At 32.4% G+C, this 57671-nt stretch carries 44 protein-coding genes and 3 tRNA genes (1 of these 47 running past the window's edge); 18 read left to right on the forward strand and 29 right to left on the reverse strand.

The window, feature by feature from the left end; genetic code table 11:
• The first annotated feature begins 574 nt into the window (after nt 1-574).
• The 9 genes from icd (at nt 575) to QM536_01480 (ending at nt 8924) form a co-directional block, all read left to right on the forward strand.
• The gene (icd, locus tag QM536_01440) at nt 575-1801 is read left to right on the forward strand and encodes an NADP-dependent isocitrate dehydrogenase (GenBank protein MDI9355674.1); all 1227 of its coding nucleotides are present in this window, start codon (nt 575-577) and stop codon (nt 1799-1801) included.
• A 62-nt stretch (nt 1802-1863) separates the two neighbouring features.
• Entirely contained in the window at nt 1864-3129 is a 1266-nt protein-coding gene (locus QM536_01445) for a dihydrolipoamide acetyltransferase family protein (GenBank protein ID MDI9355675.1), read from the forward strand.
• Nucleotides 3130-3596: 467 nt separating this feature from the next.
• Entirely contained in the window at nt 3597-4607 is a 1011-nt protein-coding gene (gene atpB / locus QM536_01450) for a F0F1 ATP synthase subunit A (GenBank protein ID MDI9355676.1), read from the forward strand.
• A 64-nt stretch (nt 4608-4671) separates the two neighbouring features.
• On the forward strand, nt 4672-4920 hold the full coding sequence (atpE, locus tag QM536_01455; GenBank protein MDI9355677.1) for an ATP synthase F0 subunit C: 249 nt from the start codon (nt 4672-4674) through the stop codon (nt 4918-4920).
• Between the two features lie 46 nt (nt 4921-4966).
• Nucleotides 4967-5443, forward strand: a complete 477-nt coding sequence (locus tag QM536_01460) for a hypothetical protein (protein MDI9355678.1) — start codon at nt 4967-4969, stop codon at nt 5441-5443.
• A 100-nt stretch (nt 5444-5543) separates the two neighbouring features.
• Nucleotides 5544-6035 carry a F0F1 ATP synthase subunit B gene (atpF, locus tag QM536_01465; protein MDI9355679.1) on the forward strand — a complete coding sequence of 164 codons (492 nt, stop codon included), beginning with the start codon at nt 5544-5546 and terminating at the stop codon, nt 6033-6035.
• Nucleotides 6036-6038: 3 nt separating this feature from the next.
• A complete protein-coding gene (gene atpH / locus QM536_01470) occupies nt 6039-6587 on the forward strand; it encodes an ATP synthase F1 subunit delta (protein MDI9355680.1) in 549 nt (182 codons plus the stop codon).
• Nucleotides 6588-6613: 26 nt separating this feature from the next.
• On the forward strand, nt 6614-7588 hold the full coding sequence (locus QM536_01475; GenBank protein ID MDI9355681.1) for an NADPH:quinone oxidoreductase family protein: 975 nt from the start codon (nt 6614-6616) through the stop codon (nt 7586-7588).
• Between the two features lie 127 nt (nt 7589-7715).
• The gene (locus tag QM536_01480; protein MDI9355682.1) at nt 7716-8924 is read left to right on the forward strand and encodes an MFS transporter; all 1209 of its coding nucleotides are present in this window, start codon (nt 7716-7718) and stop codon (nt 8922-8924) included.
• Between the two features lie 126 nt (nt 8925-9050).
• On the opposite strand, the gene QM536_01485 is transcribed toward QM536_01480, so the two are convergent.
• From QM536_01485 to QM536_01500, 4 genes are all read right to left on the reverse strand, one after another.
• Nucleotides 9051-9593: a DUF1697 domain-containing protein gene (locus QM536_01485; protein MDI9355683.1), complete on the reverse strand. Its 543-nt coding sequence runs from the start codon at nt 9591-9593 to the stop codon at nt 9051-9053.
• A gap of 92 nt (nt 9594-9685) precedes the next feature.
• Nucleotides 9686-10144 carry a DinB family protein gene (locus tag QM536_01490; protein MDI9355684.1) on the reverse strand — a complete coding sequence of 153 codons (459 nt, stop codon included), beginning with the start codon at nt 10142-10144 and terminating at the stop codon, nt 9686-9688.
• Nucleotides 10145-10179: 35 nt separating this feature from the next.
• The gene (locus tag QM536_01495) at nt 10180-10761 is read right to left on the reverse strand and encodes a YdeI/OmpD-associated family protein (GenBank protein ID MDI9355685.1); all 582 of its coding nucleotides are present in this window, start codon (nt 10759-10761) and stop codon (nt 10180-10182) included.
• Nucleotides 10762-10799: 38 nt separating this feature from the next.
• Nucleotides 10800-12971, reverse strand: coding sequence for a DPP IV N-terminal domain-containing protein (locus QM536_01500; protein MDI9355686.1), 2172 nt, complete (start codon nt 12969-12971; stop codon nt 10800-10802).
• A gap of 594 nt (nt 12972-13565) precedes the next feature.
• On the opposite strand from QM536_01500, the gene lepA reads away from it, so the two are divergent.
• Genes lepA through QM536_01515 form a run of 3 tightly spaced genes read left to right on the forward strand, consistent with a single transcriptional unit; the run spans nt 13566 to nt 17142 of the window.
• On the forward strand, nt 13566-15353 hold the full coding sequence (gene lepA, locus QM536_01505) for a translation elongation factor 4 (protein MDI9355687.1): 1788 nt from the start codon (nt 13566-13568) through the stop codon (nt 15351-15353).
• A 45-nt stretch (nt 15354-15398) separates the two neighbouring features.
• Nucleotides 15399-16925: a GH3 auxin-responsive promoter family protein gene (locus QM536_01510; GenBank protein MDI9355688.1), complete on the forward strand. Its 1527-nt coding sequence runs from the start codon at nt 15399-15401 to the stop codon at nt 16923-16925.
• 1 nt (nt 16926) lies between these two features.
• Nucleotides 16927-17142: a hypothetical protein gene (locus QM536_01515; protein ID MDI9355689.1), complete on the forward strand. Its 216-nt coding sequence runs from the start codon at nt 16927-16929 to the stop codon at nt 17140-17142.
• Nucleotides 17143-17168: 26 nt separating this feature from the next.
• On the opposite strand, the gene QM536_01520 is transcribed toward QM536_01515, so the two are convergent.
• Entirely contained in the window at nt 17169-19721 is a 2553-nt protein-coding gene (locus QM536_01520) for a BamA/TamA family outer membrane protein (protein ID MDI9355690.1), read from the reverse strand.
• A 7-nt stretch (nt 19722-19728) separates the two neighbouring features.
• On the opposite strand from QM536_01520, the gene QM536_01525 reads away from it, so the two are divergent.
• Nucleotides 19729-20469 (forward strand): RNA methyltransferase, encoded by a 741-nt coding sequence (locus QM536_01525; GenBank protein ID MDI9355691.1) that lies wholly within the window; start codon nt 19729-19731, stop codon nt 20467-20469.
• A 7-nt stretch (nt 20470-20476) separates the two neighbouring features.
• Here QM536_01525 and QM536_01530 read toward each other — a convergent pair whose 3' ends face one another.
• Entirely contained in the window at nt 20477-20728 is a 252-nt protein-coding gene (locus tag QM536_01530; GenBank protein ID MDI9355692.1) for a hypothetical protein, read from the reverse strand.
• Nucleotides 20729-20751: 23 nt separating this feature from the next.
• Nucleotides 20752-21135 carry a DUF1304 domain-containing protein gene (locus tag QM536_01535; GenBank protein MDI9355693.1) on the reverse strand — a complete coding sequence of 128 codons (384 nt, stop codon included), beginning with the start codon at nt 21133-21135 and terminating at the stop codon, nt 20752-20754.
• A 559-nt stretch (nt 21136-21694) separates the two neighbouring features.
• Here QM536_01535 and QM536_01540 point away from each other — a divergent pair.
• The 4 genes from QM536_01540 (at nt 21695) to QM536_01555 (ending at nt 24918) form a co-directional block, all read left to right on the forward strand.
• Complete coding sequence (locus tag QM536_01540) at nt 21695-21829, forward strand: hypothetical protein (protein ID MDI9355694.1); 135 nt, start codon at nt 21695-21697, stop codon at nt 21827-21829.
• 49 nt (nt 21830-21878) lie between these two features.
• On the forward strand, nt 21879-23045 hold the full coding sequence (locus QM536_01545) for an MFS transporter (GenBank protein ID MDI9355695.1): 1167 nt from the start codon (nt 21879-21881) through the stop codon (nt 23043-23045).
• Nucleotides 23046-23274: 229 nt separating this feature from the next.
• Nucleotides 23275-24531, forward strand: a complete 1257-nt coding sequence (locus QM536_01550) for a lipase family protein (GenBank protein MDI9355696.1) — start codon at nt 23275-23277, stop codon at nt 24529-24531.
• 3 nt (nt 24532-24534) lie between these two features.
• Nucleotides 24535-24918: a DUF1801 domain-containing protein gene (locus QM536_01555; GenBank protein ID MDI9355697.1), complete on the forward strand. Its 384-nt coding sequence runs from the start codon at nt 24535-24537 to the stop codon at nt 24916-24918.
• Between the two features lie 39 nt (nt 24919-24957).
• On the opposite strand, the gene QM536_01560 is transcribed toward QM536_01555, so the two are convergent.
• The 10 genes from QM536_01560 to QM536_01605 form a co-directional block, all read right to left on the reverse strand.
• Nucleotides 24958-26121: a PLP-dependent aspartate aminotransferase family protein gene (locus QM536_01560; GenBank protein ID MDI9355698.1), complete on the reverse strand. Its 1164-nt coding sequence runs from the start codon at nt 26119-26121 to the stop codon at nt 24958-24960.
• Between the two features lie 391 nt (nt 26122-26512).
• Complete coding sequence (locus QM536_01565; protein MDI9355699.1) at nt 26513-27583, reverse strand: ferredoxin--NADP reductase; 1071 nt, start codon at nt 27581-27583, stop codon at nt 26513-26515.
• Between the two features lie 46 nt (nt 27584-27629).
• Entirely contained in the window at nt 27630-32699 is a 5070-nt protein-coding gene (locus tag QM536_01570) for an FG-GAP-like repeat-containing protein (GenBank protein MDI9355700.1), read from the reverse strand.
• 606 nt (nt 32700-33305) lie between these two features.
• Nucleotides 33306-35198, reverse strand: coding sequence for a TonB-dependent receptor (locus QM536_01575; protein MDI9355701.1), 1893 nt, complete (start codon nt 35196-35198; stop codon nt 33306-33308).
• Between the two features lie 686 nt (nt 35199-35884).
• Nucleotides 35885-37114 (reverse strand): 2-C-methyl-D-erythritol 4-phosphate cytidylyltransferase, encoded by a 1230-nt coding sequence (locus QM536_01580; protein ID MDI9355702.1) that lies wholly within the window; start codon nt 37112-37114, stop codon nt 35885-35887.
• A 142-nt stretch (nt 37115-37256) separates the two neighbouring features.
• Nucleotides 37257-39311, reverse strand: coding sequence for a helix-hairpin-helix domain-containing protein (locus QM536_01585; GenBank protein MDI9355703.1), 2055 nt, complete (start codon nt 39309-39311; stop codon nt 37257-37259).
• A gap of 26 nt (nt 39312-39337) precedes the next feature.
• A complete protein-coding gene (locus QM536_01590; GenBank protein MDI9355704.1) occupies nt 39338-40684 on the reverse strand; it encodes an MBL fold metallo-hydrolase in 1347 nt (448 codons plus the stop codon).
• Nucleotides 40685-40709: 25 nt separating this feature from the next.
• A tRNA-Arg gene (locus tag QM536_01595) sits at nt 40710-40781 on the reverse strand.
• 64 nt (nt 40782-40845) lie between these two features.
• A complete protein-coding gene (locus QM536_01600) occupies nt 40846-42204 on the reverse strand; it encodes a DUF4270 family protein (GenBank protein ID MDI9355705.1) in 1359 nt (452 codons plus the stop codon).
• Nucleotides 42179-42973: a glycogen/starch synthase gene (locus QM536_01605; GenBank protein ID MDI9355706.1), complete on the reverse strand. Its 795-nt coding sequence runs from the start codon at nt 42971-42973 to the stop codon at nt 42179-42181. The genes QM536_01600 and QM536_01605 overlap by 26 nt, the downstream gene beginning before the upstream one ends.
• 133 nt (nt 42974-43106) lie before the next feature.
• Here QM536_01605 and panC point away from each other — a divergent pair, with 133 nt between their 5' ends.
• The gene (gene panC / locus QM536_01610; protein ID MDI9355707.1) at nt 43107-43967 is read left to right on the forward strand and encodes a pantoate--beta-alanine ligase; all 861 of its coding nucleotides are present in this window, start codon (nt 43107-43109) and stop codon (nt 43965-43967) included.
• A 661-nt stretch (nt 43968-44628) separates the two neighbouring features.
• On the opposite strand, the gene QM536_01615 is transcribed toward panC, so the two are convergent.
• The 12 genes from QM536_01615 to acs form a co-directional block, all read right to left on the reverse strand.
• Complete coding sequence (locus tag QM536_01615; protein ID MDI9355708.1) at nt 44629-45672, reverse strand: VWA domain-containing protein; 1044 nt, start codon at nt 45670-45672, stop codon at nt 44629-44631.
• Nucleotides 45662-46555: a hypothetical protein gene (locus QM536_01620; GenBank protein ID MDI9355709.1), complete on the reverse strand. Its 894-nt coding sequence runs from the start codon at nt 46553-46555 to the stop codon at nt 45662-45664. The genes QM536_01615 and QM536_01620 overlap by 11 nt, the downstream gene beginning before the upstream one ends.
• Before the next feature lies 1 nt (nt 46556).
• Complete coding sequence (locus QM536_01625; protein ID MDI9355710.1) at nt 46557-47435, reverse strand: DUF58 domain-containing protein; 879 nt, start codon at nt 47433-47435, stop codon at nt 46557-46559.
• A 34-nt stretch (nt 47436-47469) separates the two neighbouring features.
• A tRNA-Arg gene (locus QM536_01630) sits at nt 47470-47543 on the reverse strand.
• A 74-nt stretch (nt 47544-47617) separates the two neighbouring features.
• Entirely contained in the window at nt 47618-48700 is a 1083-nt protein-coding gene (locus QM536_01635) for a fasciclin domain-containing protein (GenBank protein ID MDI9355711.1), read from the reverse strand.
• A gap of 898 nt (nt 48701-49598) precedes the next feature.
• Nucleotides 49599-49832 carry a hypothetical protein gene (locus tag QM536_01640; GenBank protein ID MDI9355712.1) on the reverse strand — a complete coding sequence of 78 codons (234 nt, stop codon included), beginning with the start codon at nt 49830-49832 and terminating at the stop codon, nt 49599-49601.
• Nucleotides 49833-50381: 549 nt separating this feature from the next.
• A complete protein-coding gene (locus QM536_01645) occupies nt 50382-50804 on the reverse strand; it encodes a type II 3-dehydroquinate dehydratase (protein MDI9355713.1) in 423 nt (140 codons plus the stop codon).
• A 227-nt stretch (nt 50805-51031) separates the two neighbouring features.
• The gene (gene gldJ, locus QM536_01650) at nt 51032-52282 is read right to left on the reverse strand and encodes a gliding motility lipoprotein GldJ (GenBank protein ID MDI9355714.1); all 1251 of its coding nucleotides are present in this window, start codon (nt 52280-52282) and stop codon (nt 51032-51034) included.
• 336 nt (nt 52283-52618) lie between these two features.
• Nucleotides 52619-53869, reverse strand: coding sequence for a hypothetical protein (locus QM536_01655; GenBank protein ID MDI9355715.1), 1251 nt, complete (start codon nt 53867-53869; stop codon nt 52619-52621).
• Nucleotides 53870-53872: 3 nt separating this feature from the next.
• Complete coding sequence (gene mraY, locus QM536_01660) at nt 53873-55072, reverse strand: phospho-N-acetylmuramoyl-pentapeptide-transferase (GenBank protein MDI9355716.1); 1200 nt, start codon at nt 55070-55072, stop codon at nt 53873-53875.
• 140 nt (nt 55073-55212) lie between these two features.
• A tRNA-Phe gene (locus tag QM536_01665) sits at nt 55213-55285 on the reverse strand.
• Between the two features lie 470 nt (nt 55286-55755).
• On the reverse strand, nt 55756-57671 hold the 3' portion of the coding sequence (gene acs / locus QM536_01670) for an acetate--CoA ligase (GenBank protein ID MDI9355717.1). It continues 37 nt past the right edge of the window; 1916 of the gene's 1953 nt are visible here — the last part of the coding sequence; its start codon lies beyond the right edge, outside the window — the gene reads right to left on this strand; its stop codon occupies nt 55756-55758.

A 57671-nucleotide genomic window follows, 5' to 3' on the forward strand; every position in this document is an offset into this window, starting at 1 on the left:
TGAAAATCATATAAATATATGTATTTTTGCAAGTAATAAAAAATGTATAGTATGAGCAATGAAAAGCATAAAAAAACAGGTAAAAATGGGATGTTGGATTCGGAGTTTATTCAACAAGAGGGGTTCTAAAAATTAAAATCCTCAAGACTGTATCCCTTAAAAATCAATAGTTACCAACACTTTTTTTTGAATGCATCAATTTTTAGAACCCTCCTAATATAATTCCGTGATTTCCATTTTTTGAATATTTTATACAAATGTACTAATTATTCATCTGTTCATAACAATTTTTAATAAGATGCTAAATAGTTACGATTATTTTAATTATAGAAAAGATAAAATTATTTTTTTAAACAAACATACGGAGAGGTATTCAAATAAAAAGGAATATTTTGTATAATAAAAATAATTTTTTAAGAAGTGTATTTTGAAATTGTAGAAAAGATATTATTTATTTTATAAAATGGTATTTATTAAACAAAAAAACAAGAAAGAGATATTCCAAAAAATAATTATACATTACACAAAACTATCAAGAAAACAAAATACTATATTCTTAAATCATCTAAAAATTATGCAAGAGCAAAAAATAACATTAGAAAGAGGAAAAATACAAGTTCCAAACGAACCTGTAATACCGTTTATTGAAGGGGATGGAACGGGAGCAGATATATGGGCAGCATCACAAAGAGTATTTGATGCCGCAGTAAAAAAAGCATATAAAGGGTCTAAAAAAGTAATGTGGAAAGAAGTCCTTGCGGGAGAAAAATCATTTAAAAAAAATGGTAATTGGTTACCCGAAGAAACTTTACAGAGCTTTAAAAACTACTTAGTAGGAATAAAAGGTCCACTTACTACCCCTGTAGGAGGAGGAATTAGATCATTAAATGTAGCATTACGACAAGAATTAGATCTATATGCATGTGTTCGACCTGTCCGATGGTTCAAAGGCGTTCCATCACCTGTCCGTCATCCCGAACTGACAGATATGGTTATTTTTAGAGAAAATACAGAAGATATTTATGCAGGTATAGAGTTTCAAATGGGAACAGAAGATAATAAAAAAATAAAAAATTATCTGAAAGAAAATTTCCCAAAAATGTATGGAAAAATACGATTCCCAGAAACCTCAGGAATAGGCATAAAACCCGTTTCTAAAGAAGGAACAGAAAGATTAATACGATCTGCTATAGAATACGCATTTATACATAAAAAACCTTCTGTCACTATCGTTCATAAAGGAAATATTATGAAGTTTACCGAAGGAAGCTTTTGTGAATGGGGATATTCCTTAGTAAAATCAGAATACAAAGCAAAAGACTACGAAGGAGGACCTTGGCAGGTCATTGAAAAAAATAATCATAAAATCATTATAAAAGATAGCATAGCAGATGCATTCTTACAACAAATTCTTTTAAGACCTAATGAATACTCTGTAGTTGCTACACTGAATCTCAACGGTGATTATATTTCCGATGCACTCGCTGCTATCGTAGGAGGAATAGGAATTGCACCTGGAGCAAACATTAACTATTTAACAGGCCATGCAATTTTTGAAGCCACCCATGGCACTGCCCCTAAATACGCAGGACAAGATAAAGTAAATCCAGGATCTGTTATTCTATCCGGTGCCCTCATGTTTGAATATATGGGATGGAAAGAAGTATCAGACCTCATCATAAAAGGATTAGAAACTACGATTGATTCTAAAAAAGTTACTTATGACTTTGAACGTTTGATGGAAAAAGCAACCCTCCTAAAATGCTCAGAATTCGGTGATGAAATTATAAAAAATATGTAACCCCATAAAAGTGAGGGATGAAAAACCCTCACTTTTTTACCAATGAAATACAAAGAAATTACATGGGAATAGTAAATTTATACATGCCCAAAATGGGTGAAAGCATAATGGAGGGAACCATTTTAAGATGGTTAAAAAAAATAGGAGATACAATAGAATTAGACGAACCCGTCTTAGAAGTAGCTACTGACAAAGTAGATACCGAAATACCATCGACACAAGCAGGGGTACTTACAAAAATTTTAGCCACAGAAGGACAAGTAGTCCCTATAGGATCTATAATAGCACATATAGAATCTATCAAAGACATCCGCCCTGAAAAAACAACAAATACTCCCACTGCTCATATAGAAATACCCTCCTTAAAAGGAAAAATAAATCTCACCATAGAACCCCCTATTCAAAATACCAAAAAAAGTAATAGATTCTACTCCCCATTAGTTATAACTATTGCCAAACAAGAAGGTATAAGCATGGAAGAACTGGAAAATATTACAGGCAGCGGTGCAGAAAAAAGAGTCACTAAAAATGATATACTTCGTTATATAGAACAAAAAAAAAATACTCACATACCTACCGAAGAAAAAAAAATAAATCCTATAAAAGTTACTTTTAGTGGATCCGACGAAATCATAGAAATGGACAGAATGCGACAAATAATAGCAGAAAGAATGTTGAGCAGTAAACGTATAAGCCCTCACGTTACCTCTTTTGTAGAAGCAGATGTTACAAATATTGTTCTTTGGAGAGAAAAAAACAAAAAAATATTCCAAGAAAAATACAACGAACCCCTTACCTACACTCCTCTATTTTTAGAAGCAGTAATAAAAGCCATAAAAGATTTCCCCCTTGTAAATATATCTGTGGATGGTAATAAAATCATCAAAAAAAAATCTATACATATTGGTCTAGCTGTAGCACTTCCAACAGGAAATCTCATAGTTCCCGTTCTAAAAAATGCAGATAGGTTAAACCTATTAGGACTTGTAGAAGCAGTGAATGACATTGCTCAAAGATCTCGAGAAAATAAACTGAAACCCGAAGATTTGACAGATGGAACGTATACCGTATCCAATGTGGGGAATTTTGGAAGCATTATGGGAACGCCTATTATAGTACAACCACAAGTGGCTATTCTTGCTCTCGGTGCCATTCGTAAAAAACCAGCTGTTATAGAAACACCCCATGGCGATTTTATTGGAATCAGACATCAAATGTTTCTAAGCCATAGCTATGACCACAGAGTAATTGATGGAGCTTTAGGAAGTTCTTTTGCCAAAAGAGTTTCTGAATATTTAGAAAATTTTAATACAAGTCAGAAAATATAACCATACTATCTTGAGTTACTATCATTGGGTTCTCAATGTTTTTTTTCGTAACTACTTGGAATATTATTATGAAAACATATAGTATTTATTTCCTAGTTACTTTTTTTCTATTAGGATTATCTTTTCTGATACATCTTTTTATAACAGATGCTCTTGTTATGAGGTATCAATTTTCTTTTTTGGGATTTTTTCTCATACAATCTCTTTTATTAGAATTTATAAACAATACATTGTTTAAGCACCAAGCTATACAAGAAATAATATTCTCTTTTATTTTTAGAATCAGTACCTCTTTCTTTTTTTTAGTTCTCTTTCATGTATTTTTTTCAATTATTGATAAAAAGTATATTATTTTTTTTGTAATTTACTACCTTATTTATTTTTTTGCAAAAAAAATAAAAAAAAAACTACTTTAGCAAATCATTTATGAGTTAATAATTTTTTTATTTAAAACGAAACAGCAGAAAGTGACAAAAAAAATACTACTTATCCTTTTCATATTACTATTATGTACATCTATCAATACCTTTGCTATTACAGCAAAAGATACCACTGATAATACTTTCAATCCTGGAGATCTTATCTTTCATCATATTTTAGATTCACATATTATACATATATGGGAAGGGGAATATGGGACTCTCTACCTTCCTGTAATCCTTTATTCTGATGATAGGGGGATAGAGATATTTTCCAGTTCTCACTTTTATAGTAATCACAAGCCAACAGAAGAATATAAAGGATATGTATTAGAACACGAACATATATATTCTCGAGAAGAAGGAAGAAAAATTATAGATTTTTCTTTTACCAAAAATGTGTTTTTTCTGTTCCTAAATGTCATAATATTGTTCACCATTTTACTTACAGTAGCAAAAGCATATAATAAAAGGTCAATCCAAGCCCCCAAAGGATTACAAGCACTTATAGAACCAATAATAGTATTTATAAGAGATGAAGTAGTAAAACCCAATATTGGAAATAAGTATGAAAAATACTTACCTTACATGCTTACCCTCTTTTTTTTTATATGGGGAGGCAATATATTAGGACTTTTCCCCGGTGCAGGTAATTTTACAGGAAACATAGCAGTAACATTATCACTTGCGTTGATAACATTTATTATGACAAATTTGAGTGGGAATAAATCCTATTGGGGACATATATTTTTAGCACCGGGTGTCCCATTTCTCATAAAAATATTTATTGTGCCGGTAGAAATAATAGGAATTTTTACCAAACCTATATCTTTAATGATTCGTTTGTTCGTAGCTATTACAGCAGGTCATATAGTAATGTTATCTCTTTTTTCTTTAATATTTATTTTTGAAAGCTATACGGTAGGGTTTGGAGCTACTTTAGTTCTAATATTTATAAACTGTATAGAGTTCTTAGTGGCAACCCTTCAGGCGTATGTTTTCACCCTTTTTTCATCACTTTATATAGGACTGGCAACACAAGAACCAGAACACCATTAATTTTTTTTTTTATTAATTTTACATTTTTTTATCAAAACACAATAATTATTTAAATATAATCACAATGAATAGTATATTATTAGTAGCAGCGGAGTTAAGTTGGGCTTATTTAGGAGCAGGTGTAGGAGCAGGTCTTGTAGCAATAGGAGCAGGTATAGGAATAGGAAAAATCGGTGCTTCAGCTATGGAAGCCATGGCAAGACAACCAGAAGCAAGTGGTAAGATCCAAGGAGCAATGCTTATAATTGCCGCTCTCATAGAAGTTATAGCACTCTTCGGGGTTGTTATATGCTTTCTTATTCAAAATAAATAAAAAAGGATTTATACCCTATCTGATTATGTATCGGTTTTGATTATCTATGAAAAAAATAATATTACTCCCAATTATATCTTTTGGAATACTTTTCTTAGGGAATGCACAATCATCAAAAAAATATTCTACTCGTGAAGATCTTATTATTTCTTTACTCATAGAAAATAACAAACAAATAACAGATATACGTAAAGAAATGGTAGATATGCGTAAAGAAATGGTAGATATGCGTAAAGAATTCCAACAGCAAAGAGAAGCAGATCGTAAAGAATTCCAACAGCAAAGAGAAGCAGATCGTAAAGAATTCAAGCAAGATATAGGTAGTTTAGAATCCAAGATGGATAATATTATATTATATATCTTTGGTACTTTATTTTTAGGGATAATAGGTTTTTTTACCAGTATGTTTAAAGAAGAACTCAAACCGCGTATAAAACGGTTTTTTTCTATGCATAAAACATCCGAAGTAAAAACATCTATTGAGCATACAATAGATCCAAAATTAGTAACTTCACTGAGTTGAGAGAGTACTTGTTTTTTTATTTTATTTTACAAGTAATCTTTCACCATATTTTAAAACACAACATTATTTATTATTAACATTATTATTTCATTAAACATATATGGAATTATTAACACCAGGCATAGGTTTATTTTTTTGGCAGAGTGTTGTTTTCCTGTCTTTTTTTATCCTATCACTCCGTTTTGTATGGAAACCAATAACTACTTCTTTGAAAGAGAGAGAGACATTTATAGAAACATCACTCAGAAAAGCAGAACAAGCAAAAAAAGAAAGTGAAGAACTTTCTTTAGAAAAACAAAAATATCTCCATGATATAAAAATAAAAGAAGAAAAAATTTTGAAAGAAGCAAAAGAACATGGAAATAAATACATAGAAGAAGCAAAAGCAAAAGCAAAAAAAGAATCAGAAAAAATAATAGAAGAAGCAAAAATAACCATAGAGCAACAAAAACAAGCAGCTTTTCGGCAGGTTCATAACCAGATAGCCACTTTAGTTATGGATGTTTCCGAAAAAATAGTAAAAGAACACATAACAAAAGATACAAATCAAGAAAAACTTATAGAGAAGTACATACAAAACGCTCAATTATAAAATATGGCTTTTGAAAGAAGAGTAGCACATCGCTACGCTAAAACAATATTAGAAATTTCCTACGAACAAAAAAATGTAGAATCTGTAAAACAAGATATGATGTTGTTACATGAAACATGCTACCGAAATCCAGATTTTGTTACTATGCTAAAAAACCCTACTGTTTTTAATTCAAAAAAAATAGAAATAATCAAAAACATATTTCAAAACAAAATGCATCCGCTCACCATCTCTCTTTTTGAAATTATGTCAAAGAAAAGGAGAGAAAATGTGATACCTTTTATGAGAGATGCATTTTTTAAACAGTATTATGAAATAGAAAATATTGTTCGGGTAGAAATCACCACTCCTGTTTCACTTTCTGATGCAATCAGAAATGCCCTCTCTCTCCGATTAAAAAATTTCTCCTATACAAATAAAAAAAAGATACATATCGTAGAATCTCTAGATACTTCTCTTATAGGAGGATTTACATTAGAAGTAGATGAGTATTTTTTAGATGAAAGTGTTAAAAATAAAATGCACCGTTTGCGAAAAAATTTACTTGCATAAGATTAAAAATTAACATATAGTATAGAATGAAAGCACTTCTTTGCAAAAAAACGGGGGGTATATTCGATTTAGTTTTGGAAGAAAATACGCTCCGATCTTTAGAAAGCAAAGAAATTTTGATACAAGTGGAAGCATGTGGGGTTAATTTTCCAGATCTTTTATTAGTAGAAGGAAAATATCAAGTGAAACCATCTTTTCCTTTTTCACCAGGAGCAGAGGTAATGGGAACAATAAAAAAAATTGGAAACGGAGTAGAGATGTTTCAGATAGGGGACAGAGTTGTTTCTGGTACTATTTTTGGAGGATACTCCGAAGAAGTTATTGGAAATGAAAATAATACTTTTTTTGTCCCTAAAAATATGAATCCTATTGTTGCCTCCGCAAGTTTACTTACTTATTCAACTGCCTATCATGCTTTAGTGGATAGAGCTTCTCTTCAAAAAAAAGAAACCGTTCTTATATTAGGAGCATCGGGTGGAGTAGGAACTGCCGCTATTCAAATCGCTCATCATTTAGGGGCTACTGTTATAGCTGTGACTTCTTCATCAGAAAAAGCATCTTTTTGCAAACAACAAGGTGCAGATTATGTCTTTCATTCAGAGCCGGGCAACATCAAAGAAAATATTGCAGAAATAACGCATAAAAAAGGAATCGATATAGTATACGATCCTGTAGGTGGCGAATTAGCAGAATTATATGTAAGAACTTTAGGATGGAACGGAAGATATTTGATAATAGGATTTACAGGGGGAGAAATACCTAAAATACCTCTCAATTTACCTCTTTTAAAAGGCGCTTCTTTAGTAGGTGTGTATTGGTCAGGTCTTGTAAAAAATGATCCCGCAAAAAACAGAAAAAATTATGCGTTACTTACCAATTGGTTTGAAAAAAAAGCCATCTATCCCACTGTAACAAAGACATATTCTTTAGCAGAATCTCCTTACGCTCTCTCTGATTTGCAACAAAGAAAAATCATGGGAAAAGCAGTTATAGTGGTGTAGCTTTTTCATACATCTTTTTTAAGATACTATTGTTACTTTTACACAAAAGTCCACAAAAAAGGCATAAAATACACAAAGTAAATACAAAACACATAATTCCTCCCCAATTCATAACTCATGATTATTTATGAACATCTTTTCTTTTTTCAAATCCACATATACCCTTTATAAACAAGCATATTCGGGATTGTCTCCTGATTCTTGGGTATTAGCTTTGGTAATGCTTATTAATAGAAGCGGTAGTATGGTGGTCCCTTTTATGAGTGTTTATTTTAAAGAAAAACTTGGCTTCGGGTGGTTTGAACTTACTATTCTTATGACCTTATGGGGTTTAGGATCTATGGGAGGGGTATTGCTCGGAGGTTGGATTACAGATAAAATAGGACATTTTTGGGTGCAGGTTTATAGCTTAGTTTTAGGCGGAATATGTTTATTTTTATTAGCATTTCCGCAGAATTTCTATTTTTTAGGAGGTGGTGTTTTCATCACCAGTATTGTTTTAGATTGTTTTAGACCCGCAAATGGTGTTTCTGTTATTGCATACGTGCAAAAAAAAGAAGACATAACCCGTACTTTTAGTTTGAACAGAATGGCTATCAATTTGGGCTACACCATCGCTCCCATATTGGGTGGAATAATAAGTTCTTATTCATTTCATTGGCTGTTTATAATAGATGGGATTACCTCTGTGATTGCAGGAGGGTATTTGTTTTATTATTTTAGAAATAAAAAAAGTTCTCCATTACCTTTCAAAGAAGAAACAGCACCAAAACGAGATATGCTCTCTGATGTTCCATTTCTGGTGTTTCTTTTTTGTATTGTGTGTTTTGCAAGTATTTTTTTTCAAATCTTTACCACTCTCCCTCTGTATTATAAAGAAATATACCATTTAGACGAAAGTGAAATTGGTCTTCTTATAGGGCTGAACGGACTTATTGTTTTTTTGTTTGAGATGGTTTTGGTGCAATACATTAAAAATAAAACCTCCCTTATTTTTCCTATCCTGATAGGATGCTTATTGAATGGCATTTCCTTTTTGGTTCTTACCCTTTTTGAAGGGCGTATCATTTTGTATATATCTACTGTTCTTATTAGTTTTGCAGAGATTGGGGCTTTTCCTTTTATGCTTACGTATATAACGCACTATTCGGATGCTAAAAACAGAGGTATGGCGATGGGTTTTTACTCTTTTGCATTTTCACTTGCTTATATACTTTCTCCTGTGGTTGGGAATTTTATTATAGCACATTACGGATTTTCCCTTTTGTGGTATATTTCTTTTTTTGCCTCAATAATTTTGGTTATTGGGTTTAAAAAAAGCATGAAAGATATATAAATGAGTCATCTTATGCAAAAAATATATTCAAAAAATATATTTTGGATTGTTAATGAGTATCTGCAAAAAAGATATTAAAACCTTGATTAGTAAATAGATTCCATATACTATTAATAGATGAATGTATTATATTTTTGCTAATTTTAAAAGTTCGTTTGTAGTTTTCCAATTGCGAGTTGTCGCTATTACTTTCAATTTAGTTTCTAAGTAATGATTGTTAAGTTTAGTTTTTCCGTATCCATTTGGGCAATACAGATAAATAGCTTGGGGCGTACATTTAATTTCTTCGTTTTCTTGTTTTTTCTCTGTAATGCTTTCTTGGTCAAGTAGTGCTGGACGGTCTGCTAAAAAAGTAACGTGTAAAAACGAAATGTCTTTCAACTTGTCTTTTGTGAATGGATTGTTCTCAATAATAGTTTCCAAAGTTTCTACGTTCAAAACAATTACAGGAACTTCAAAGCCAAAATCGATTTTAATTTGTGATGAGATTGTTTTCTCAATTTTTTTGTAATCCTTTTCTTTTGATAAAAAAATGACGTTTCCACTTTGAATATAAGTTTGTATATTTTCAAAGTGTAGGTTTTCATACATTTTTTTTAGATAATCCATTTTGATTAATTTCTGTCCACTTACGTTTATACCTCTTAAAATTGAAATGTATGTTATCATTTGTTGTATTCAATATTTCCTGCGTTTTGGATTGCTTTCTGCTAACAGGGGCAACTGCTCTTGTAATGAATGTTTTTACTTATGTAATGATTTTATGATAATTTTGAGAGCAGGACTATTTGCCCTAAATGATAACAATCGTGTTGTATGATACCTTGAATATGCTCATAATAGGTCATATTATTTATAGGATATGTTTTTTCCAGGTCTTCGTCTTTGATATTTTTTAAAAATTCAATCCATTTTTTTTGTGTGATTTCTAATTGTATCAAAGTATTTTTCCACTCCTCATCGGAGTTAGATTTTATTTCTTGAACATAATTATGGTAAGGTGTTTTTATGATTTCTCCTTGTAACCTCTGAAGAACATTTTCTTTCCAACAGATGAGATGGTTTGTTATTTCCCAGATAGAATTACAATTGGGAAGAATTCTTTTTGATACCTGTGCTGCTGTCAGTTTTTGTAAGCTAGAAATAATATTTACATCTATCCATGGATTACCATTATACAGGTTTTGAAATAGTGTTACGAGACGTTTTGATTCTGTCATAGTAATAAAGTGAGTAAAACATGTAATGCGGTATGTTATCTAAATTGCTTGGGTTTCATTTTTTGAGCGGCGAGTTCTGATATTTCTTGTATTCTTTTAGTGCGAGTTTCTTTTGTTTTAGCAAGGACAAGCCATTGGAGTATACTTTTTTTTACTGATTTGCTTAGTCCTAAAAAATATGCTTCTGCTTCTTTTTCTTTTTTTAGTGCATCTGCTAAATCGGGTGGGATTTTTAATTCTTCTACATCATCTAATATGTTCCAAGAGCCATTTTGTTGTGCGATTTCTATACTTTTGTATCCTGCCTGCATCATGAGTCCTTTTTCTATCAGTTGATAGGTTTTTTCTTTATTTATTTTTGACCAAACACTGTTTGGTTTTCGTTTTGTAAAAAATTGTATGTATGATTCGTTATCAAAAGATTTCGCTGTGCTATCTATCCATCCAAAACAGAGTGCTTCATCAACTGCTTCGCTCCAGCTGATAGTAGGGTGAGAGGACTTTTTTTTGTAATACATAATCCAAATAGATTGTTTAGATATATGGTTTTCTTCCAACCAAGTTCTCCATTCGGTTTTATTTTTAGGGTAAAAAATTTCTTCTTTTATTTCTTGCATGACAATATATTGAGTGAATTTTATTGTTTGGAATATAATTATAGGTTTTTCAAAATAAATTCTGTCATTTTTGTATAGAGATGGATTTTAGTTTTTCCTCCGCTTATGCCATGATTTTTATCGGGGTAAAAAAAAGATTCAAATTGTTTTTCATTTTGAATGAGTTTTTCTTGGAGGGTGATGGTGTTTTGAAAATGGACATTATCATCTCCTGTGCCGTGTATGAGTAAGAAGTTTTTTTTGAGTTTTTCCGTATGGCTTATAGGAGAAAAGTCATCATATCCGCTTGGGTTTTGTTGAGGAGTTTGGAGATATCTTTCGGTATAAATGGTATCATAGAATCTCCAATTGGTGACAGGTGCTACAGATATTGCTGTTTTAAAATAATCTCCTCCTAAAAAGAGCGTGAGAGCACTCATATACCCCCCATAACTCCATCCCCAAATACCTATTCTATCGCTATCTACAAAAGAAAGATTTCGTAAGTACTTTGCTGTTTCTATGAGATCTTCGCTTTCTAATTTTCCTAACTGTTTATAGGTTATATTTTTAAATTCTTGTCCTCTTCCTCCTGTTCCTCTGGTATCAATCACTACTACTATATATCCATTTTGCACTAAATATTGATGCCATAAATAACTACTTCCTCCCCATGAATTGGTTACATTTTGTGAACCCGGACCGCTGTATTGAAATATTAAAACAGGATTTTTTTTATTTGGATCTAAGTCTTTGGGTTTGAGAAAGTAAGCATTGAGGGTTGTTCCATTGGATGTAGTGAAGGTAAAAAACTCTTTTGGAGAAAGATTATATTCATTTTTTTTAGCAACGAGTTCTACATTTTCTTGTAAAACCTTTCTTTTTTTATTGTTTTTCGTTTCAAATAATGTTATCCTTAAAGGTGTTTCTGTATTGGAATAATAATGAAAATAATATTTTCCATCGTTACTCATAGAAGCATCATTCCAACCGTTTTCGGTGTTTAACTTGGTTTTATTCTTGCCATGTATGTCTATTCTAAAAATATCTCTTTCTTGAGGAGAATTTTCAGCGGAAGTATAATAGAGGATTGGGACTTTTTGATTTTCATCTATTCGTATTTTCGTTTCGGCATCTCCCTTTGCGGTAGTAATTTGTTGTAGTAGTGTTCCGTTTATGTGGTACAAATAAAATTGTTTAAATCCACTTTTTTCGGATGAATATATAAATTGTGTTCCATTTTTTAGATAGGTCAAATCATCACAAAAAGTAATATCTATGTAAGTATTAGATACTTCTGTGAGTATGAGAGATGTCTTTTTTCCCTGTATATCTGCGTGCAAAATATCTAATTGATTTTGTAATCGGTTCATTTTTTGGATAGATAATACGTTGGAAGATTGAGTCCATTTCATACGAGGAATGTAAATATCTGTTTCTTTTCCTATATCTACGAGGTATTTTTCATTTGTTATTACATCAAAGACTGTAATGCTGACAAGAGAATTTTTAGTTCCTGCTTTTGGGTACTTAAACTTATAATTTTCGGGATATAAGGCACCGTTATTCCATTTTTGCATAGTATATTCGGAAACTTCTGTTTCATCAAAGGTATAAAATGCTATTTTCTTGCCATCGGGAGACCATTCAAATGCTTTGGTGATATAAAATTCTTCTTCGTATACCCAATCAGTACTTCCATTTATAATACTGTTCCATTGTCCGCTAGTAGTAATTGCTGTTTCTTTTTTGGTTATGAGGTTTACAAAAAAAAGATTATTATTTCTTACAAAAGAAACCATCTCCCCCGATGGAGAAAAAGTGGCATAACTTTGCATTTCAGAAGAAAGAGGATACAAAAGTTTGTTTTCACGTTCATATATATAGTATTTTCCTTTGAAAGAACGCCTGTATATATTTTCTGTTTGAGTGAGTATTAAGATTTTTTTTTCATTGTCACTAAAAATATACTCGTCTATGGTGAGAGAAGGTTCACTTTTAGTACCATCAAAAATAACTTCTAATATCTCACCTGTGGTGGTGTTGTATTTACAAATTTTATTTTCTACTACTGCTGTATAAAAATTTCCATCGTTCATCCACTCGACTTGTTCTATGGAGTTCACACGAAATATATTTTTAGTAGTAAAATCTTCTATATGGATTTTTTTTTGAGCCATAGCAGGATTTTGGAGGGTACAAATAATAAGGACTATAATATGCTTTTTCATTTTTTAATAGATTATTAAGAATAATACTTTTTTTGAAATTAAATTAACGGATGGGTTTTTGAAAAAAAATAGTTTTTGGATATGTTATGAACATTTGTTAAGTTAATCAAAAATACAAATTAAATAATAAAATTGAGTCCGCCACGAAAAGTTTTTGATCATTTAATTGTTTAAAAATAGATATACAATATTTGTAATTGTTATTTTTCTATTAACCAAATGAGCATTACCTATTAGCAACATTAATATTATATCTCAATCAAATATCCTGCATTATTCAAATATCAAGAACAGATATAGAGGATTAATAAAACAAATGTGCACCAACATAAGATGTTTATAGGTAAACTTTGTCCGAATAAGGAAGGAAATTGAAAAATCCTTACGGAATTAACAATTTGTATGAAAAATTACTTTTTATTTCTATTTTAAATTAATTTTGAAGTAATTTTGGGGACTAAAATAAATATTATAAATAAACTAATCCTTTTATGCTAAAAATATCTTAATTTATAGCGATGTAAAAAGGTTTTTTCAGAGGGGCATAATTCATAATTAAAAACAATTTATAACGATAACAACATCAAAAATAGTATGAATAACATAAGAAATTTCTGTATTATTGCTCACATAGACCATGGAAAAAGTACCCTGGCGGATAGATTATTAGAATTTACCAAAACAGTACAACAAAGAGATATGATGGCACAATTACTAGATAATATGGATTTAGAAAGAGAACGAGGTATAACTATTAAAAGCCATGCTATTCAGATGAATTATACTTTTGAGGGAAATACATATATTTTAAACCTTATAGATACTCCTGGACACGTAGATTTTTCATACGAAGTTTCACGCTCTATTGCAGCATGCGAAGGAGCTTTATTAGTAGTAGATGCATCACAAGGTATTGAAGCACAAACAATATCTAATCTTTATCTCGCTTTAGAGCATGATTTAGAAATTATTCCTATCCTTAATAAAATAGATTTACCCGGCGCAAACCCCGAAGAAGTAAAAGATCAAATGGTAGATCTCTTAGGATGCAAAAGAGAAGAAATCATCTCCGCAAGCGGAAAAGAAGGAATAGGTATTCATAATATCCTAGAAGCCATCGTAAAAAAAATCTCACCCCCAAAAGGAAACGTGAATGCCCCTCTCCAAGCAATGATATTTGACTCTCAGTATAATTCTTTTCGCGGTGTAGAAGTTATTTTCAGAGTTTTTAATGGAAGTATAAAAAAAGGAGAACGAGTTAAGTTCATAAACACAGAGAAAGTTTATATAGCAGAAGAAGTAGGAATACTAAAATTAGATAAAGAAGAACGACAACAGGTATTTGCAGGAGATGTGGGGTATCTCATATCAGGAATAAAAGTAGCCAGAGAAGTAAAAGTAGGAGATACTATCACCTCAGCTGAAAACCCCGCACACTCTGCTGTAAGAGGTTTTGAAGATGTAAAACCAATGGTATTTGCAGGCATCTATCCCGTAGATACATCTGAATACGAAGAACTGCGAACAGCCATGGAAAAATTACAACTCAACGATGCCAGTTTAGTTTGGGAACTAGAAACTTCCGCTGCTTTAGGATTCGGATTCCGATGCGGATTCTTAGGAATGCTCCATATGGAAATAGTTCAAGAACGCTTAGAACGCGAATTTGATATGACTGTTATCACAACTGTTCCATCTGTTTGCTTCCACTCCATCATGACAAACGGAGAGGTAAAAAATGTAAATGCTCCATCAGATATGCCAGATCCTACCATGCTATCCGAAATACAAGAACCATTCATAAAAGCACAAATCATAACCAAATCAGAATATATAGGAAGCATCATAAAACTATGCATAGACAAACGCGGTATCATAAAAAACCAAATATACCTCACCACCGAAAGAGTAGAATTAACCTTTGACCTACCACTATCTGAAATGGTCTTTGACTTCTTTGACAAACTAAAAAGTATCAGCAGGGGGTATGCTTCTTTAGATTACGAACTCAGCGATTACAGAACATCTGATATGGTAAAATTAGATATAATGCTCAACGGAGATAAAGTAGACGCTCTATCAGCAATAGTCCATAGAGAAAAAGCATACGAATGGGGAAGAAAACTCTGTGAAAAACTAAAAGAACTCCTGCCGAGACAAATGTTCGAAATACCAATACAAGCCGCTATAGGAGCAAAAATTATCGCCCGTGAAACCGTCAAAGCAATGCGAAAAAACGTCCTCGCAAAATGCTACGGAGGCGATATATCCCGAAAAAGAAAACTCTTAGAAAAACAAAAAAAAGGAAAAAAAAGAATGAGGCAAATCGGAAACGTAGAAATACCACAAGAAGCTTTTATGGCAGTACTAAAACTTGATTAATTACTCTCAATAGAATACCTTATTACAGTAAAAAGCAAACAAAAAATGATATCATATTTCATAAAACAAATACTGCAAAAAAGAATTACCCATATAAACTACTTAACAAAATACCCAAACGAAGTACAACAAAAAATACTCTACAACCTCATAAAAAAAGCACAAAAAACAGAATACGGTAAAAAATACGGATTCTCAAGCATACATACATACTCTCAATTCTCTTCTCAAGTTCCAATAGTGGTATACGAAGAACTATTCCCATATATAGAACGCATTATGAAAGGAGAATCAAATGTTCTATGGAATTCAAAAATACAATGGTTCTCAAAATCTTCAGGTACTACAAATGCAAAAAGTAAATTTATCCCCGTTTCCTACGAAACCTTATACGAATGCCACTTTAAAGGAGGAAAAGACCTCCTCTCTTTTTACATAAATAATTACCCCGATACAAAAGTTTTTACCGGAAAAGGACTTACTATAGGCGGAAGCCAACAAATAAACCCACTGAATACCACATCCAAAACCTACTATGGAGATATATCCGCCGTCATTCTAAAAAACCTCCCAATATGGACCAAAATATATACCACACCTACTCTCAAAGTTGCTCTTATGGATAAATGGGAGCATAAAATAGAAAAAATAGCCCAAGAAACCATATCCCAAAATATTACAAATATATCAGGAGTCCCTACATGGACAGTAATACTCCTCAAAAAAATATTAGAAATAACAAAAAAAAATAATATTTTAGAAGTATGGAATAATTTAGAACTTTTTGTCCACGGTGCTGTTAATTTTGAACCCTACAAACCCATATTTCAAAAACTGATCCCTACAAATAATTTTCACTATTTAGAAACATACAATGCCTCCGAAGGTTTTTTTGCAATACAAGACCTACCAGAATCAAGGGAAATGCTCCTCATGGTAGATTATGGAATCTTTTACGAGTTTATAGAAACCCAATATAATGAAACCCTCAATCCCAAAATTATCCCATTATCCGAAGTAGAACTCAATACAAACTATTCCATAGTTATAACTACCAACTCAGGACTTTGGAGATATAAAATAGGAGATACTATCAGATTTACATCTCTGAACCCCTACAGAATTAAAATCACAGGACGCACAAAACACTACATAAACGCCTTCGGAGAAGAACTTATAATAGAAAACGCAGAAATATCCATAGCAAATGCTTGTGAAAAAACCAACGCAATCTTTTCTAACTTCACTGCCGCCCCATTCTACTTTGAAGAAAATAAAAAAGCATACCACGAATGGTTCATAGAATTTGACAAGGAACCCGAAAATATAGAACTTTTTACCGAAACATTAGATAATGCATTAAAAAAACTCAACTCCGACTACGAAGCAAAAAGAGAAAAAGACCTTGCCCTCCAAAAACCATATATACACGTCCTCAAAAAAGGAACTTTCTACGAATGGATGAAAACAAAACAAAAACTCGGTGGACAAAATAAAATCCCCCGACTCTCTAATGATAGAGAATATGTTACCGACTTATTTCAGTTTATACAGAAACAAAAAAATATATAAAATGATTACTTTCTTATTTTCTATCGCTGTTATTGCTCTCTTTTTTATACTTATGTCCGTAAGAATATTATTCCTGAAAGATGGTGAATTTAAGGGAACTTGTGCCTCTCAAAATCCATATCTCCAAAAAAACGGAGAAACTACCTGCGGATACTGCGGCAAAACTATCAATACAGATACCGAATGTAACAAAATTATCCTCAAGAAGAACATCTAACCACCGAATCGGCTCGCTATAAAAAACTAAAAAGAGTACCCTATTGCAAAATGTAAAAGAGATATATCTGCTAACTTATATCTATTATAAAACTCAAATATCCATTTTTCAGAAGGAGTTTTGCTCGGGTCATACAGTTTAAAAGCATAATCTAATCTTATCAAAAGAAAAGAGAGATTAAACCTCAATCCTATTCCCCCGCCAACAGCTATTTCTGTTAAAAACCTATTTACTTTAAAATCTGCATTGTCTCTTTCATTATCTTTCTCTGAAAGCCATACATTTCCAAAATCAATAAAAGGAGCCCATTCCAATATATTGATTATCTTTTGCCTCATCTCAATACTTCCTTCCAAAAGAATATTACCCGGACGTTCCGTTATAGACGTATCTGGATTAGAACCAGGTCCTAATCTGCGTGGATACCATGCGCGTATTCCATTACTTCCTCCTACAAAAAAATGTTTTGTGTATGGAATATCTACCCCAGTGCTTTTGCCATTATAGTTGAGTATTATCCCCGAATTGAATCTATAAGCAAGGGTAATCCCTTTATGAAAAATAATACTTTTTTTATAGTCAATACCTAATCTTACATATTGAAATGACTGTTTATCTTCTCCTATTATTTTTTTTATCCCTAAGTAATCTAAACTATATGCTATTTCTAAAAATATATTATAAGAAGTATTGTGAATCCTCCCTTTTATATTTTTACTTTGAACACTCTGCATACTTATACCACTATTCGTTATGAAAGATGAATTTATAGAATTTTTCAGAACAGGAAAGCTGTCTATATCTTGCTGAAAAGCTTCAGAAACTTGATACCCCAACAAACTTCCTTGTAAAATATTGATAGAATATTTTTGTTTTTTATTTGTTAATTCATCATTATTTTCTAATCCATATAAGAAAGAAGCATTCAAAGCATCTGATTTATAGGTCCTCTCTCGGGTTATGAATCTATCTAAAACACTATATCCTCCCGAAAATTGAGTATGAGTATTTTTATATTGGATATTTTTTGGCACTATTTTTGAAATAAAAAGTATCTCAGGGAAAGATATGTTTATATTCGCTCCGTATTCAAAATTTCTATATACATTATCTGCATCATATATAACAGGGAATAGCCCATCAAATAAGCCCTGAGCAGATATTTCCAAAATATCTAATCTTCTTAACAGATTCCTTGCCTTAAAACTTACACTACCAAAAGGTCCTAAGAGACCTTGTATTAAATTTATTCCTCCTTCTACTTTTGTATTATATTTTTTTAGTTTTTCAGCATAAATGGTGACAGAATTTTTGGAATGGGTAGTATCAAACTTAAAATTTACTGATTTGTAAATATCAATACGAGAAAAATTTTGTTGAGTAAAAAAATTATTTTGATATCTATACATTTGATGGGGCTTTATAAGTATCTTGGAAATAAGTGTTTTGGTTCTCGTATTTGCTTCAAAATAAATACCTTTATAAAAAGAATGTTTGGGATCCCACTGTTTATCATCTGTAAATTCTATAAATGATACCGAATCTATGGTTATTTTTTTAGAAACAAGAGGCGACTTCTTATTTTTAAGAATTTCTACAATCACAATGATTTTGTTGCTTTTGAGGGTATGGGTATCTATTTTAAAAAGTACAGATTCTATCGAAAAATAAAAATATCCATTATTTATTAACAGATTAAAAATTCTCCTCCTTTCATTTTCAATACTTTGAGTAGAGTATCTGATATTTTTTTTAAAAAAGGACTCATTTTTATGAGCATCAATAAGAGAATGTATAGAGGAATCGGATATATTATAGAAAAGAGAATCTATAGTATAATGTTTTTTTTCATCTATCCTATACGTGACAAAAACTTTATGAGAAACTTCTTTTGTTTCGGGATATACTTTTGCGTTAAAGTAACCCTCGTTGTAAAGGTGCTGCTGAATCCTATCTACTGTTATTTTAGTAAAATCAGGTTGGTATATCGCAAGTTCTTCTCCCCACCTCATAAATGTGGTTCCATTTTTTATAACGCTCTGTATGTTCTCTGTCGCTTCTGTTTGTTTACTATCTATTTTTTTTTTTTTTTCTTCTGTTCGTTCTTTTACTTTTTTTATTTTCCTCCCGTAAAAATGCTCTTTTTTTTTCTTCTCTTCCTCTCTCTTTTGTGTAGTATTCTTATACCTATTTTCTATCGATGTGAGTGCTTCTGTTTGTTTCATAAGAACCCTTTGTATCTGTCTTTCACCTATTTTCTCTCTTTCTTGTTTTTTTTGTGCATACATATATTCTGTTTTCTCTATTTTTTTTTTGAGAGAATCTATATTATATCTTTTTTCTCCATACTTATAAAGATGTGTATAGAGAGGAAAACCTAAAATTCTTTGATTAGGAACTTGCCTAAAAAATGTTTTTAACTTACTTCTATCTAATTTTGTTCCTCCTTTTATATTTTGAGAAAATAAAATCTTCTCATCTTTTTTGAGATATATATTCTCAGAACAGGAAGTAAAAAGAAACAGAAGAAAACAAACACAACCGTGAAAAAAAAATCTTTTATGATAAAAAATAAACATTTATAATATGATATCTAAGGTAAAAATAAAACACATTCAATCACTCCAAGAAAAAAAAAAACGATACTCTGAAAAACTTTTTGTGGTGGAAGGAAAAAAATCTTTATTAGAAATATGGAACTCATCCTTTCAAATAATGGAACTTTATGTGACCAAAGATTTTTTTTATGAAATAGAACATCTACAAACCAACAATATCAAAAATATTTTTATAATATCTCAAAACGAACTCAACTCCATTTCATTTTTAATGAAAAATAATACAGGTATTGCAATAGTAAAAATGCCTGAATCCCCATTTTCTTTGCCTCATGCTGATGAATGGACTATTTTTTTAGATTCTATAAGCGACCCAGGAAATATTGGAACTATTATTCGCATCGCAGATTGGTATAATATACAAAAAATATACGCATCTCCCGATACTACTGACATTTTTTCTCCAAAAGTAGTACAAGCATGTATGGGATCTATCACAAGAGTCCATTTTTTTTATACTCCATTAATACCCATATTAGGACAAAAACAATGCACTGTCTATGGAGCAACATTAGACGGCGAATCTTTACACAATACAGCATTTCAAAAAAAAGGAATACTCCTCGTTGGCAATGAATCCAAAGGCATCAGCCAAGAATGTATCTCTTTTATTGATAAAAAAATCACTATACCGAAGTTTGGAAATGCAGAATCTCTGAATGTAGCAGTTGCTACGGGAATTATTTGTGACGCTTTTATGAGATCATGAGTAAGATCTATTGTTTTTGAGAGCTTGCCCTTCTTGCCCTTTTATACCAAAGATACATAACTACCCCTATCAATATATAAGGAGTACTCAAAAGATATAAAATCCCCGCATTGAGATTCTCCCCTACCTCTACCGTATTATGCTCTGTGATGTGTGTTTCTATATTACTTCTACACATAGAGCATTGTGCATCCGTCTTTTTTACCAAAAAAAACACTAAAAAAATAAAAAGAAATATCTTTTTTTGAAGTGATAACATACTATTTACTATCGAGATAATGGTTATAATGGAATAGATAATATCTTGTTTAATATCATTAATAATAGAGTCACCAGAGCAGGTAACCCCTGCACAAAAAATATTTTTTTATTTACTGTGAAAGACCCGAAAATTCCGGCGATAGAAACACATACTAAAAAGAAGTACGCTACGTAACTTTTCCATTCCACATCTTGAATGCATAAACTCCACACTAAACCTGCTACCAAAAAACCATTATAAAGCCCTTGATTAGCTGCAAAAGCCTTTGTTTTTGAAAATAATTCCTTAGAAAAATGAGTGAATATCTTTGGACCTCTTGTTGTCCATGCGAACATTTCAAACCAAAAAATATAAGTATGAAACAAAGCTATTATGCAAATGAAAAAATGAATGATGAACCACATAGTTTATGAGTCTTTATGCTCTTAATAATATAGAGAATGGTAAAAAAAATAAAATAATAATGAGTATACTCCAAAAAATCACCTTTACAGAAATCAGAAATATTGAGTTTTAAAATTATTGACAATCAAACATTTACAAAACTATAAGTGCATCAAAAAAGAATTTTTGTAGAGGACTCAATAACATAGTATTTATTTCGGTTACTCTTGATATATGTTCAAAATTTTTGTTAATTTAAACTTGTAAAAATCATACAAGTACATAAAATAATAAATACTTCCTAATATATTATGTACTTAATTGGGAAAAAGATAAAGGTGGGTTCTAAAAATTGATTTCTTCAAAAAAAGTGTTGGTAACTATTGGTTTTTAAGGGATACAGTTTTTAGGATTTGAATTTTTAGAACGCCCCAACACATTTTTTTATAAATTTATCTCTATTTAACGCTCTCAAAATTATTACTATGGGAACAAAAAACAACATACGATAAAAAATTAAGTACTTGTACATATATTAACTAAGGAAATTATTTTGGTGCTTCAAAGCAATGAAAAAACATGATTAAAGAATATAAAAAAGAAAATAGGGAGATATATTCCAATAAAGTTTTAGTAGACGATGTGATACGAGGTATAAAAGTATTCAGAATATTATCTGAGAAATATAGAAATAGAAGAAACGATACGGATTGAGATTACATCTTATATAAAAGAGGTTTATTTATTTTTAAGAAAACAAGAGATGGTGCTTACTATATTGAAAAAGATACCTCAACCGCTTCGGTTACGTATAGCTGTGGGTTCTTTTTTTTTCTTTTTTGGAATGACTTTTGCAAGCTGGGCTTCTCGTATTCCTGATATTCAAACGTACTTTCTGTTGTCAGATGCAACATTAGGGAATATGCTGTTGATAATTCCTATAGGGAGTTTGCTTGCGTTGTTATCAACGGGTTATCTCATTCAGAGGTTTGGCAGTAAGCGAGTTCTTGTGTCTGCGATGGTTTGTTATATGTGTTTATTGCTCTGTATTGGGGTTGTAAAAAGTATATATATACTCTGTGGAGTGCTTTTGATATTTGGTTTTTGTGGTAATGTGTTAAATATTTCTATGAATACTCAGGCGTTGTTGGTTCAGAAAATATATGGTAAGATTATCATAGCCAGTTTTCATGGATTATGGAGTTTATCGGGTTTTGTAGGTGCTTTTATAGGGTTATTTATGACCTCATATAGTATAGTTCCTGCGTATCATTTTTTTTTGATGTTATGCTTTGTGTTATCGGGAGTACTCTTAGTGCATTCGTTTCTTTCTTCGGATAAGCCTGCCAATAGTATTGAAAAAAAGAAGATAGTATTTTATAAGCCCGATTCTGCATTGGTAAAAATAGGAGTGATAGCATTTTGTGGTTTAGTGTGTGAGGGCTGTATGTTTGATTGGAGTGGAGTGTATTTTAGAGATGTAGTAAAAGTAGATAAAGAGTTGATATTAGTGGGGTACTCTGCGTTTTTATTTACGATGGCTATGGGGAGATTTATAAGTGATACCATTACAAATATGATGGGGACAAGGCGTATGCTTATTATAAGCGGAATACTTATGTGTAGTGGTCTTCTTCTTGCAGTTCTGTTTCCGTCTTTGGTATTTGCCACTTTGGGGTTTACTTTGGTGGGTTTGGGGAGCTCTTCTGTTGTTCCTGTTGCGTATACTATTGCAGGTAATTCTCAAAAGATACCACCAAGTTTTGCTCTTTCTCTGGTTTCTTCTATTGGTTTTTCAGGTTTTTTATTTGGACCGCCCCTTATAGGCTACATTTCTCATTATAGTAATCTTCGATATTCTTTTGCTGTAGTAGCAATGATAGGAGGTTTTATAGTACTTCTTACTTTTTTCATGAAAGAGAAAAAATAAGTTTGTGTATATAGGTGCAATTTTTTTTAATTTTTAGAGAAAATATAATACATGAATGATTTACAATGTTAAAAGTATGAAATTTTATTATATTTTTTGTGTAAGGTAAGTATATTATTTTCAAATGTATATATTGACGTTGTCCATTGTATATAAAACTTGAAAGTTAACAAATTATTGAGTTTCTCATTTTTTATGGTTCATATTATAGTAACAAATTAAAAATAAAATGCAAGATAGCACATTAAAAAAGATGCTTTTTTATTGTTTTTTCAAAGTAAAAAAACAAGGAGTATGTGTATTAATAAGTGGGGTTCTCTTAGTAAGCTGCGAGAAAAAGATCGAAGTCCCAATTTATAATGCAGGAGATTTAGTAAGTTTTTCTCTTGTAGGCGATACTCGTACTATTGCAGATTTAACATCGGTAGCAAATTTAGTAAAGAGTGTTGGACTCACCTTTGACGCAACAGAGATAAAATATGATGTAGATCTCTATACCATAGTTTATAAAACGACTTACAAAGGAGAACTCGTAGATGCTTCGGGGTTAGTGGCATTACCTAAAAATACAACTAAAGCATTTGGAATGTTTAGTTATCAGCATGGGACTATAGTTGCCCATTCTGAAGCTCCAACCCAAAATGCAGGGAATCTTACTTCTGAGGTATCTTTAGTAAATGTTCTTTCGGGAACGGGATTTATTGGAGTAATACCTGATTATATAGGATTTGGTGCATCGAAACAAATTTTACATCCATACTATGTGGCTGATGTAATGGCAGGTAGTGTGGTAGATATGCTGAAAGCAGCTAAAAAACTATCCACAGATAAAAACGTGATATTTAATAATAAACTATTTTTAGTTGGTTATTCCGAAGGAGGATACGTGACAATGGCTACACATAAATATATTGAAAAAAATGGATTAGATGGTTTTCAATTAACAGCATCTTTTCCAGCTTCGGGAGGGTATTATGTAAAAAAAATGCAGGAGAAATTTTTTACTCTTACCCAGTATGATAATCCATTCTATATAGCGTTTGTTGCACTTTCCTATAAAAACACGTATAGTTGGACAAATCCATTATCTGACATGTTTCAAGAACCATACACATCGAAACTCGTCTCCCTTTTTGATGGAACAAAAAAAAGTAGTGATATTAACAAGGAACTTACCACTAGTATTCCCAATCTTATTAATGCCGATGCCATTAAAAATTTTGATACCGATGCTAAATATAAAAACATGAGAGATGCTCTTGTTTCTAATAGTTTGATAGATTGGACACCGAACATTCCTATGTATATGTATCATGGGGATGCAGATGTAACTGTTTTTTATGAAAACTCTGTAGATACTTATAATCTTTTTTTAAGCAAAGGAGCAAAAAATGTCACTCTCACAACAATACCAAACGGAAATCATCTGACTTCGGTTTATCCATATATAAATGATGTAGCTGCTAAGCTATTGATGTTACGATAATTAATGAATACTACTTTTCGTGATGTGGAAGAATATATTCATAGTTTTCCACAAGATGTTCAAGAGATATTGCAAAAAATACGTGTGATTATAAAAGAGAATATTCCTGAGGTATCAGAGCAGATAAGTTATGGTATGCCTGCGTATAAATTATATGGAAAACCACTTGTGTATTTTGGAGCTTATAGACATCATATAGGATTCTATGCTACTCCATCGGGTCATTCGGAGTTTGCTGAAGAACTTTCACATTATAAACGAGGGAAAGGTTCTGTTCAGTTTCCTATTGATAAACCTATTCCTTTTGATCTTATATCTCGTATAGTGAAATTTAGAGCCATGGAAAATCAGAAAAAGGAAACCAAGTCATCTTTTCAAAGAGGATAGAAAGAGACTTTATATACTCCCAAAGAAAGAACGTATTTATTATATGGTACTTTTCAAAGCAGTATTTATATCATATATGAGGTCATCGCTATCTTCTATTCCTATACTTAATCGGATGAGATTATCTGTGAGTCCATTTTTGAGGCGTTCTTCTTTAGGAATGGAAGCGTGTGTCATACTTGCGGGATGATTTATGAGAGATTCTACCCCACCTAAACTTTCTGCCAATGAAAATATAGAAGTAGAAGAGAGAACCTTTTTTATATATTCGGGATTTGTATTTTTGAGAGTAAAGCTGAGCATTGCTCCAAACAATCTCATTTGTTTCTGAGATACTTTATATCCTGGGTGGTCGGTAAACCCATTCCAAAATACTTTTTCTACTTGTGTGTTTTCTTTGAGAGCGTATGCTATTTTTTCTGCATTGAAACAGTGTCTTTCCATCCGCAAATGTAGAGTTTTTAATCCTCTTAATACTAAAAAACAATCTTGTGGTCCGGGAACTGCCCCGCAGCTTTTTTGAATAAAATAGAGTTTATCTCTGAGTTCCGAATCATTCATCATCAAAGCACCTTGTATGACATCACTATGTCCGCTCATATATTTGGTAGCAGAGTGCATCACAATATCTGCTCCTAAGGTAAGAGGATTTTGAATATATGGGGATGCAAATGTATTGTCAACGGCGGTAAGGATATTTTTTGCTTTTGCGATAGAGGTTACTTGTTCTATATCTATTATGTTTATAAGAGGATTGGTAGGGGTTTCTATCCATATCAGTTTTGTTTTTTGGGTTATATATGGGATTATATTTTTTGGATTTTCCATATTTACAAAATGAAATTTGATGCCAAATGGTTGGAATATTTTTAGAAATATTCTATAGCTTCCTCCATACAGATCATTACAGGCAATAACTTCATCACCTGGTTTCAAAAGTTTGAGAACCGCATCCGTAGCTGCCAAACCACTGGAAAAAGAAAGTCCATATTTTCCGTTTTCTAAAATGGCTATGGCTGTTTCTAATGCTGTTCTGGTGGGATTTTGAGATCTTGCGTATTCATATCCTTTATGAATTCCGGGGCTTTCTTGGACGAAAGTAGAAGTTTGATAAATGGGTGTCATTATTGCTCCTGTGGTCGGGTCGGGTTGGACACCTGCATGGACGGCTTTTGTTGCAAATTTTGTGTCTTTTATTTTCATTTTGTATAAAGTATGTTTTTATGTATGGTATGAGACAAATCCATTCATTCTCTTATTATGTTGATTATATATTACTAAAATGGTTTATTGATTATTATTTTCTCTGTTTTTAATACATTTTGCTTTTGAAGCACATAACCATAATATATATTTTTTCGATAAATTTTGAGTAAAAATAGTTTTTAAAATGTATAAATAATATATATTATTTACTCGCCTTACGCAAAAGCAAAAATATCATAAAAATTCATGCCTTTAACGTTGAGTCCACCCAGAAAGTTTTCTTTTGATAAGTTTATAACTTTGTAAAATTTGATTATCAATAGTTTTAAAACTCAATATTCTTGTAAAAAAGACTTTTCGGACTCTTTATCGTATCTGCTCATTATTGTTATTCTATTGCAATAGTAATATCTTGTGTTCTAGGCTGAGAGACACAGCAGAGTATGTAGTTATTTTGTCTTTCTTCATCGGATAAGCTATCTATTTCTTTCATTTGCACTTTTCCTGTTATAAGTTTTCCTCTACATGCGGTGCAGATACCACTTTGACAGGAGTATGGCATATCTATGTTATGGGATAGTCCTACTTCTAAAATGGTTTTATTATGAGGGACATCTATAAAAAACTCCTGCCCTTGTAATAAAATAGTGACTTTACTGGATTTTGAATTTGTGGGAGCAATATTATCATTGGATTCATCATCGGGAAAGGATACAAATACTTCTTTATGAATGGTATTTTTTGGTATTCCTAATGTTTGTAAGCTTTCTATTATTATATCCATCATCGGGGCGGGTCCGCATGTATAGTATTCTTTTGCTAATGGAACGGTATCTGATACTTCCTGTACTAGAGATTTTATGATGTCATGTGTGATAAATCCTTTGTATGTTTCATAGTTTTCAAATGGTTGTTCTAGTATATGTATTATTTGCAATCTTTGGGGATTTGTATTTTGGATATGCTCTAATTCTTTTCTAAAAATAATAGATTCAAAGTCCCTATTTGCATATACGAGTAATATCTTGCTTTGTGGTTCTTGATGGATGATGGATTTCACCATCGAAAATAGGGGGGTGATACCGCTTCCTCCTGCAAAAAAGAGAAGATGTCTTTTATTTTTTGGAGAACAGGTTACGGTAAAATTCCCTAAGGGTGGGATAATTTGTAAGGTATCCCCCGCCCGAAGTGTCTTGTGAATGAACTCAGTCATAACACCGTTGGGGATTTTTTTAATGGCTACAGATGGGAATTCTTTTAAGAATGGAGAAGAGGAGAGAGAATATGCTCTTTTGTATTTTTTTCCCCTTTTTTCTAATAAAAAGGTTATATACTGGCCTGGTTTATAGGTCAGTTTATGAATATCTTCAAAGATAATGGCAATTGTGTCTTTTGTAAGAGAATGTATTTCTTTTATTTTGAGAGTATTGGTGCTTTTGTTTTTTGTAAAAAGATTCATTTGTAAATAAAGTTTTGTGAGTGGGTTTAATGAAAATATTTTTACATTACCTTTCTTTTATTATTTTTTCTGTTTTCAATATTCTTCCTCCTTCTCCATACATTATTACTATGTACTCTCCTTTTGAAAGATGCTTGATATCTATTTTCCATTCTAAAGGTGGTATTATCCGTTTTGAAAGCAGGAGTATTTTTCCAGATTTATCGTATATTTTGTATGCTTCTATTTTCACGTTACTTTTTATAGTGATGTAGTCCTTGGCAGGGTTAGGGTAGAGTTTTATGGAGGAATTATAGGTTTTTATAAGGGTCAATGGATCTCCGAATTCTGTAATAGTTATTATTTTTTCTTGGCTATTGGCAGGATTATATTCTGCATTTCCATTTTGAAAAGCGGTAACGGTGACTGTTCCGACTCTCATGGTAGTAATAGTATTACCTGTTATAGTTAACAAGTTACTATTTGCCATATAACTCACAGGCAAACTGCTACTTGCTGTTGCAAGCAGAGTATAAGTGCTATTGATAGAAAGAGTAGGCACATCGGGAAAGGTTATACTTTGAGTTTTTTTATTTGGGTCTATAATAATAAATTGTCTTCGGATGCTTTCGGCATCATAAAATTCATCTCCTGTATTGTAGGCAGTTATTTCTACTGCTCCGGTTGATACTATGGTTACTGTATTTTTGGACAAGGATACAACATTACTGGAGGTAGAAAACAGTATTTCAAGATAACTTTGGGAAGTAGCGGTGAGAATAAATGGAGCATCTCCAATGCTTTTGTGAGGGATTTCTAAAAATACTATATGCTGGCTTTGTTTATTTATACTTATAGATGAGGTAGGAAATATTCTTAAAGATATTGTTTTCGATTCGGCGGGTAGATAGTTTTCATTTCCTGTCTGGTAAGCAGTAATACTGGTTGGACCAGCCCAAACAATATTGACTGTATTACGGGAGAGAACTATTATAGTATTCGAAGAAGAATAGCTTATGGGTAAGGAACTACTGCTTGATGCGGTTAATAGAAAAGGAGCATTTCCATACGTCTTATCAGAAAGTTGTAGAAAAGTGATGGTTTGGGTACCCTTCTGTATGGTTATTATTTGAGAAACAGAAGCCTCAAAGTAGAAATCATCCCCAAGGTTATATGCTGTGATATTGGTGGTGCCTGCTCCGTTAATGGTGGCTGTATTCTGAAGAATTCTTATAATAGCAGAAGAAGAGCTGCTGAAAGAGATGGGTAAAGCGCTATGGGATGTTGCTACCAGTATAAAAGCACGGTCCCCATATGTTCTATCTGCGGGAATATTTACAAAACGTATGCTCTGGTCCTTTTTGGTTACTTCTAAAACAAAAGTATCTTTCGCAGAAGTATAATTTGCATTACCCTTATTATAGGCTGTAATAACAACAGTACCTGTTTTATAGATAACCCCTATGGTATCTTCATAAATATCCACAATAGATGGCATAGAGCTGCTATAGAGTACTTTGAGATTGCTACTTGCAGAGGCATGATTCAGAACAAAGTAGGGATCCACAACAGTTTTTCTTTCTATCTGACGAAAGAATCTCAGTTGTTGAGGATTTTTACTCACACGGAGATCTCGAGAAACAGGTATTGCGGCATAATACGTATTATTACCTGTGGAAAGAGCTATGATAGAAGTAGTTCCCGCTGCGTGTATGTGGATAGTATTTTCATTTACTGTGGCTATTTGAGTATTAGTACTTATATATTGTATGGGAAGTGATGATTTGCTGGTAGTACTGATGGTAAATGGTGCATCTCCTAATGTCTTCTGGGGAAGGGCAGAAAATGTAATCGTATCGGCTGTTCTTATGGTAGATGAGATAACAAAACTATCCTGAGCTCCCCAAGGGCTTCCCGAAAATCCCGCATCTATTGCCTGAACACTCCAATAATATTTACCATTTGCCAAGCCACTCAACCAATATATATTTCCCTGAATGGTACCTTGACCCACTATTTTACGAATTCCATCATTCGCTCCTCCTATAAAAGCATGAGAAGAACGAATATTGTCCCTTCCTCTTGTAGTGCCTACATACAGATTGTAATTTAATGTCTTCTCAGCGGTTTCTTCATCTCGAGAACTTTCCCATACCAATGTAACCCTATTACCTGCAGAGACAGAACTCTGTAAATTACGAGGAACTCCCGGTCTGCTATTCTTATCCAAACTTTCATTCCTATACAGCTTCGCTATAGGAGTAGTAAAAACGTCAGAACCATTAAGCATTGTTCCTCCTATTATAAAAAAATCTAAGTCCCCATCGTTATCATAATCTGCAAAACTACTTCCGCCGTCCGATACAGGATAATTGCTTATTACTTCTTCTGCAGGGATAAATTCTCCATTGCTATTTTTATACAGAGAACAAACAACGGAACCCAAAGAAGAAAAATATCGAGTATATCCTGATATAAATATATCAAAGTCCCCATCGCCATCATAATCTGCAAAGTTCAGAGTAGGATATGTTAATCTTGGTATGGGGCTTGTGACTCTTGTAAGCGGAACGATACCATCATTTCTCTCTAAGAAAGAAACAGCTCTATAAGTATCATATCCAAGATATCCTCCCGCATACAGGAGGTCTCTCCTGCCATCATTATTATAATCTGCTGCAATAAATTTTCCTCTATATAGTTTTTCAACCTGCTCGGCAGTATTATCTTGTCCCCTGAAGCGTGCCATACCTGTATTATTAAATACGTACACTTCTTGTTGGCTACCATTATTACCACTCGCATTATTGGTAACGATATCTATATCCCCATCGTTATCAAAGTCAAAATCTACATGGGCATCTGCAAATGAGATACTATGACATTGAGGATTACATGAGGTAAAACCTGTGTTGTTGCTATTTTTAAAAAGAGTAGAGGAAGCACCGCTTATTCCTCCTGCAATAAATACATCCATATCACCGTCATTATCGTAGTCGTTTATACTGCTGGCTGTTCCTGTGACTCCATTTATACCACTGTTGGTATGAGAAAACGTACCATTCGTGTTCTTATAGAGAGTAGTTGGGTTTGTTGCGGAGGAAGTAAAGCTTCCTGCGATTATATCTACAAATGTATTGCCATCAATGTCTCCTATGCTGAGAGAAGCATTATTATATACAGAGTTATTAAATGTTTGACTGCTTCTCGTAAAAGCAGTTCCCCCATTGTTTGTATAGAGATTTATTCCGGCGGTAGATGCTACGAAGAGGTCTAAGTATCCATCATTATTATAATCAGCAAAGTCGCTTACAGCATTTAATTGTGGGGTAAAGGTAAAAGCAGAAGAGCTTATTTCTGTATAGAGAGGGAGCGAGACAGAGACAGATGGGGAGATGAAAGTCCTTTTGTTGAGGTGGGAAACTATTCGGCAATAGTATGTATCGGGATTGAGTTCCGTTATGACCAGAGAATCTGTATTGAGAGAAAGAACCCTCTGTTTGTATCCGGGGGCAAAGGAACTAAAATCTTTCTCTCGAGATATATCTATTCTGTATTCTATTCCCGGCATGTTGGGTATTTGTTGCCATTTCAGTACAAATCCATTGTGAGTTTGGCGGAGTATAGTAGGAATAACAAAGAGAACGCTATCTTCAGCAAATGGTCCCCCTGCCCATGCCTCATCTACTGCTTGTACTCCCCAATAATAAATTCCTGACCCGCTGACAGGAAAATGTCTCATCCAGTAGCTATTTCCTTGTATATCCCCTCTCTCTGCTATTTTTCTTCTTCCTTTATGGGGTCCCTCAGTAAAAGAATGAGATGCTCGCAGTATATTTTTGTGTTCTTTGCTACCAAAATAGAGAGTATAGCTCAGACCTTTTTGTGGTGTTTCTCTATCAGTAGCACTCTGCCAAGAAAAGGTGCTGATTCCTCCACTCCCCGAATAGTGAATGTTGAGTGGAGCGGAAGGAAGAGTATTCGGAACTGTTCCTTCATTTCTAGAGAGAATAATCCTTGTGCTAGTGCGGGAAACAATATCCAAATCCCCATCATTATCCACATCTCCAAAAATATTAACACCATGCTCGGAAGAAGTATAAGTACTCAACCTACTAAAAAAACCGGTTCCTGTATGGGTAAATATATCCACACGATTGTTTATAAGTATGTCTGTTGTGGCATCATTGTTATAATCTCCTGCAGAGAGTCGAGTGTCGGATCCTTCCAAAGCAGATAAAACAGAAGATACTCTTTGAAAAATCCCTGTGGTTCTCTCCCTATTTGGTAAATAAAAGAGTATGTCACCAGATCCTCTATTATGTCCCAGAGCAGCTATATCTATATACCCATCCTTATCTCCATCCATGATCTCCGCTGATAGTATATATATGGAATCATTATACCATATTTCATTAAAAACCCCTCCATTATTCTCATAGTATCTTGACCCAGCATAAGTACTCGCTACAGAATTAGACTGATTTCCATAATAGAACCCATCCTTATCTCCATCATTATCAAAGTCGGCAAATAACGGACCTTCGGTAGCAGATCCTACAAGACCAAAAACTCTTTGTTGCAAGAGAGAAAATCCCGTACCATCGTTACGGTAGAGAGAATTTTCAATACTTCCTCGCGCAACAGAAGAAAAGATATCCAAAAGTCCATCATTGTTGAAATCCACCAAGCTGTATAGTGATTCACTATTATTAGTAATAATAGTGCGACGAAAGGTAGGTGTGCCTGTAGCATCGAGTGAATCATTGTTTGTGAATAAAGATGTTCCCAATGCTATATCTATATCACCATCATTATCTGCATCGCCGATTGCAAATATACTACTCCCATTAACAGTAGCATCAATGCTAAAAGAGATTGGGTATTTGGTAAAAGATGTTCCTGTATTATTTTTATATATTTCTAATGTGGGAGATCCTCCTTCACGGTACAGAGACAAAAAATCCAAGTAACCATCATTATCTATATCTGCAAATGTATTATAAACAGGTATTTTAGATGTGGAATCTATTGGCATAAAAGCATTTGGTACGGTTACAAATTGTGCTTCTGTGGATGAGCATACCAGCAATAATAAAAATAAAGAAGTAAAGAGTACTAATGGTTTGATTTTCATGATTGAATATTTTAGGTTATTTAATAAGCATTTTATTAAGATGAGAGAGTAAAAATGGATTGTATTATTTTGAAAGAGTAATAATACAATGTTTTTTTATGTTTTTTTATTTTGTTCTGTTTTACATACTTTTTATTGTTTATAAGATGAGATTATTGCGAATTAAAAACATAAAAAACAAATATTGTATTTCACGAATACTATGGGCTTGAAGTTCATTTTATTTGTATTTGTTTTTTTACAAATATTACAGGGTTTAAAAAGCGACGTAGTTGTGTCATTTTTGTAGAAAAAATAAAATAGAAACAAAAGATGGGTAGCACCGAAACAAAAATATTGTAATGTATGAAGAATGAAAAAAAATAAAGATGGGTTCTAAAAATTAAAATTCTAATTGACCTCCCCTCCACGAAAACGTGTTAGGTTTTCAAAACCTAACACGTTTTCGTGAGGGGTTGGGGGAGGTCAAAATATACCAATTACTTCTTCAACCTTATTTACCAACAAAATAAGGTAATTTTGAATTTTTAGAACCCTCCTAAAGAGTATGAATCTTACAGGACAAGAAAAGGGATGTCTTTATTGGTATTATAAAAATTGTTTTTCTTACCATTTTGTATGTGAAAAGTTATGAAAAGGGATTTCATAACGAAGAGTAATGGAGAAATTGATTTTTGGAAGAGGTCTGTATTCTAAAATTTCATAATCTGTATTGAGTATATTGTTCACAGAAAAAATAGTAAAAAAATGATTCCATGTATATCCAATAGAAGCATTCCAAATTATATAAGCAGATAGGGTGTTTTTATTGTCTAAGCTGGTAAAGCGTTTTCCGGTATAAGAGATATAATTTTGTATTTCTACATTTTTTAGGAGGAAAGAAAGAGAATAGGTTCCATTATGGATGGGATAGTAGGGTAAGTATTTTTGAAAATACCCTTCTGATGTATCATTTATAAGGGCTTGGGTGAAAAAATAATGTATATTTTGTTTGAGAATAAAGAAAGAAAGTTTTTTTACTAAAGAAAAAGAAAAGTGTATACCTGAAGAATATACTTTGCGAATATTTTGTGGTATCCAATAATTATTTGTTTGGTGAGGTGACCAGAGAATCCAATCATGTATCCAGTGATGAAAATAGGTAATTTCTATTTCTGCATTGGTTTTTGGGGTTTTGAATATTCCTAATGCTCCTATATCTATATTCCATCCTATTTCAGGACGTATATCGGGGTTTCCTCCTGGAACCCAGTACCTTTCATTTGCAGAGGGATATCTATAACTTCTATTGATTTGGTTTTTGAGAAAGATACTTGTTTTTTCTTTGGCAAGAACTTTCAAAGTTTGCCCTAAGGAGGGGGTAAAAGGTATAAAAGAGCTATTTATAATCGTCATTCTATAATAAGCACTTATTTTCCACTTCGGGAAGGGGATCCATGTAGCTCCTAAAAAACCCTCTAATCTTGTTTCTTGCTTATCGGCTGTATAATAGGGAATTTTCAAAAGAAGATGCCTCATAAAAATTCCATACTGTATATCTAACTGTGAATACAGAGCGTATTCGCTTTGTAATTTTCCTAAAAATTGATGGGTAGTATTGTATGTAGTATTGAACAGTAAGAGGTCGTAAAAATATGCTCCTTGTATTTTATAGGTTCTTTTTTTTTTAGTAAGGGCATTATAAGAAATATTGGTTCTCACAGAACCGTCTTCTTGAGTATTTAAGGGAAGAGGGATTGTATACGGATTTATAATATTTCTAAAAAAATGAGAAGCCCATGTATCTACTTGTATATTTTTTTTTTCAGAAAGAGCGTATTGTATGCTCATTTTTATTCCTCCATTAGTAAAACTGCCGTTTTGTTGGGTTTCTATGGGATTATTGGGCTTGGTATTATTTCTATAAGAATACTTATTTGCAGAACTTTGATAAAAAAATGCGGTATGAAAAGAGAATTTTTTGAAAGCAAAAGCTCCTTTCAGCCCCAGTAAATAGGTATCAAAACTCCCTCCCTTTCCTAAAAAAGAGATACCGTATTTGTGAGGCATATCTTCTTCTATTTGAATACTTCCTCCTATAGCTCCCGATCCAACGAAAGCACTACTTCCTCCATAATGTATAGATATATTCTCCGTCAGAATAGGGGAAATGAGAGCAAAATCATACTGCCCTAAAGAGGGGTATTCTACGGGGAAGCCATTCCACAATAAAGAAGTATGCTGAGAGCTGGTACCTCTCAAGCTAATAGAGGAGAGCATGCCATTGCCATAGTTGTTAAAAAATATACCTTCTTGCTGCAGAACTTCAGAGAGGGAAGAGAAGTTCATTTTTTGTATATCCAAAGAATCGGAATAGGTAACCCGAAATCCTGTTGCATAATTTGTTGGTTTGAGAGAATGTATATATACATCTTTGAGAAAAATAGTATCGTTTTGGGCAGATACATTCAAGCAACCTATATATAGTAGAAGAAGCACAGGGAGAGTATTTTTTTTCATAATTTATAGAAATGTGGTGGCTTGTATTTTTCTTTATGAAAGTGGGTCTGAAAATTTATTTTTGTAAAAAAACAAAAAAAGAGAGCATTTATGAGACGCTCCTTCTTATTATTTACAATTCATAATTTCCTTCTCAATTCATAACTTCTTTTCGCTCTTAATAACATTGAAACTGGTAAAAAAATAAAATAATAACATACTATTTATTTTGGTTATTTTTGGCATATGTTCCAATTTCTTTTCTAATTTTAACACATAAAAGTGATACAGATACATAAAATAGTACATATTTCCGAATGTTGGGATTATTTACACTCATTAAGACTGTTGCGAAAGGATAATTCTACTATGCAATAAATCTCTCATTTTAAGGGATTAGGATAAACTTATGTAAAAATAAGGTGTGTGTTTTAGTTTCACAACGGTCTTATTGTATGTGATTTTTTTTGAGTGGGTATACAATACAAGAAAGAGAGGCAGAGCAGCTTTAGAAAAAATTATTTGGCTTCTTTTACAACTGGATTTGAGAGCTTATGAACAATGTATTTTAGCAGTATACATCCTATTAAGAGGGGAGTTTAATTGTATCTATTGAGTACAACCACCTTTTTGTTTTTTTGTTTAAAAATACAAATATACCACAAAGTTCACAAACAAAACACGCTTTAAAACGTGGCTGTATGTTATTATTTTGATAGCCTTATGAGGCAAAAGACGGCATAATTAATCATATCTTGGTAGATGGATTTGACATTTTCTGAAACGAGAGTCATACCATCATTATCTTCTATTTGCTTTATCCGTAATAGTTTCATAAGGATAATATCGGTCATGGAGCTTATTCTCATTTCTTTCCATGCTTCATCGTAGTCGTGGTTTTTATTTGCTAGCAGAGTAATAATTTCTTGTATGCAAATATCGTAGAGTGTAGGTCCGTTCTCAAAAGAAAAATCTGCATCTGTATTCTCTTCTCTATATATCAAAAAAAGAGCCATGAGGGAATAATTTACTATTCCCATGAAGTCAAAGGTAATATCTTCATCTACTTTCTTGTTTTTTTTTTCTTGGATGCTTCGGATTCGCATTGCTTTTATATAGATTTGGTCGGTAAGAGAAGGCAGACGTAGTATTCTCCACGAAGTGCCGTAGTCCTTGTTTTTATTGATAAAGATATTTTTACACTTGTCTATTATTTTTTGAAAATCATCTAAGGTGGTATTGTTTTGCATATTGGTATTTTGGGGAGAGAGGTGATTATATATTGCTTGCGCTATGGTGCTATCAATTGGGTGTGTAATTTTTATATTTTCTGTATTTCCATCAATGAGGTTTATAGGGAAGTTCAGGGTTTCAAAGACAGAAGAGTCATCAGTCAAGGTATCGTTTTCTTTTTGGGAATATGCTTTTTTGAGAAGATGGGTTTGAAATACTTGTGGGGTTTGGATGATTTTATATTCCTTTCGGTTGAGAGATATGGAGGAATGATGTTCTATTTTTCGGATAGATTCTTTCATTTCTATACAGGGGATAGCATTTCCGTGGAGTTTGGCTTGTTCAAAAGAATGGAGTATAACTGCGGGAGAAACAAAGGGTCGGACACCATCGTGAACTGCGGTTATGCTTTCGTTGGGTATGGGTTCCAATCCATTTTTGACAGATTGGAATCTCGTGTTTCCTCCCTCTACCAAGCGATGAGGTACTTGAAAAGAGTGTTTTTGCACTAATTCTTCCCAAAGGGGAAAATATGTTTTGGGCAGGACTAAAATAATTTGGATAGTACCGTCTGTATTATGAAATACTTCTAAAGTTCTCATAAGGATGGGTTTCCCCCTTATGAGAAAAAATTGTTTCGGCACAGAGTTATTCATCCTCGTTCCTATTCCTCCCGCTACTATAATTGCGTATTGAGTATTCATTTTTGTTGTTTTTTTGTAAATATGTAAGTAATTTTTATTATTATTATAATAGTCCTTCATGGCTATCTTGGGATATTCAGTCCCGAATGGGTTGTATACAGTAGCAACGGGCTTAGCTCATCACAAAAGTATGAACGAAAGATTATAGATTCCATTTTATTTGAAATCTTGCATGAGAGTAAGTATCCCCATCAATTTCTTCTAATCCACTAAAAAGTGTTTGTACGTTCAAAATTTGCATAATACTATACCGAATGGAAAGGGAAATTTTTTTGGAAAGAGGGATTTGGGATAATATATACATAATCACTCCTGTATTGGTGTAAGAGGGAAATGAAAAGGCAAAAAGTACGTCTTTTTCATAGATATATTGTCTATTTTGAAAATCATCTACATCAAAAAAAGCACTTCGCAATGCTATGTCTATTTTTTTTGTATGGAACGAAACGTCTTGTGCAATAATATACCCGTATGTAGTGTTTCCTAAAAGATCATAATTGCTCCATTGTATTCTTGTTTTAAAGGATAGAAGCACAGTGCTTTTATGGTGAAGGTCTACAATAAAATTTCTTTTTATAGAAGAGGTGAGTGCATTTGTTTTTTTTTCTTCTTCTAAGTAGTTTATTATTTGTTCTTTGCTTCGGGCTTGAAAAAAGAGAGTTGTTTTTTTATGAGGAGTGTATGTTAATCGGAGAAGGTATTCATTTCCGTTTGTTGGTTTATCTGCATTATAGCGGATCCATGGGAAGGAAAAAAAATCATAATATCCCGTGAGTAACCATTTATTATGGAGTTTCCATTTTATTCCCCAATAGATACCTTGCTCGTTTATATTTCGGGTATTTTCTCCAAAAGCACGGGAATAGAAGCTGTGAAAATTTTTATCGTAAGAGCGAGATAGTATGCTTACTAGAAAAGAAGAATGGATGCTTATTAACATTCCTACTAAAGCACCCACTCCTCCTGATTGAGAAACGGCACTTTCTCCAAACAATTGGATATTTTTTATTTGTAAAGCAAAAAAGAAACTGGAGACAGTATTCTGTTTCCCTGCAAACTCATACTGGTTATATTGTTTATCTGATTTTTTTATTTCTGTATCATACAAAGTGTATATACTATTGATTCCTGCATAGAGGTTTTTTTTTTTCCACCAAATGGATGTTCCTATATTTTGTTCTTGTATAGAATTTCTATTTTCTAATTCTTTTGTGGTTCTGTGAAGACCGCTTGTAATAATAGAGGATACATAGCTTTCATTATTCAATGAATCGGAGGCAAAAGAACCATCTTGTGGTAAAAAAGAATAAAAAGCAAGTATATTTATGTTCTTATGAGAGTACGATGCCGCCGCTCCTCTGAAAAAACCTGTTTCTATAACCGATGTGTATGGAAGGATTCCTATATTATATTTTTTTAGAGTAAGGACGGTTTCGGCTCCCTTTCCTATTTTAAACCCTGCTCCAAAAACTAATCCTTCTCCCATCTGTATTTGAAAATCTCCTATTGCGAGTGCTTTCCATTTCCCTTTATTTTTGAGAAGTAAATGTGCGGAGTAAAAATCTGATCCGTATATATTTTGCGAGTTGTTCCAAAGACTTTCTCCCGCATCTGTCTCCATAGTAAATCCGAAGCTGTATGCGTTTCCAAATGTGCTTCTGAATCTCATGTGGTGCTGATAGGGATTTCCTTTATATCCGTTTTCTATTGTATATCCTTTTTTGAGTTGTAATGGATAGGAGCCTCTTATTAAAAGGTAGTTTTGAGAGTTTTTTATGATATGTAAAGAGCTTATTTTTTGTGATTCTTGGGTGTTTACTTCTACGAATGGAATGAGTTTTGAGATGGTCTCTACATCAAATTCAGGTATACCTTGCAGTTCATAAATGCTGATGAGCATACCATTTGTTTCTCGATAATGGAGAAAACTTTGGACTTGGGGATGGGAAAGAACATAAAGAGAAAGGAGTTGTTCTTCGCTTGCAGTATTGAGATTCAGTGGATTACTATAGAGTTGAAAAAATGTTTCATACAGTCGTTCGTAAGAAATGCTTTCTCTATCCGAAGCTTCGGTTTCTTGGGTGGGGAAGTTCTTTTCTATAAATGCCAGAATATCTATTTCTTTTTGTTTATATTCTTGAGCATATATATTATGAGTACAGATGAGAGGGAACAGAATATAAGATACGATTTTCATAAAAAATATTGTACATCATGCTACCTTCAAAAAAGAGTAATAAAGGAGCTGAGGTCATAAATAGGGACCGTAGGGATTTTTGTTTTCAGAATACTACTGCCTGCGGCGCTTCTGTATCCACCTGCACAATGCACGACTATAGGTTTATGAGTGGGTATTTCTGAAATTCTTTCTCGGAGTTCATATAAAGGGATATGTATACTTTGAGTAAATATGGTTCGTTTCTCTCTCTCTGACGGATTTCTAATGTCTATAATAGTATAATTATCAGGCTTATTTTGAAATGATGGGATATGTATTTTTTCTATTGTTTCTGTTCCAAAATCAGAGACAAAAGCCAGTTCTATTTGTGATTCATATCCAATTTTAGCAATACGTTCTATGGTATGTTGAAGTATTTCTTCGTTTTCTGCGGTAAGGTAAAAAGGTTCATGAGGAGATATAATACTTCCAAGCCATGTTTCAAATTTTAACTCGAGCATAAGATTGATAGAGTTTTTGAGATGTTTATTTTTAAATTTCTCTTGAGGGCGAGTATCAATAATAAGGACATGAGGATTGAGAGAAGTAGCACAGTTGAGACAGGTGATGGGTTCTCTTTTTTTTACTTTTAAAATACTTTCTTGAAAATTATCAGCTCCTTTTTTATTGAGAGATACATCAAAAGAAAAGTATTTAGGAACAAAAGGTTGGTCTTTGAGTAGCAGAAAAACAAACTCTTTTTCGGGCATATCTTGTAAGCTCCAGTTATTTTTTTTTTCAATGGACAAAGTTGTGATTTTGGAATCACTTACAGATTTTCCGCACAGAGTCCCCGCTCCGTGTGCTGCACATAATATGGTATCGTCAGGAAGTGTAAGTATTTTTTTTCTGAGGGAATGAAACATTGCATGGGCTAATACTTCTCTTGATGTGTTTTTATTTCCTTGTTCTTCTCTCAAATCAGGTCGACCACAATCTCCCGCAAAAAGACAATCTCCGGTAAAGAGCCATTTTTGCTCTGTATCTATATCTTTGAGTAATAAAGAAATACTATCGGGAGAATGCCCTGGAGTCATCAATACAGTGAAACTTGCTCCTCCGAAAGGGATAGGATCACCATCGTCAACCTTTGTATGGGCATAAGTGGCTGCTATATACTTACTTACATAAATGGGAGCAGAGGTTTTTTGGTGTATTTCTAAATGACCGCTTACAAAGTCCGCATGAGGGTGCGTCTCTATTATGGCTACAATGGTTTCATCCCGTTCCGAAGCATAGTCATAATATTGCTTTGGATTCCTCACAGGATCTATCAATGCTATACAACCATTATGAGAAATAGCATACGAAAAAATAGAGAGATTTTTATCTTCAAATTGTTTTATTTCCATATATTGTGTTTTATGTTTTGCTAAGTAGCCAAGCCAGGAATCGAACCTGGATCAAAAGTTTAGGAAACTTCTATTCTATCCGTTGAACTACAAGGCCCTTCATTATTAATTTTTTTTAAAATATTTGTTTATTATGTTTTATATTTGCAACGCTGTTATTACTATAAACTACGGGGAAACTTCGTGTAAAATAATTTGAGCTTTACACCATTTCTTTGTATGATAAGGTTATTGAAAGTATAGTTCTCCTGTGGATAAAACAGAAGATGTTTTACGGGAATGGATGCTTTTTTTTGATATTCCAAAAATACAGTGGGAGAAGTAAAGTAAGAACGAGAAGTAGTATCGTATTTTCCATTCAGAATAGATGCCTTTCTTGTAAGGTACCCATCATCAAAATTAATAAAATTATTGTAAGGATCATTTTCTGCTGCTCCAGGGGGAACAAAAATAGATGCAGTGGTATCCAAAAAGAAAAATCTTATATCTGTATTTATAGTTCTTTTAAAGGTGGAAGGATAAAGACCTTCAGCAACTGCAATATTTATTTCTGCTCGGTTTATCGCAATAGTTCCTACTGTATCAAGAAACTTATAAAAAGGAGAGAGAGTCAGTTTAGTAAGGATACCCGTTCCAGGCTGATAAAAATTATTTCCATCTTTTGATGTCTCATCGTCATCTTTTTGTAAAGCACTGAGCTGTGATGGGTATCTATTTACATCTACATGAGTATGCTGTTTAAAAGAACTTTGCCCCGATGGAATTATAAACCCATAGATATACTGAACACTATCCAAAGTAGTGCTGTATCTATAATAGAAATTGAGAAATGATTTTGCCGCATCTATACCTAAGATTATACTGTTATTTACATCGGGCTTGATAGCAAATCCTTTCATCTCATATAAAAGAAAATGAGCTGCGCTCTTACTATTAGTTATACTTCTTAAAAGATTGTCTGCATATTTCTTGTCTAACTTTATTATCAAGGTATCCGTAATATTTCCAAGAGAATCTTTTTTAAAGGGGTCTATATGTTTTTCTATCCTTGCCACACTATTAACATCATAACTGGTTTGTTTGGAAGAATTATAAAATACCGTACGGTTTCCAAAAATAGTATCGGTCAACTCGTGTATTGTAAATACTTGCTTTGTTCCAAAGTTTTGTCCATAAGTATAGCTATAAATCAGATGAAACTCCGCCGAGTCCAATAGAAAAGTATCTCTTGGAAAGATATGATTACTATTCAACCCTAACTGAGTAAAATTAGTGCAGGTTATATCTCCGAAGTAGGGGTCTCGCACTTTCCCAACATAGACAGTGGTATTATTGTCCGTAGGAATATTGTTATATAAAACAGTAGAAGCGGGCAGGGTCAATTCTACCTCTCGTAAGTTTAGTTTTTTATGAACATTAATAAATGAATCCCCTACCTCTATTGGCTCTATACAACCAAAAAAATAACAAAAGAGGAAAAAGAAAAGGGTACTTTTAAATATGGTTGCTTTGTATTTCATTATAAATTTGTTTATAGTTTTCGATAAAATTATGAGATATATCAAGAGAATAAGATTGGGAACGAGGATACGATTCTTTTGCCGTACCGTCTGTAAAAATGGAAAAGTCCGAATAAAGTATTCCAATTTTTACCAAATCTTCCAAATGAGTTATTGGTATATTCGCAAGAACATTGTTGTCTATGAGGTTACCATTGTTTATTACTTTTGAAGTAAAACCCTGTGATATCGGAAAGTTATTTTCTATCTTATACTTCATAAAGATAGATTGAGAAGAAAAAGAATTTTTTTCATCGGCACTATTTTTTAGATAAAACGGAATCAGGGATGTTATCCAATCATTACATTGTATAATATCAGGAATCAAAGATGACCTGTTTATAACTTCTATAACCGCCTTAGAAAAGATAATAATCCTATCCTCATCGTGAGAACCCTCTATAGTATGGAAGGTATTTCTATTTGTAAAATACCCATCTATGTGAATAAAATATACTTGTATTTTCGTTTTAGGAAGAGCGGCTACTCGAACATAAATAAATATCTCCTTCCCTTCAAAAGTAATAGGAACTTGCGCAAGTCGTGCAGCAGGGTGTAGTATATGTCTTCTCTCATTAAAACGAGAAGAAAACGGAACTATAACTCTTGTTTCTACATCTCTTCTTTGGGTAGCGAATATCATATCGGACATGTACTGTGCTACTTGAGTATGCGCTATAAAAGGGGATATTTCTCCCGAAATATGAACAATTCTTAAATTCGGCTTCATTTTGTAGTTAGTAAAAAATAGAATACACTATTTTATGGTAAAACATATCAAAATTTTAATGTATGGTAAAATACATAAAAAAAATATAAATTGCCCTTATATAATTTTATACTATAAATAAAGAAATTTTTTTATGCAATTTATAACAAATTCCGAATCTATTTTTAATATCGTAGCGGATTGTAAGAAAAATAACCAAGTAGTAGGATTAGTGGCTACAATGGGCGCACTTCACGATGGGCATATCAGTTTAATCAAAAAAGCGAGAGAAACCTGTGATGTAGTAATCGCTACTATTTTTGTAAACCCTACACAATTTCACAAGGAAGAGGATTTTCAAAAATACCCAAATACCATTGAAAAAGACAAACTCTTATTAGCAAAAGCAGATTGTGATTTCCTTTTCCATCCTTCTGTGGATATGATTTATAAAGAGAACCCTACTATTATAATTCGTTTCCCTCATATCCAAAAATATATGGAAGGCAAGTATAGAAAGGGGCATTTTGAAGGTGTAGCTCTCATTGTTTCAAAATTATTTCACATTATCCCCGCCCAATACGCCTTTTTTGGGCAAAAAGATTGGCAACAAGTTCTCATCATAAAACAAATTATCAAAGAACTCCTATTCCCTATACAATTAGTAATAGCCCCCACCGTTCGTGAAGCCGATGGATTGGCTCTTTCTTCCCGAAATATGCGACTAACCCAAATGGAAAGAAACAAAGCAACTATTTTTATACAAGCTTTGGTATTAGCACAAAAACTTTTCAGAGAAAAAGAAAATACGCAGTATATAAAACAAAAAATAAAACAAAAAGTAAATGCTGTAGATGGAGTCACCTTAGAATACTTTGAAATAGCTAATAGAGAAACCCTTCGCTCCGTTTCTTCTTCCACCAAATCTGATTCAATAAGTTTTTTTATTGCGGGTTATGTGGGGAACATACGACTCATAGATAATATCTTTTTAGAAGAAACAGTAGATCTGTAAAAATAAATATCTTTTCCATGAACGTTGACAAATTTTTTATACCCTCGAAAAATATGACTCTTGAATGGAGGTTATGATGACTTAATAAGGGATACGTTATTATAAATCAAAGAACTTCTTTTTTGAGATGAAATGCAAAATAAATGAGGGGATCTAAAAATTCAAATCCTAAAAACTGTATCATTTTTTTTGAAGAAATGAATTTTTAGAACCCTCCTATAGTGATTTTCTAAATAACCCTCCGCCCCATCTGTAATATAAAGGCTGGCATAATTATAAATAGTGCTAACATCCATTCCCAGATCTTGAGCAATAGACGGTATCTTTCTTTCATTTGCAAGCATAAAAAGTGCTGTTATCTTTTTATATACTCTGACATCATGGAGTTCTCTCCGAGTTTCTTTAAAAAAATTTTAAATCTTTTTCTGATATAACTATTTTCATAGCGGTTTCATTTCCCAATAAAAATAGTATTTTATTGAATTTTTTATTATTTTTCAGATTGTTTTCTCATTTTTTAATGGAATTAGTATATATGTCTATACCAGTGTATTTGCTCTAAAAATTTTGTCCCTTTGGAATTATCATAAAACAACAGAATAGATGAGTAGCTACTATAGTTTTAGTTTTTAGAATATAATTTTTTACAACCGCTCTGTATTTAGTCCTTTAAAATATTGTTTATAAAAGTCCCTTTGAGAAACAACCACAAAAGGAAAAATAATAATCCCCACTTGAGGTATATGATATAAAAATCTGTGGTATCTTTAAATTGAGTCACTTTAATTTCATCTTTTTCTAAAATATCTATTTCAGAAAATATTTTTTCTAATGCTTCATTATCTGAAGCTCTGTAAAACCTTCCTTGGCATTTTTCAGCAATGTTTCTCAAGGTAGTTTCATCTAAAGTATTTTCTACATAACGGGTATTTCCAAAGGCATCTACTCCAAAAGGAACTCTTCCATTTTTTCCTATAGCTATAGTATATACTTTTATACCGTATGCATTTGCTAAATCTGCAGAAATCATGGGGTCTATATTTCCTGCGGTATTATCCCCGTCGCTCAACAGGATAATAATTTTAGATTTTGCTTTACTCTCTAACATTCTATTAGTAGATACGGCAAGAGCACTTCCAATAGCAGTTCCCCTGCTTTCTATTTGTGTAAAATCAATGTCTTTTATAGAAGTATTGAGAAGTTTATAATCTGTAGTAAGAGGCATTTTGGAGAATGCTTCTCCCGAAAAAATTACTAAGCCTATTCTATCTTGAAATCTACCTGAAATAAAATTGGTGGCTACTTTTTTTGCCGCTTCTAACCTATTCGGTAGAAAGTCCTGTATTTGCATAGATTCAGATATATCCAAAGTAAGTATTATGTCTATTCCTTCAGACCACTGTTCTATTTTTTCATTTGTTTTTTGGGGTCTTGCCAAAGCCAAAATGAGCATTAATAATGTAATACTGATGATGAGGTTCGGAAGAAAACGCAAGAAACTTACATAATCTGACCGTAAACTATCCTGAGTTAATGCTATAGAAAGTTTAATTGTATGCTTCCAATAGATTATTTGTTGTATCAGGAATAAAAGTGGAATTAACCATATAAGATATAAAGCCATTTTATATTCCCAGTCAAACCCCATCAATACATCGGGAGAGAACCAATGGAACGAAAACCAATTTTCTAACTCATTTTTCATTTTTTATAGATTCTATTTTTTGCAAGTATTTTTCTAATGTTATGTCTTCTAGTATTTCTATACTTTTATATATTTCATTGTTGGGTAAGCGTCCATACACCATTCTGTCTATATTTTGGAGGGATATCTGTAATCTTTCAGAGGGGTATCTTTTTAAAATTTCTTTTGTTGTTAAAATAGTATAGGGTATATTTTCCAAATTTTGCAGATATTTTTTCCATACAATATAGGCATCTTCTACATCACTACGGGTAGGGTTACTGCGTAAAGTAGATATTTTATTTTCAAGAGCATTTGAAAAAATCTCATATTTTTTGCGTAATCGGTATATTTTTATGAATTTTATAACTTTTTTTCCGTACATAATCCATAGGAATGTAATAAGTATGCAAAAACAAACTATCCCTATAAAAAAATAAGGATAATTAAAAAATAAGGAAAGGGGATTAAAAAAAACTGTTGATTTTAAAGCAGGATTTTGTGGTAATGACTTTAATAAACCGGCAGTAAAAATAGAATCTTTGGCAGAATAATAAAATAGAGTATCTACATTAATAATTTCAAATACAGGTATAGAAAGAGTTTGATATGCTACTATATCAAAGTGAGAAAGGTAATAGATACAGCTGTCAAAAATATAATTTCCTTTCCATCGCGATGGAAAAAATATTTTCTTTTCATATTCGAAAGCACCAAAAATATAGGTAGAGTCAGGAAATAATAACTGGTCATTGGGTGGGTGTAGGCATGTGAGTATAAAAGGTGTTGGTTCACCGATTTTTACACTATCATACAAAAATAAACCACTTACCTGTGGTTTATTTTCTTGACTGTAACCTAATAAAGCATAAAAGATAAAAAGAAAAAGGAACCTTATTCTCATTTTAACCCGTTTTTTTTGTTTTATTTCTAATCTTAAATAATTGTACCAATTGTAAAACATAATCTTCTTCGGTGCTTATGTGTAAATAATCTACTTGGTTCTTTATACAAAACTTTTTGAGTTCTTCTTTTCCCGTCCTATAAATAGAATCTATTTTATTTTTAAAAAAATGAGAGGAGGTGTTTATCCAAATTGTTTTTTGTGATTCTTTTTCATACAGTGGAACTATTCCCATTTTTGGAAAAGTATTTTCTTTCTTATCATTTATATGAATGAGAACCATATCATGCTTTTGGGCTGCTATCTTCAAACTGGTATAATAATTTATATCTACAAAATCAGATATAATGATAAGAATACTTTTTCGCTTGAGTAGGTGAAGAGCGGTTTTAACAGCATTATTAAGATTCGTTTTGAGAGAATTATTTTTCATTCCAAATATACTTCCTATAATATTATAGATATGTGGGCGACTTTTGCTGGGTTTTCTATAGAGTTCTTTTTGGTCGGAATAACAAAGAACCCCTACCTGACTTCCTTCCTTCATCGCAGAAAGAGATAGAACACCGCATATTTCTTTTACTATATCTATTTTTTGGTTTCCTTTTTCACCTATTTCTTGGGAAGCACTGACATCTAACAAGAACAAAATAGTTTGCTCTTTTTCTTCTTTAAAGGTTCTCACAAAAATACCTTGTCCCTTTGCGGATACATTCCAATCTATCGCACGCACATCATCTCCGTATTGGTAAGGGCGAACCTCGTCAAATTCTATTCCCGAGCTTTTAAATAAAGAACGAAAATTGCCTTGCATTTGAGAGTTTACTGCTTTCCTAATACGTATTTCATATTTTTGAAGTTTTTTTATTAATTCTTTCATTTGCTATTATAAACATTTTTAATAAAAATAAGAGTAGACCTGAAGGGATTCGAACCCCCAACCCTCTGATCCGAAGTCAGATACTCTATCCAGTTGAGCTACAGGTCCATACATTAAAATGTAAACTATATCTGTATATTATATATTTTTATGCATTTGTAATAAAACACCGGCATATATTTCTACCAAATAGGAGTTTTTAATATAGGAACAGAATCTAAACCTTGTTTGTAGCGAATAAATAATATGGTATCTAATATTCCGTTATAGTTTTTTGAAAAAAGTAAAACAGGTTTATGGACCGGTGGATTTATTTTTTTTATAAAAATATATTTACCTGATACCATTTTTATAAAAGCGCTGTCAACAGGTTGTATAGATTTAAACACACGATTTATTTCTGATGTGTTTTCTGATATATGATTAAGCATAAAACTACGTGCTAAAGTAGTGTTAAAAGAACGCATATAACTTTCTAATAGGATATTTACATCGGAAACTAAAAATAGTTTGTATGGATTTTTTTTATTGGTAAGATAATCTAATAAAGGATCTGTTGTATAGGTATTATCTGCTAGCAAAAAAATATCATTCATAGAACCAAAGCTATATGTAGAATTGTTTTTTGCTTCTCTCCAAAGCAATATCTCTGCAGGAGTATTCTGAACTTTTTTTACAATATCATACAAATCTTTGGATAGTAAAACATTTTGGACAGGTTGTATAATACCATCTATACCCCTTGTTTCGCCTTCGTAATAACGAATCCCCACACTATCAGGTGTTTTTGAAAATAACTGATAAGTATTGATGATACCATTATTATCAAAAGACATCGTCTCTTGTTGAATGGACGAAAGAAAAGTCTCTTTGAGATATTGTCTTTGCGTAGTTCCCTTCACTATATGGTATTTTATAATATCCTTTAAGATACTTTTCTTTATTTGGGATAAATTGGTAATTCCTAATTGGTTGGCAAGCCTATTGAAAGCACTGTTCGTAGGTGCAAAAACAATAAATCCAGGGCCGGTATATCCTTCCTTAGAGATATTTGTGGTTCTAATCAAACTGTCTAAATTAAATATTTTTTGGGTAGAATCAAAAACATATTTGTAAAAAATGCTTACAGAATCTTTCTTTTTCAAAAGAGTTCCTATTTTTTCGGTAATCGGTTCATTACTCCAATTATCTTTTTCTTCAATACATCTCTCAAAAAGCAACCCGCACAAAATACTAATGGTAATGGTAAAAATCGTCTTATTCATTGTAAAAAAAGGTATAGTAATAAAATTTTTTTATAAGAATGTTTTTTGTTTTTATATGTTTTATTTTTTGCAAAAATAATATTATTTTAAATAATATAGCATTCTTTATAATATAGGTATGAAAATATAAACTTTCTATTTACTGTCTACAAGAAAACTCTTAATTTTGATTCCACTCAGATAAGTCCTTTTTACATAAATATTGAGTTTTTAAACTATTGATAATCAAATTTTATAAAATTATAAATGTATCAGCAGTGACTTTTCGGTCATTCTCTCTATTTTATTACTTGCTTTACACTGTTTATTGCATTTTTCGTAATGAAATTGGCGTTTTATTATGTGTTTAGTAATAAAAATATACTTTTATTAGATTTTTTGTAAAAATACCTGATGAGTAGTTATTTTTGATTAGGTGCTGTTGGTATTAATTTTTACTCGGGTTTTACTAACTCACTCACCTTACGCAAAAAATATCTTCAAAAAGTTTATTTTAATATTTTAATGGTTGGTAACTTTTTTATGCTCTTTTTTGGAGTTTTTTAATTTCATTCAATTCTAAATAATGCTGATTTTTGATCTGCTGAATAAATTTGTAATTTTATTGCGAAATGGTTCTTTTTTGTCCTTTGTTTTAAACATTCCATTTTTATGTAGGCAACAATAGATAATACAAAATGATTTGTTTGCGTTTTGATAGTTTTTGTTGGAGATTTTGCAAACCCTGTATTACTCTTTATTGATTTGTGATATTCTTCCACTCCCCACCGTTTTTTGTAGATTGTAGTTATTCTTTCATATGCTAATTTTAAATCGCTACAAGTCAAGTACAACTTGCCGATTGTACCATTCTCGTTTTTGAAAACTTGCTTTGTAAGCAACATCGGGGAAAATCTAACTATTCTAGCCAAACCTCCACAGTCTGCTGTCCTGTGCGTAACGTTTTAATACTTATAAAATTTTTATTTGCTTTATCCTCCGGTGTTAATGCAACTAATCTATTACTTTTTAATGCCATTATAAAATCTGATTTACACGTTGTTTTACAACAAATCATATTTTCAATGGAACTAAACCAACTATCCGTCAAAACATAATTAAAATGCATTTTTCCGTAATATTCTTGAAGCATTTTTCTCAATAATTCATTTTTTGTTACACTGCTTTTACGATTTTCCCTGTTTTTGGATCATCTACAAATATATCTTTTTTGATGAATTCTAAACCAACAGGAATACGTATATTGCCAACTTCCAACAATGTCGATAAAAAATTTATTCTTTTTACTGATTTTCCAAGTGTGTGATCAAAATGCAACAATTTAATTCGCTCTCATCTGTATAACGTTTTTCCTCTTATAGAATCGTCAAAACTCAAAGTTGTTAGTTCACCCGATTGTGCAATGTATTTCACATAAACTTTGGCTTGTTCCCATAAATACTTACTATCAAAATCCCCTTGAGATAAATGCTCTTGTAGTTTTAACGTGTTTTATGTCAAGAAGCGATGCCATTCCTGTTACATTTGTATAAGAGTTAGAACAAATCAAATAATCAGAATTAGATCAGCAAAATTTTCCGTAATTCAAATGAGTGTACAGTTTATTAACATTTAAAATGTAAAGGTATAAAATTTTATGATATTTTTGGGTAAGGGGAGTAAATAATAGAAGGGATTTTTTTCATTCTGAATCTAAAAAATATTGAACCGCTAATATATATCCAGAGAACCCAAGTCCGCTAATTATTCCTTTACATTTTGGGGTTAAAAAACTGTTATGTCTATAATTTTCGCGAGAATATATATTAGAAATATGAACTTCTATAACTGGTGTTGTAATAGCACTTATTGCATCAGATAATGAAATAGAAGTATGGGTTAGTCCGCCTGCATTCAATATAATTCCATTACTTGTAAATCCAATTTTATGGATATAATCTATCATATATCCTTCGTGGTTTGATTGGAAATACACCAAGGATATATTTGAAAATTTTTTTTGCAATTTTTCAAAAAAAGAGTCAAAAGAGTCAAATCCATAAATAGATGGTTCTCGTTTTCCCAAAAGATTCAAGTTTGGTCCATTCACTATATGTATTTCCATAATTGAGGGGTGATATAATAAATATGGTTTTTAAAAGTATATGGAATGATTATATTCGTATAAATGAGATGTTTGTTAATAGTTAAGAAATTATAAAAAAAGAGAGATCGAAAAGTTCTTTTTTGCACGAATATTTAATTTTAAACGTATTGATAATCAAACAGTTACAAAATTACAAGTGTGTCAAAAGTGATTTTTCGGCCCCTTCTTTTTTACATTTTTTATGATTAGTAATTAGAGCCAGCTCGTATCATAGCACATCTAAAACCAATAGTAGCTGATGATGAATCTTGTTCTAAGTATCTTCTCGTTCCTGGGGATAGCCAATAAGCAACGTCTTTCCATGAACCCCCTTTGTATACTCTTATACTTCCTGAAATAAGTGTATTTTGAGTGTCATATCCTTTATCTTCATCTAAAAAATCGTTTCTTCTCACGGGATTTAAATCTTCAAAATCTTGGAAAGAAAGTGGTCTATATACATCGTACACCCATTCATTTACATTACCTGCCATGTTCCATAGTCCATTATCATTTTGCGGATAGTCGTATATAGAGGTAGTGATCATTGCACCATCATTTAGTTTTCCTGCTATACCGGCGTAGTCCCCTCTTCCTCTTTTAAAGTTAGCGAGAAAATATCCTTGTCTTTTTCCGTAAGGATTTCTTTGCGAATGCCCGTCCCATGGATATATTCTTTTATGAGTTTGATTTTCGTCCAACCATTGAACGCCTATCAATCCTTGGGCTGCGTACTCCCATTCTGCTTCTGTTGGTAGTCTATAATTAGGGAGTACTACTCCTGTTTCTAATGGTATTCTTTGTGTTGTTGATGTTTCTGCTCCGCTTTCACCTTCGCTGTCTTCATCAATAAGTCCAGCTTTTTTTGCTAAATCGTTATTTACAAAGTTTGTTCTCCATGCACAGAAATCTACAGCTTGAGTCCATGAAATTCCCACTACAGGATAAAATCTAAAGCCTGGATATCTAAAATAATGATCAATATATGGGTCGTTAAATGCTAAAACGCGGTACCAAACTGTGGTATCAGGTAGAGCTTTTTGGTATCTATCTGTTTCACCTTTTTGTTGTAGGTCATTGAGATATTCTAACCAGTGAATATTTGCTACTTCTGTTTCGTCCATATAAAAAGATGCAACCGTTACCGTTCTTTCAATATTATCTTTTCTATTCATAAGATCTTCTTCGTAAGATCCAAGAACTACACGTCCTCCTTCTATAAAAGCTAAGTTAGGTCCCGATGGTTGTCCTCTAAAGCTATGTAAAGTAAATCCAGAGGTTTCGTCTGCTACATCGGAACTTTTTTTAGTGTACTTATACGATTGTCCCGTAGTTGTACTTGCTTTCCCGGGTGAAGTACTTGTTGGGGTAACCTCTCCACAGCTATATGAGAAAAATATACTTCCCAATACTAACAAGCAAATATATTTAAAATTTTTATCTCCTTTTCTTTTCATTTTTTTATTTTTACTTTTAACTTTAATTATTTATTATGGGTAATTATTTTTAATTGCGTGTTTTTGCTATTATGCGAGATGCAATATATTTATTTTTTATTTTGTTGCTTCTCTTATGTATTCATTTCAATACTCAATGTATTTTGTATTTTTATTATAGAAACTAAAATAATAATAATTTAGAATATTTTTATTTTTTGTGTTTTATTGAGAATAAAAAAAATAATTAAAAAAGCTTTTTTTATATAAAAAGATAAAAAAAACAATATTTTTTATTTCTATTAGAAATTTTTAATAGGATGAGTAGGGTTTTTAAAAATAGTATTTTTTTTGAAATCAAGAATTATACATTTTTCTGTTACAAATAAATCCATATTTTTTACATTCTTCCCAGAAATTTGGGTATGATTTTATTACTACATTTGGATTTTCTATTTCTAAGGGGGTAATTTGTGCGACAGGTGCGAAAGCCATTGCCATTCGGTGGTCTTCGTATGTTTCGATATGTATTATAGGATAGGTATTTTTTTTTTGTGGGGGTGTTAGTACCCATTTACCTGTTTCAGTTTCTTCTAATCGGGATCCAAATTTTATTAATTCTTTTTGTAAAGCGGTTATTCTGTCTGTTTCTTTTATTTTTAAGCTTTCTAATCCTGATATAAATAGTGTTATTCCTAAACAAGATGCGCAGACAATAACTGTTTGTGCTAAATCGGGATAGGATGTAAAATCCAAAGTAAGTTCTGATTTTGTTTGGTATTTTTCTAAATATAAGTCATTACCTCTAAAAGTGCTTTTTACTCCTAATCCTTCCATTATTTCTCTTATATAGCTATCGCCTTGGTAAGAATTTTTTCGTAGTCCTAGTAATTTTAATTTTTTATTTTGCGATAGGGCAATCGTACTAAACCAATAGCTTGCGCCTGACCAATCTGCTTCTATGGTATATTCGTTGGAAAGATATTCTTGGTGAGGTATTTTTATAATATTGGTTTCAAATGTGTATTGAATTCCAAAAATATGCATCAGTTGTAATGTCATTTCTATATAAGGCTTGCTGCTTATATTTCCTAATATTTCTAATTCTAATCCTTTTGGTAGGCGAGGAGCTATCATTAATAATGCGGATATATATTGACTGCTGACGCTACCATTTATAGAGATGCGATGTTTTTGTTGTTCTTGTAAACGAGAAATTTTTATGGGTGGAAATCCTTCATTGTTTAGGTATTCGATGGATGTTCCTATACTTTTGAGAGCTTCTACTAGTATTTTAATAGGGCGTTGTTGCATTCTTTCTGTACCGGTGAGTATATGTGATTCTCCGTGTATGGATAGATAAGCTGTTAAGAATCGCATTGCAGTTCCTGCGTCTAATACGTTCATGAGTTTATTATTTTCTTGTAATAAACGAGATAGGGTTTTGGTATCTCGAGCATCAGAAAGATTGTGGAGTATACTATTTTTTTTAGATAATGCTTGTATTATTAAGGCACGGTTGCTTTCGCTTTTGGAAGGGCTTAATTGTATAGTAGGAATGTCAGTGTTTGGTGATGTTGTGTATGTAATAAAGAGTGATTCTTTCATTTCTTAGCGAAGCTTAAGTGTCATAAGGGAGATGAGAGCTAAAAGAATTCCTACATTCCAGAAGCGAGAAACTATCTTCGCTTCGTGGATTCCTTTTTTTTGGTAATGGTGGTGGAGTGGGGACATAAGAAAGATTCTTTTTCCTTGTCCATATTTTTTTTTTGTGTATTTAAAATAAGAAACTTGTAAAATTACGGAAATATTCTCTATGACAAAAATACCGCATAGGATGGGAATTAGAAGTTCTTTTCTTATTATGATTGATAAAACAGCTAAAATTGCTCCTAATGAAATACTGCCTGTATCCCCCATAAAAATTTGTGCTGGGTAAGAGTTATACCATAAAAATCCGAAACATGACCCTATTAATGCGGCACAAAATATGGTAATTTCTCCCGTGTTTGGTAAATATAATATATTAAGGTATTCCGAAAATACTACATTGCCTGATAGGTATGCGAATATTGCAAGTGTTGTAGCTATAATAGCCGAAATTCCTGCTGCAAGACCGTCTAACCCATCGGTTATATTGGTTCCATTAGAAATAGCGGTAACTATAAAAATAACTAATAATACATACCCTATCCAATAATAGGAACCTAAAAAGCTAAATACATATTCGTATTCTAGCTCATTATCTTTGAAAAAAGGTATAGTAGTTACTAATAATTTTATGTCTTCGTAAGCGGTTACTAATTTTCCATCTACCATATCATTATAATAGTCTCTAACGATTACTTTATCATGGAATACAAGCACAAGTCCGACTACTGTTCCTATAAAAACTTGTCCAATAACTTTAAAAATACCACTGAGTCCTGTTTTGTTTTGTTTTATTTTTTTAAGATAATCGTCTATAAATCCTATCATTCCGGCTACGAGGGTTGTAAACAGAAGCAAGATTATATATATATTTTCTATGTTGGCGAATAATATAGTTGGTATAACTATGCCCATAATTATGATAATTCCTCCCATGGTTGGGGTTCCTTTCTTTTGAGTTTGGTCTGTAAATCCTAAATCTCTAATAGTTTCTTTAAATTCTTGTTTTTTTAAAAAACGGATTATATACTTCCCTAATATAATAGTTATAACAAGAGAAAGAAGCATTGACATTATTGCTCTAAAAGAAAGATATTGAAAAACACTGGCACCAAATAGTTGAAATCTTGTTTCTAAGTAATCAAATATATAATAAAACATTGGTAATGGAAATGAGAGAGTAATGTAATAGGTTATTATATTTTTATTGGTGTTTGTGAAAAAGAGAATGATTTTGGAATTTTAATTGTTGGTGTGAAATACATTATTTTTATTTCAATGACAAAAAAATGTATATGGTGTGGTAACGGGCGGACTTGAACCGCCGACGCAAGGATTTTCAGTCCTACGCTCTACCAACTGAGCTACGTCACCAGGAATATTTTGATTATCGTTTCTAATGATTAAAATATAATAAGTGCATATTACATTTTTTTTTTTTACTTTATAATTTTATGAGATGATAGTTAATATTTTATTGATTTTTTGATAAAAAAACTGTTTTTGTAATGTTTTTTTTAATAAAAGTATCTTTTTCATTCATTTAATAGAGTTATTTTTATGAAATTGGTGGTTCTCTATTCTTTTTTGAACAAATAAGTATTGGGCTTGCTCTGAAAGGTTCTTTTTACAAAAATAGTGAGTTGTAAAATTATTGGTAATGGAATAGCTACAAAATTATAAGTGTATCAAAAGTGACTCTTTCTTCGGAGTGGGGTCAATGATGAATTATTTTATACTGCCCATTTTATATCCGCTTTGTTGTAATAAATAAAAAAAATATACCGTAATTACAAAGTTCTACAAAGAAAAATAAAAAAAGAGACAACAGTTGAAATCATTGGTTATGTAGTACTATTCTTTATTATTTCTTCTACCACAGCAGGGTCTATGAGTGTGGAGGTGTCCCCGATATTTGGTATATCCTTTTCTGCTATTTTTCTCAAAATGCGTCTCATTATTTTTCCGCTACGGGTTTTGGGTAATCCCGAAACGAACTGTATTACATCGGGTTTTGCAATAGCACCTATTACTTTTACGACTGTTGCTCTGATTTGATTTTTGACTTCATCGGGATGAGCAATGGTTTTATTAAGAATGATATATGCATAAATCCCTTGTCCTTTTATATCGTGAGGGAATCCAACCACGGCACTTTCCACAACTTGTTCGTGCATATTAATAGCATTCTCTACTTCGGCAGTTCCTATTCTGTGTCCACTTACATTGAGAACGTCGTCCACTCTTCCTGTAATTCTATAATTACCATCTGTGTCTTTGATAGCCCCGTCTCCTGTGAAATAAAGATTTGGATAGAGGGAAAAATAATTTTTCTTACATCTTTCGTGGTCTCCCCAAGTGGTTCTAATGATAGAGGGCCAAGGGAATTTGATACAGAGATTTCCGCTGATATTTTCAGAGGTTTGTGTTATTTCTTTTCCATTTTCATCTACAAGAATGGGTTGCACACCTGGGAGAGGGAGTGTTGCCCATGCGGGTTTTTGAGGGGTTATTCCTGCAATGTTAGATATGAGGATTCCGCCTGTTTCTGTTTGCCACCATGTGTCAATAATTTGACAATTTCCTTTACCAATATTTTCAGAATACCAATGCCATGCTTCTTCGTTGATAGGTTCTCCGACGGTTCCCAATATTTTGAGGGTTTTGAGGTTTGCGTCTTTGATAGGTTCTGTTCCAAAGGTCATAAGTCCGCGTATGGCTGTGGGTGCGGTATAAAAGATGTTGATGCCAAATTTATCTATTATTTTCCAAAATCTACTTGGGTCGGGATAGGTAGGTATTCCTTCGAAGAGAACGGTGGTTGCTCCTGCACTCAAAGGTCCATAAATTGTGTAAGAATGCCCTGTTATCCATCCGATATCTGCGGTACAAAAGTGTATGTATCCTGATTTATACTGAAAAGCATTTATGAAAGTATAATGAGTATATACCATGTACCCGCCTGCGGCATGGACAACTCCTTTGGGTTTTCCGGTGCTGCCAGATGTGTACAGAATAAAAAGTGGGTCTTCGGCATCGATTATTTCAGGGGCTAGTTCGGAAGTGCCTGTGGTTTTTATTTTTTCTATTTCTTCGTGCCACCAAAGGTCTCTTCCTGCTACAAGATTGATAGGAGTATGGGTTCTTTGAAATATTATAACTTTTTCTACTGTATTATTGTTGAGTAAAGCATCGTCTATAACTGACTTGAGGGGGATTTCTTTTTGTCCTCTGAAAGCTCCATCGCATGTAATTATATATTTTATATGAGCATCTTGGAGGCGTTCGGATATACTTTGAGCAGAAAATCCTCCGAATATAATAGAATGTATCGCACCAATTCTGGCACAGGCGAGCATTGCTATTGCTAATTCGGGTACCATTCCCATATAAATGCACACTCTATCTCCTTTTTTTACTCCTCTGTTTTTCAAAACTTTCCCAAACTGACAAACTTTTTGGTGGAGTTCTGTATAGGTAATGATTTGGTGGCTTTCACTGGGGTTATTTGGTTCCCATATCAGAGCGGGCTTATCTCCTAACAATGCTAAATGTCTGTCAATACAATTTTCTGTAATGTTGAATTTGGCACCTGCGAACCATTGTATGTTTGGTTCTGTAAAATTCCAATTCAGAATTGTATCCCATTTTTTTCTCCAAACAAAATGGGTTGCTATTTCTTCCCAAAATCCTTCTGGATCTTCTATGCTTTTTTTATAAGCTGTTTGGTATTCTTCAAAAGAATGTATTTGATATGAAT

This window comes from Chitinophagaceae bacterium, assembly GCA_030053935.1.
GTDB lineage: Bacteria > Bacteroidota > Bacteroidia > Cytophagales > JASGCU01 > JASGCU01.

Bases quoted from the DNA above. Each gene is read 5' to 3' on its own strand.
- atpE (MDI9355677.1), top strand. From the start codon at position 4,672: ATGAATAGTATATTATTAGTAGCAGCGGAGTTAAGTTGGGCTTATTTA.
- QM536_01565 (MDI9355699.1), bottom strand. From the start codon at position 27,583: ATGAATCTTTTTACAAAAAACAAAAGCACCAATACTCTCAAAATAAAA.
- mraY (MDI9355716.1), bottom strand. From the start codon at position 55,072: ATGTTTTATTATATATTTGATTACTTAGAAACAAGATTTCAACTATTT.
- atpF (MDI9355679.1), top strand. From the start codon at position 5,544: ATGGAATTATTAACACCAGGCATAGGTTTATTTTTTTGGCAGAGTGTT.
- icd (MDI9355674.1), top strand. From the start codon at position 575: ATGCAAGAGCAAAAAATAACATTAGAAAGAGGAAAAATACAAGTTCCA.
- QM536_01520 (MDI9355690.1), bottom strand. From the start codon at position 19,721: ATGTTTATTTTTTATCATAAAAGATTTTTTTTTCACGGTTGTGTTTGT.
- QM536_01615 (MDI9355708.1), bottom strand. From the start codon at position 45,672: ATGAAAAATGAGTTAGAAAATTGGTTTTCGTTCCATTGGTTCTCTCCC.
- panC (MDI9355707.1), top strand. From the start codon at position 43,107: ATGCAATTTATAACAAATTCCGAATCTATTTTTAATATCGTAGCGGAT.
- QM536_01540 (MDI9355694.1), top strand. From the start codon at position 21,695: ATGATTAAAGAATATAAAAAAGAAAATAGGGAGATATATTCCAATAAA.
- QM536_01580 (MDI9355702.1), bottom strand. From the start codon at position 37,114: ATGAATACTCAATACGCAATTATAGTAGCGGGAGGAATAGGAACGAGG.
- QM536_01550 (MDI9355696.1), top strand. From the start codon at position 23,275: ATGCAAGATAGCACATTAAAAAAGATGCTTTTTTATTGTTTTTTCAAA.
- QM536_01555 (MDI9355697.1), top strand. From the start codon at position 24,535: ATGAATACTACTTTTCGTGATGTGGAAGAATATATTCATAGTTTTCCA.
- QM536_01575 (MDI9355701.1), bottom strand. From the start codon at position 35,198: ATGAAAAAAAATACTCTCCCTGTGCTTCTTCTACTATATATAGGTTGC.
- QM536_01525 (MDI9355691.1), top strand. From the start codon at position 19,729: ATGATATCTAAGGTAAAAATAAAACACATTCAATCACTCCAAGAAAAA.
- QM536_01460 (MDI9355678.1), top strand. From the start codon at position 4,967: ATGAAAAAAATAATATTACTCCCAATTATATCTTTTGGAATACTTTTC.
- lepA (MDI9355687.1), top strand. From the start codon at position 13,566: ATGAATAACATAAGAAATTTCTGTATTATTGCTCACATAGACCATGGA.
- QM536_01645 (MDI9355713.1), bottom strand. From the start codon at position 50,804: ATGGAAATACATATAGTGAATGGACCAAACTTGAATCTTTTGGGAAAA.
- QM536_01620 (MDI9355709.1), bottom strand. From the start codon at position 46,555: ATGAGAATAAGGTTCCTTTTTCTTTTTATCTTTTATGCTTTATTAGGT.
- QM536_01590 (MDI9355704.1), bottom strand. From the start codon at position 40,684: ATGGAAATAAAACAATTTGAAGATAAAAATCTCTCTATTTTTTCGTAT.
- atpH (MDI9355680.1), top strand. From the start codon at position 6,039: ATGGCTTTTGAAAGAAGAGTAGCACATCGCTACGCTAAAACAATATTA.
- QM536_01515 (MDI9355689.1), top strand. From the start codon at position 16,927: ATGATTACTTTCTTATTTTCTATCGCTGTTATTGCTCTCTTTTTTATA.
- QM536_01545 (MDI9355695.1), top strand. From the start codon at position 21,879: ATGGTGCTTACTATATTGAAAAAGATACCTCAACCGCTTCGGTTACGT.
- QM536_01635 (MDI9355711.1), bottom strand. From the start codon at position 48,700: ATGAATAAGACGATTTTTACCATTACCATTAGTATTTTGTGCGGGTTG.
- QM536_01560 (MDI9355698.1), bottom strand. From the start codon at position 26,121: ATGAAAATAAAAGACACAAAATTTGCAACAAAAGCCGTCCATGCAGGT.
- QM536_01500 (MDI9355686.1), bottom strand. From the start codon at position 12,971: ATGAAAAAGCATATTATAGTCCTTATTATTTGTACCCTCCAAAATCCT.
- gldJ (MDI9355714.1), bottom strand. From the start codon at position 52,282: ATGAAAAGAAAAGGAGATAAAAATTTTAAATATATTTGCTTGTTAGTA.
- QM536_01485 (MDI9355683.1), bottom strand. From the start codon at position 9,593: ATGATAACATACATTTCAATTTTAAGAGGTATAAACGTAAGTGGACAG.
- QM536_01605 (MDI9355706.1), bottom strand. From the start codon at position 42,973: ATGAAGCCGAATTTAAGAATTGTTCATATTTCGGGAGAAATATCCCCT.
- QM536_01625 (MDI9355710.1), bottom strand. From the start codon at position 47,435: ATGAAAGAATTAATAAAAAAACTTCAAAAATATGAAATACGTATTAGG.
- QM536_01570 (MDI9355700.1), bottom strand. From the start codon at position 32,699: ATGAAAATCAAACCATTAGTACTCTTTACTTCTTTATTTTTATTATTG.
- QM536_01600 (MDI9355705.1), bottom strand. From the start codon at position 42,204: ATGAAATACAAAGCAACCATATTTAAAAGTACCCTTTTCTTTTTCCTC.
- QM536_01490 (MDI9355684.1), bottom strand. From the start codon at position 10,144: ATGACAGAATCAAAACGTCTCGTAACACTATTTCAAAACCTGTATAAT.
- QM536_01585 (MDI9355703.1), bottom strand. From the start codon at position 39,311: ATGAAAATCGTATCTTATATTCTGTTCCCTCTCATCTGTACTCATAAT.
- QM536_01530 (MDI9355692.1), bottom strand. From the start codon at position 20,728: ATGTTATCACTTCAAAAAAAGATATTTCTTTTTATTTTTTTAGTGTTT.
- QM536_01475 (MDI9355681.1), top strand. From the start codon at position 6,614: ATGAAAGCACTTCTTTGCAAAAAAACGGGGGGTATATTCGATTTAGTT.
- QM536_01510 (MDI9355688.1), top strand. From the start codon at position 15,399: ATGATATCATATTTCATAAAACAAATACTGCAAAAAAGAATTACCCAT.
- QM536_01495 (MDI9355685.1), bottom strand. From the start codon at position 10,761: ATGCAAGAAATAAAAGAAGAAATTTTTTACCCTAAAAATAAAACCGAA.
- QM536_01655 (MDI9355715.1), bottom strand. From the start codon at position 53,869: ATGAAAGAATCACTCTTTATTACATACACAACATCACCAAACACTGAC.
- QM536_01445 (MDI9355675.1), top strand. From the start codon at position 1,864: ATGGGAATAGTAAATTTATACATGCCCAAAATGGGTGAAAGCATAATG.
- QM536_01640 (MDI9355712.1), bottom strand. From the start codon at position 49,832: ATGCTTCAAGAATATTACGGAAAAATGCATTTTAATTATGTTTTGACG.
- QM536_01535 (MDI9355693.1), bottom strand. From the start codon at position 21,135: ATGTGGTTCATCATTCATTTTTTCATTTGCATAATAGCTTTGTTTCAT.
- QM536_01480 (MDI9355682.1), top strand. From the start codon at position 7,716: ATGAACATCTTTTCTTTTTTCAAATCCACATATACCCTTTATAAACAA.